Annotated in this window: 49 protein-coding genes, 3 tRNA genes and 1 other RNA gene (2 of these 53 only partly in view); 29 read left to right on the top strand and 24 right to left on the bottom strand. The window is 70.5% G+C overall.

Translation table 11 applies throughout. The annotated features are described in order from the left end of the window. Together ABZ477_RS02375 and ABZ477_RS02370 are read right to left on the bottom strand one after the other, a co-directional pair. Positions 1–94 carry the beginning of a CHAT domain-containing protein gene (locus ABZ477_RS02375; RefSeq protein WP_360127249.1) on the bottom strand. Its footprint begins 2177 nt before the window's first position, so the window shows 94 of its 2271 coding nt (coding positions 1–94); the start codon lies at positions 92–94; the stop codon falls past the left edge of the window. Positions 95–228: 134 nt separating this feature from the next. Then, positions 229–843, bottom strand: coding sequence for a hypothetical protein (locus ABZ477_RS02370; protein WP_360127246.1), 615 nt, complete (start codon positions 841–843; stop codon positions 229–231). Positions 844–1057: 214 nt separating this feature from the next. On the opposite strand from ABZ477_RS02370, the gene leuA reads away from it, so the two are divergent. Then, positions 1058–2818 carry a 2-isopropylmalate synthase gene (gene leuA, locus ABZ477_RS02365; RefSeq protein ID WP_360127243.1) on the top strand — a complete coding sequence of 587 codons (1761 nt, stop codon included), beginning with the start codon at positions 1058–1060 and terminating at the stop codon, positions 2816–2818. Positions 2819–2911: 93 nt separating this feature from the next. On the opposite strand, the gene ABZ477_RS02360 is transcribed toward leuA, so the two are convergent. Continuing rightward, positions 2912–3616, bottom strand: a complete 705-nt coding sequence (locus tag ABZ477_RS02360) for a TRIC cation channel family protein (protein WP_360127240.1) — start codon at positions 3614–3616, stop codon at positions 2912–2914. A 36-nt stretch (positions 3617–3652) separates the two neighbouring features. On the opposite strand from ABZ477_RS02360, the gene recO reads away from it, so the two are divergent. The 5 genes from recO to ABZ477_RS02335 all read left to right on the top strand — a co-directional run bounded on the left by recO (position 3653) and on the right by ABZ477_RS02335 (position 8080). Continuing rightward, complete coding sequence (gene recO, locus ABZ477_RS02355) at positions 3653–4396, top strand: DNA repair protein RecO (protein ID WP_360127237.1); 744 nt, start codon at positions 3653–3655, stop codon at positions 4394–4396. Beyond that, positions 4393–5205, top strand: coding sequence for an isoprenyl transferase (locus ABZ477_RS02350; protein ID WP_360127234.1), 813 nt, complete (start codon positions 4393–4395; stop codon positions 5203–5205). The genes recO and ABZ477_RS02350 overlap by 4 nt, the downstream gene beginning before the upstream one ends. 118 nt (positions 5206–5323) lie before the next feature. Continuing rightward, positions 5324–6718, top strand: a complete 1395-nt coding sequence (locus ABZ477_RS02345) for a glutamate decarboxylase (RefSeq protein WP_360127233.1) — start codon at positions 5324–5326, stop codon at positions 6716–6718. A gap of 1 nt (position 6719) precedes the next feature. Next, the gene (locus ABZ477_RS02340) at positions 6720–7349 is read left to right on the top strand and encodes a hypothetical protein (protein ID WP_360127231.1); all 630 of its coding nucleotides are present in this window, start codon (positions 6720–6722) and stop codon (positions 7347–7349) included. A gap of 26 nt (positions 7350–7375) precedes the next feature. Continuing rightward, positions 7376–8080: a DsbA family oxidoreductase gene (locus tag ABZ477_RS02335; protein ID WP_360127228.1), complete on the top strand. Its 705-nt coding sequence runs from the start codon at positions 7376–7378 to the stop codon at positions 8078–8080. A gap of 21 nt (positions 8081–8101) precedes the next feature. On the opposite strand, the gene ABZ477_RS02330 is transcribed toward ABZ477_RS02335, so the two are convergent. Continuing rightward, positions 8102–8605 carry a glutathione peroxidase gene (locus ABZ477_RS02330; protein WP_360127225.1) on the bottom strand — a complete coding sequence of 168 codons (504 nt, stop codon included), beginning with the start codon at positions 8603–8605 and terminating at the stop codon, positions 8102–8104. 62 nt (positions 8606–8667) lie between these two features. Between ABZ477_RS02330 and dusB the strand changes: the two genes are divergently transcribed. From dusB to ABZ477_RS02305, 5 genes are all read left to right on the top strand, one after another. Beyond that, positions 8668–9834, top strand: coding sequence for a tRNA dihydrouridine synthase DusB (gene dusB, locus ABZ477_RS02325; RefSeq protein WP_360127222.1), 1167 nt, complete (start codon positions 8668–8670; stop codon positions 9832–9834). Continuing rightward, positions 9824–11191 carry a deoxyguanosinetriphosphate triphosphohydrolase gene (locus ABZ477_RS02320; protein WP_360127219.1) on the top strand — a complete coding sequence of 456 codons (1368 nt, stop codon included), beginning with the start codon at positions 9824–9826 and terminating at the stop codon, positions 11189–11191. Before dusB ends, ABZ477_RS02320 begins: the two co-directional genes overlap by 11 nt. After that, positions 11191–13041, top strand: coding sequence for a DNA primase (dnaG, locus tag ABZ477_RS02315; protein WP_360127216.1), 1851 nt, complete (start codon positions 11191–11193; stop codon positions 13039–13041). The genes ABZ477_RS02320 and dnaG overlap by 1 nt, the downstream gene beginning before the upstream one ends. 51 nt (positions 13042–13092) lie before the next feature. Beyond that, positions 13093–13875, top strand: a complete 783-nt coding sequence (locus ABZ477_RS02310; protein ID WP_360127213.1) for an ATP-binding cassette domain-containing protein — start codon at positions 13093–13095, stop codon at positions 13873–13875. A gap of 56 nt (positions 13876–13931) precedes the next feature. After that, a tRNA-Asn gene (locus ABZ477_RS02305) sits at positions 13932–14004 on the top strand. Between the two features lie 253 nt (positions 14005–14257). On the opposite strand, the gene def is transcribed toward ABZ477_RS02305, so the two are convergent. After that, a complete protein-coding gene (def, locus tag ABZ477_RS02300; RefSeq protein WP_360127210.1) occupies positions 14258–14824 on the bottom strand; it encodes a peptide deformylase in 567 nt (188 codons plus the stop codon). A 63-nt stretch (positions 14825–14887) separates the two neighbouring features. On the opposite strand from def, the gene ABZ477_RS02295 reads away from it, so the two are divergent. Continuing rightward, positions 14888–15865 (top strand): DMT family transporter, encoded by a 978-nt coding sequence (locus tag ABZ477_RS02295; protein ID WP_360127898.1) that lies wholly within the window; start codon positions 14888–14890, stop codon positions 15863–15865. Between the two features lie 21 nt (positions 15866–15886). Here the strand turns inward: ABZ477_RS02295 and ABZ477_RS02290 are convergent, their stop codons facing one another. Then, positions 15887–16174, bottom strand: a complete 288-nt coding sequence (locus tag ABZ477_RS02290) for a hypothetical protein (protein WP_360127207.1) — start codon at positions 16172–16174, stop codon at positions 15887–15889. Positions 16175–16324: 150 nt separating this feature from the next. Continuing rightward, positions 16325–16398 (bottom strand) — tRNA-Ile (locus ABZ477_RS02285). A gap of 162 nt (positions 16399–16560) precedes the next feature. Here ABZ477_RS02285 and ABZ477_RS02280 point away from each other — a divergent pair. Beyond that, on the top strand, positions 16561–17064 hold the full coding sequence (locus tag ABZ477_RS02280; protein WP_360127204.1) for a DUF3145 domain-containing protein: 504 nt from the start codon (positions 16561–16563) through the stop codon (positions 17062–17064). A 163-nt stretch (positions 17065–17227) separates the two neighbouring features. Here the strand turns inward: ABZ477_RS02280 and ABZ477_RS02275 are convergent, their stop codons facing one another. The 6 genes from ABZ477_RS02275 to aceE all read right to left on the bottom strand — a co-directional run bounded on the left by ABZ477_RS02275 (position 17228) and on the right by aceE (position 24806). Then, complete coding sequence (locus ABZ477_RS02275; RefSeq protein WP_360127201.1) at positions 17228–18466, bottom strand: beta-ketoacyl-[acyl-carrier-protein] synthase family protein; 1239 nt, start codon at positions 18464–18466, stop codon at positions 17228–17230. A gap of 61 nt (positions 18467–18527) precedes the next feature. Further along, a complete protein-coding gene (locus ABZ477_RS02270; RefSeq protein WP_360127198.1) occupies positions 18528–18776 on the bottom strand; it encodes an acyl carrier protein in 249 nt (82 codons plus the stop codon). Between the two features lie 73 nt (positions 18777–18849). Next, the gene (locus tag ABZ477_RS02265; protein WP_360127195.1) at positions 18850–19851 is read right to left on the bottom strand and encodes a beta-ketoacyl-ACP synthase III; all 1002 of its coding nucleotides are present in this window, start codon (positions 19849–19851) and stop codon (positions 18850–18852) included. Beyond that, complete coding sequence (locus ABZ477_RS02260) at positions 19848–20762, bottom strand: ACP S-malonyltransferase (protein WP_360127192.1); 915 nt, start codon at positions 20760–20762, stop codon at positions 19848–19850. The genes ABZ477_RS02265 and ABZ477_RS02260 overlap by 4 nt, the downstream gene beginning before the upstream one ends. Before the next feature lie 85 nt (positions 20763–20847). Further along, positions 20848–22047 (bottom strand): helix-turn-helix domain-containing protein, encoded by a 1200-nt coding sequence (locus ABZ477_RS02255; protein ID WP_360127189.1) that lies wholly within the window; start codon positions 22045–22047, stop codon positions 20848–20850. 29 nt (positions 22048–22076) lie between these two features. Then, the gene (gene aceE / locus ABZ477_RS02250; RefSeq protein WP_360127186.1) at positions 22077–24806 is read right to left on the bottom strand and encodes a pyruvate dehydrogenase (acetyl-transferring), homodimeric type; all 2730 of its coding nucleotides are present in this window, start codon (positions 24804–24806) and stop codon (positions 22077–22079) included. Positions 24807–24964: 158 nt separating this feature from the next. Between aceE and ABZ477_RS02245 the strand changes: the two genes are divergently transcribed. Further along, positions 24965–25037, top strand: a tRNA-Val gene (locus ABZ477_RS02245). 6 nt (positions 25038–25043) lie between these two features. Here the strand turns inward: ABZ477_RS02245 and ABZ477_RS02240 are convergent. Continuing rightward, positions 25044–26588, bottom strand: a complete 1545-nt coding sequence (locus ABZ477_RS02240) for an amino acid permease (RefSeq protein WP_360127183.1) — start codon at positions 26586–26588, stop codon at positions 25044–25046. Between the two features lie 83 nt (positions 26589–26671). Here ABZ477_RS02240 and ABZ477_RS02235 point away from each other — a divergent pair, with 83 nt between their 5' ends. From ABZ477_RS02235 to rnpB, 3 genes are all read left to right on the top strand, one after another. Beyond that, positions 26672–27403 carry a C4-type zinc ribbon domain-containing protein gene (locus tag ABZ477_RS02235; protein WP_360127180.1) on the top strand — a complete coding sequence of 244 codons (732 nt, stop codon included), beginning with the start codon at positions 26672–26674 and terminating at the stop codon, positions 27401–27403. A 72-nt stretch (positions 27404–27475) separates the two neighbouring features. Further along, positions 27476–29215 (top strand): bifunctional 3'-5' exonuclease/DNA polymerase, encoded by a 1740-nt coding sequence (locus ABZ477_RS02230; RefSeq protein WP_360127177.1) that lies wholly within the window; start codon positions 27476–27478, stop codon positions 29213–29215. A 46-nt stretch (positions 29216–29261) separates the two neighbouring features. After that, positions 29262–29628: RNase P RNA component class A (rnpB, locus tag ABZ477_RS02225), an RNA gene on the top strand. A 123-nt stretch (positions 29629–29751) separates the two neighbouring features. Here the strand turns inward: rnpB and ppgK are convergent. After that, a complete protein-coding gene (ppgK, locus tag ABZ477_RS02220) occupies positions 29752–30516 on the bottom strand; it encodes a polyphosphate--glucose phosphotransferase (RefSeq protein WP_360127174.1) in 765 nt (254 codons plus the stop codon). Positions 30517–30583: 67 nt separating this feature from the next. Here ppgK and ABZ477_RS02215 point away from each other — a divergent pair, with 67 nt between their 5' ends. From ABZ477_RS02215 to ABZ477_RS02205, 3 genes are read left to right on the top strand one after another with little or no spacing between them, the layout of a single operon-like run. Then, complete coding sequence (locus ABZ477_RS02215; protein WP_360127171.1) at positions 30584–30805, top strand: SPOR domain-containing protein; 222 nt, start codon at positions 30584–30586, stop codon at positions 30803–30805. Between the two features lie 29 nt (positions 30806–30834). Beyond that, complete coding sequence (gene glnA / locus ABZ477_RS02210; RefSeq protein WP_360127168.1) at positions 30835–32172, top strand: type I glutamate--ammonia ligase; 1338 nt, start codon at positions 30835–30837, stop codon at positions 32170–32172. A gap of 12 nt (positions 32173–32184) precedes the next feature. After that, complete coding sequence (locus ABZ477_RS02205) at positions 32185–35178, top strand: bifunctional [glutamine synthetase] adenylyltransferase/[glutamine synthetase]-adenylyl-L-tyrosine phosphorylase (RefSeq protein WP_360127165.1); 2994 nt, start codon at positions 32185–32187, stop codon at positions 35176–35178. 103 nt (positions 35179–35281) lie between these two features. On the opposite strand, the gene glnA (ABZ477_RS02200) is transcribed toward ABZ477_RS02205, so the two are convergent. Continuing rightward, positions 35282–36706 carry a type I glutamate--ammonia ligase gene (gene glnA / locus ABZ477_RS02200; RefSeq protein WP_360127162.1) on the bottom strand — a complete coding sequence of 475 codons (1425 nt, stop codon included), beginning with the start codon at positions 36704–36706 and terminating at the stop codon, positions 35282–35284. A 133-nt stretch (positions 36707–36839) separates the two neighbouring features. On the opposite strand from glnA (ABZ477_RS02200), the gene ABZ477_RS02195 reads away from it, so the two are divergent. Next, positions 36840–37232, top strand: coding sequence for an RDD family protein (locus tag ABZ477_RS02195; RefSeq protein ID WP_360127159.1), 393 nt, complete (start codon positions 36840–36842; stop codon positions 37230–37232). A 48-nt stretch (positions 37233–37280) separates the two neighbouring features. On the opposite strand, the gene ABZ477_RS02190 is transcribed toward ABZ477_RS02195, so the two are convergent. Continuing rightward, positions 37281–37991 (bottom strand): DUF4191 family protein, encoded by a 711-nt coding sequence (locus ABZ477_RS02190; protein ID WP_360127156.1) that lies wholly within the window; start codon positions 37989–37991, stop codon positions 37281–37283. A 124-nt stretch (positions 37992–38115) separates the two neighbouring features. Between ABZ477_RS02190 and ABZ477_RS02185 the strand changes: the two genes are divergently transcribed. Then, on the top strand, positions 38116–39393 hold the full coding sequence (locus ABZ477_RS02185; RefSeq protein ID WP_360127153.1) for a hypothetical protein: 1278 nt from the start codon (positions 38116–38118) through the stop codon (positions 39391–39393). Between the two features lie 2 nt (positions 39394–39395). Here the strand turns inward: ABZ477_RS02185 and sucB are convergent, their stop codons facing one another. From sucB to ABZ477_RS02170, 3 genes are all read right to left on the bottom strand, one after another. Beyond that, entirely contained in the window at positions 39396–41195 is a 1800-nt protein-coding gene (gene sucB, locus ABZ477_RS02180) for a 2-oxoglutarate dehydrogenase, E2 component, dihydrolipoamide succinyltransferase (protein WP_360127150.1), read from the bottom strand. Positions 41196–41259: 64 nt separating this feature from the next. Beyond that, a complete protein-coding gene (gene lpdA, locus ABZ477_RS02175; RefSeq protein ID WP_360127147.1) occupies positions 41260–42633 on the bottom strand; it encodes a dihydrolipoyl dehydrogenase in 1374 nt (457 codons plus the stop codon). Then, the gene (locus ABZ477_RS02170) at positions 42630–44105 is read right to left on the bottom strand and encodes a leucyl aminopeptidase (RefSeq protein ID WP_360127145.1); all 1476 of its coding nucleotides are present in this window, start codon (positions 44103–44105) and stop codon (positions 42630–42632) included. Before ABZ477_RS02170 ends, lpdA begins: the two co-directional genes overlap by 4 nt. 119 nt (positions 44106–44224) lie before the next feature. On the opposite strand from ABZ477_RS02170, the gene ABZ477_RS02165 reads away from it, so the two are divergent. From ABZ477_RS02165 to ABZ477_RS02155, 3 genes are all read left to right on the top strand, one after another. Next, positions 44225–45145, top strand: a complete 921-nt coding sequence (locus ABZ477_RS02165) for a PAC2 family protein (protein WP_360127142.1) — start codon at positions 44225–44227, stop codon at positions 45143–45145. Positions 45146–45409: 264 nt separating this feature from the next. Continuing rightward, a complete protein-coding gene (locus ABZ477_RS02160; protein ID WP_360127139.1) occupies positions 45410–46693 on the top strand; it encodes an RNA polymerase sigma factor in 1284 nt (427 codons plus the stop codon). After that, positions 46690–47388: a coenzyme F420-0:L-glutamate ligase gene (locus ABZ477_RS02155; protein ID WP_360127136.1), complete on the top strand. Its 699-nt coding sequence runs from the start codon at positions 46690–46692 to the stop codon at positions 47386–47388. Before ABZ477_RS02160 ends, ABZ477_RS02155 begins: the two co-directional genes overlap by 4 nt. A gap of 199 nt (positions 47389–47587) precedes the next feature. Here ABZ477_RS02155 and ABZ477_RS02150 read toward each other — a convergent pair whose 3' ends face one another. Next, positions 47588–48610, bottom strand: coding sequence for a sugar-transfer associated ATP-grasp domain-containing protein (locus ABZ477_RS02150; RefSeq protein ID WP_360127134.1), 1023 nt, complete (start codon positions 48608–48610; stop codon positions 47588–47590). A gap of 46 nt (positions 48611–48656) precedes the next feature. Between ABZ477_RS02150 and ABZ477_RS02145 the strand changes: the two genes are divergently transcribed. Then, positions 48657–49379, top strand: coding sequence for an alanine racemase C-terminal domain-containing protein (locus ABZ477_RS02145; protein WP_360127131.1), 723 nt, complete (start codon positions 48657–48659; stop codon positions 49377–49379). Then, a complete protein-coding gene (locus ABZ477_RS02140) occupies positions 49376–50425 on the top strand; it encodes an alanine racemase (protein WP_360127128.1) in 1050 nt (349 codons plus the stop codon). The genes ABZ477_RS02145 and ABZ477_RS02140 overlap by 4 nt, the downstream gene beginning before the upstream one ends. Here the strand turns inward: ABZ477_RS02140 and ABZ477_RS02135 are convergent. Then, positions 50409–50633 (bottom strand): hypothetical protein, encoded by a 225-nt coding sequence (locus ABZ477_RS02135; protein WP_360127125.1) that lies wholly within the window; start codon positions 50631–50633, stop codon positions 50409–50411. The genes ABZ477_RS02140 and ABZ477_RS02135 overlap by 17 nt on opposite strands. 167 nt (positions 50634–50800) lie before the next feature. On the opposite strand from ABZ477_RS02135, the gene ABZ477_RS02130 reads away from it, so the two are divergent. Next, positions 50801–52876, top strand: coding sequence for a DNA topoisomerase IV subunit B (locus tag ABZ477_RS02130; RefSeq protein ID WP_360127122.1), 2076 nt, complete (start codon positions 50801–50803; stop codon positions 52874–52876). Between the two features lie 95 nt (positions 52877–52971). Here the strand turns inward: ABZ477_RS02130 and ABZ477_RS02125 are convergent, their stop codons facing one another. Further along, entirely contained in the window at positions 52972–55431 is a 2460-nt protein-coding gene (locus tag ABZ477_RS02125; RefSeq protein WP_360127119.1) for a DNA topoisomerase IV subunit A, read from the bottom strand. Between the two features lie 80 nt (positions 55432–55511). On the opposite strand from ABZ477_RS02125, the gene ABZ477_RS02120 reads away from it, so the two are divergent. Beyond that, positions 55512–56639, top strand: coding sequence for a nucleotide pyrophosphatase/phosphodiesterase family protein (locus ABZ477_RS02120; protein WP_360127116.1), 1128 nt, complete (start codon positions 55512–55514; stop codon positions 56637–56639). A gap of 46 nt (positions 56640–56685) precedes the next feature. On the opposite strand, the gene sepH is transcribed toward ABZ477_RS02120, so the two are convergent. After that, positions 56686–56817, bottom strand: the end of a protein-coding gene (gene sepH, locus ABZ477_RS02115; RefSeq protein WP_360127113.1) for a septation protein SepH. It continues 909 nt past the right edge of the window; the window shows 132 of its 1041 coding nt (coding positions 910–1041); its start codon lies beyond the right edge, outside the window; it ends in the stop codon at positions 56686–56688.

The following is a 56817-nucleotide window of genomic DNA, read 5'->3' as shown; positions in this document are numbered from 1 at the left end:
GGAAGAGCTCCACGACGTACTCGCGGCCGCGCGGCTGCGTGAAGCTGTTCGCGAGGATGACCGCCTCGATCGCGCGCTCTTCGCTGGAACCCATCGTCGCCCCGCACATGCGTCCCGGTCGGCGCCTCGGACCGGGCGCCCGGCGCTCACACTAGACCGCGCGCGGGTGGCGCGCCAGAGCCCGGCGCACCGGGACCGGTCCGCGCCCGCGCCAGGGGGCCGCCCCGGCTACTCGAGTTCGCGCATGGCCGAACGGACGACGACGATGTCCTCGCCGAACTCTGCGTCGGCAGCATCTTGGAGGGTCCCGTCGTCCCACACGACGTCGATCCACAGGTAGCCGTTCTCGATCGACGACGACAGGTACTGATCCCCGAGCCGGTCGGGCAGCTCCTCCTGGAGGGCGTTCAGCTCGGCCTCGTCGCCTGCGCCGGGCTCGCCGTTCGTCGGGTCGGGGAACGGCATGGGGTCGTACAGCGCGAGCATGATCGGGGGAGCCGTCACGGTGAATGCCTCGCCGTTGTACGTGCCCTGCACGGCATACGCGCCCCACGTCGTCTCTTCGGAGGTCTCGCTGCCCTCGACGCCGTCCCACGTCCAGTCCACGAGCGGGATGCCGGAGCACTGCGGCGGATACGACTCGGCCACCGGCCCGAGGCACAGCTCCGCCTCGCCTCCGATGTCCATCACGGTTCCCTGCGCGATGACCTCGCCCTCGGGCGGCTGGGGATACGCCGCGCCGAAGGCGGGCGCGCTGCCGCCCGAAGAGGTCGCGCAGCCGGCGAGAAGGATCAGGGATGCCGCGGCGGCGGTGGCCGCGACAGTGCGACGAAGAGGGTTCATACCTTCATCGTGTCCCGCGCGGCGCGATCGTCTCAGCATCCGGCGATCTCGCCCGTTTCGCCCCGCCGCCGCGCGGGGTGTACCCTGACTTCATGCGCTTCGGCCGGCTTCTCCTTCTTAGCCGCCGCGACGAGTCCTCGTTCTAGGGCCTTCCTCGTCGCGGAGCTTGTGGTTGGCCCGCATCACCTCAGACGAGAGAAGAAGCGACACCATCATGGAGAACACCCAGAAGACCTCCGGGATGCCGATCCACAAGTATCGGCCGTTCCACGAGCAGATCAGCGTAGACCTGCCTGACCGCACGTGGCCCAGCCGGCGGATCACCAAGGCGCCCCGCTGGTGCGCCGTCGACCTGCGCGACGGCAACCAGGCCCTCATCGACCCGATGAGCCCCGAGCGCAAGCGCATCATGTTCGACCTGCTCGTCGGCATGGGCTACAAGGAGATCGAGGTCGGGTTCCCGAGTGCGAGCCAGACCGACTTCGACTTCGTGCGCCAGCTCATCGAGGAAGACCTCATCCCCGAGGACGTCACGATCCAGGTGCTGACGCAGGCGCGCGAGCACCTCATCGAGCGCACGTACGAGTCGATCGCGGGCGCCAAGCAGGCCATCGTCCACCTGTACAACTCGACGAGCATCCTGCAGCGCGACGTCGTCTTCCGCACCGACAAGCAGGGCATCATCGACATCGCCCTCGAGGGTGCGCGCCTGTGCCGCGAGTTCGAGAAGCGGATCCCCGAGACGAAGGTCTTCTACGAGTACTCGCCCGAGAGCTACACGGGCACCGAGCTGGAGTTCGCGCTCGACGTATGCAACCAGGTGATCGAGATCTTCGAGCCGACGCCCGAGCGCAAGGTCATCATCAACCTGCCGGCGACGGTCGAGATGGCGACGCCCAATGTCTACGCCGACTCGATCGAGTGGATGAGCCGGCGACTCGCGCACCGCGAGAACGTCATCCTGTCGCTGCACCCGCACAACGACCGCGGCACGGCGATCGCTGCAGCCGAGCTCGGCTACATGGCCGGCGCGGACCGCATCGAGGGATGCCTGTTCGGCAACGGCGAGCGCACCGGAAACGTCGACCTCGTCGCGCTGGGCATCAACCTGCTGACGCAGGGCATCGACCCGCAGATCGACTTCAGCGACATCGACCAGGTCAAGCGCACGGCGGAGTACTGCAACCAGCTGCCCGTGCACGAGCGCAGCCCGTGGGCGGGCGACCTCGTCTTCACGGCGTTCAGCGGTTCGCACCAGGACGCCATCAAGAAGGGCTTCGAGGCGATGGAGGCCCGCGCCGCGGCGGAGGGCGTGTCGGTCGACGAGATCGAGTGGGCCGTCCCGTACCTGCCGATCGACCCGAAGGACCTGGGTCGCTCGTACGAGGCCGTCATCCGCGTCAACTCGCAGTCCGGCAAGGGCGGGGTCGCGTACCTGCTCAAGACCGACCACGCGCTGGATCTGCCGCGCAAGCTCCAGATCGAGTTCTCCGGCGTCGTGCAGGCCAAGACGGATGCCGAGGGCGGCGAGGTCACGAGCGAGCAGATCTGGGCGATCTTCCAGGACGAGTACCTGCCGACTGCCGTCGACGACGAGCGCTGGGGCCGCTTCGAGCTGCTCTCGACGCGCACGCAGAGCGACCTGTCCGGCGACGTGCTGCTGGAGGTCACGCTGCGCGACGGCGAGGACCGGGTCCAGGCATCCGGCCACGGCAACGGCCCCGTCGCGGCGTTCCTCGAAGTCGTCCGCGCGCACGGCTTCGACGTGACGCTCTACGACTACGTCGAGCACGCCCTGAGCGCCGGCGGCGACGCGCAGGCCGCGTCGTACGTCGAGCTGCAGGTCGACGGCGAGCGTCTGTGGGGCGTCGGCATCGACGGCGACATCTCGACGGCGAGCCTCAAGGCCATCGTGTCCGGGGTGAACCGCGCGATCCGCACGCGCCGGCGCACGGAGGCCCTCGCCGGGGTCTGACCCGTCTCCCGGTCCGCGAAACCACCCGTTCCGCGCGAAACCACCTGCACGAACGCATGGTTTCGGCGTGAAGGGGTGGTTTCGCAAGCCGACTCAGGACTCGCTGTCGCCGCCGCTGCGGACGATCGGCACCGCCGAGGTCTCCACCGCGACCTTCCGGCGGTACAGCATGCGCTGCTCGGGCAGAGACACGTCGAAGATCACGGCCAGAAGCCGGATCACGGCAGTCACGATGATCCCCGCGACAGCCGCCGCCACGAGCGGCGCCCCGAGCGCGTGCGCACCCGCCACCACGAGGCATCCCGCCGCGGCGGCGACAGCGTACAACGAGCCCACGTGCATGATCGCGACGGGCAGGCCCATGATCATGTCGCGGAGGATGCCGCCCCCCACGGCGGAGCACACTCCGATGAATGCCGCCGGCACGGGCGGCAGTCCCAGCGCGAGCGCCTTGCTCGTGCCGAACGCGCCGAACAGGCCGATCACGACGGCGTCGAGCCCGACGATGAGGCGGTTGAGCCGCTGGAAGAGGTTCGCCAGCAGCATCCCGATCAGAGCCGCGCCCGTCGCCGTGAGCAGGTACCAGTTGCTCTGCAGGGTCACGAGCGGGACGTCGAGCAGGAGGTCGCGGATGATGCCGCCGCCCATGCCCATGACGACGCCGATGATCGCGACGCCGAGCAGATCCAGTCGCCGCTGACCCTGGAAGCCGGACGCGAACAGCGCGCCCTGCACGCCGCCGAGCCCGACGGCGAGGAGGTCGGCCCAGAGCGGGATCACGAAGAGCGGCTCGTTCACACGTCCATTGTGGTGGCACGCCGGGATAATCGATGAGTGCCCACCTATCGCGACGAAGTCGTGATCCTGCGCACCCACAAGCTGGGTGAGGCCGACAGGATCGTGACGATGCTGAGCCGCCGTCACGGCAAGCTCCGCGCCGTCGCGAAGGGCGTGCGGCGCACGTCGTCGCGCTTCGGGTCGCGGCTCGAGCCGTTCATGGTGGCCGACGTCCAGCTCTATCAGGGCCGGTCGCTCGACATCGTTCAGCAGGCCGAGTCGCTCGGGTCCTACGGCGCCGACATCGCCGTCCACTACGACCGCTACACGTCCGCGAGCGCCATGGTCGAGGCCGCCGACCGGCTCAACGAGGCCGAGGCGACGCCGCAGCAGTATCTCCTGCTCGTCGGCGGGCTGCGCGCCCTCGCGCGCGGCGAGCACGCCGCGCGCAGCATCCTGGACTCCTACCTCCTGCGCGCGATGGCGCTGTCGGGCTGGGCGCCCGGCCTCGACGAGTGCGCCCGCTGCGGCAAGCCGGGGCCGCACGACACGTTCGTCGCGCAGCTGGGCGGCATCATCTGCCGCGACTGCGCGCCCGCGGGCTCTGCCCGCGTGTCGCCGGAGGCGGTCGCGCTGCTGCAGTGGCTCATGGCGGGGGAGTGGGATGCTGTGGACGCCGCGTCGCCGAGCGCCACGGCCGCCGCGTCGGGCCTCATCGCCGCGTACGCGCAGTGGCACCTCGAGCGCGGCATCCGCTCGCTCTCGCACGTCGAATCCTCGCCACGGGAGGCTGCTCGGTGACGCCGAAGCCCTACACGCACCGCGACGCGGTGCCGTACCGTCCCATCGACTGGACGGGCCTGTACCCGCCGGCGTTCCCGAAGGGGTCGGTGCCCGAGCACATCGCGATCGTCATGGACGGCAACGGGCGCTGGGCGAACCGGAAGGGCCTCACGCGGATCGAGGGTCACAAGGCGGGGGAGGCGGCGCTCCTCGACGTCGTCGCCGGCGCCATCCAGGCGGGCGTCAAGCACCTCTCGGTCTACGCCTTCTCGACCGAGAACTGGTCGCGATCGCCCGACGAGGTGCGCTTCCTCATGGGGTTCAACCGCGACGTCCTGCACCGGCGGCGGGACCAGCTCAACGAGTGGGGCGTGCGCGTGCGCTGGGCGGGGCGCAAGCCGCGCCTGTGGGGCTCGGTGATCAAGGAGCTGCAGTACGCCGAGCAGCTCACTGCCGGCAACGACGTCCTGACGCTCACGATGTGCGTCAATTACGGCGGCCGCGTCGAGCTCGTCGACGCCGTGCGGTCGATCGCCGACGACGTCGCGGCGGGGCGACTGCGGCCCAGCGCCGTGTCCGAGAAGCTCATCCAGCGGCGGCTGTACATCCCCGAGATGCCCGATGTCGACCTGTTCGTGCGGTCCAGCGGCGAGCAGCGGACCTCGAACTTCCTGCTGTGGGAGTCGGCGTACGCCGAGTTCGTCTTCCTCGACACGCTGTGGCCCGACTTCACGCGGGCCGACCTGTGGCGCGCGGTCGAGCTCTATCTGGATCGCGATCGGCGCTTCGGCGGCGCCGTCGACCAGCCCGACCCGCCTGCTCTCTAGCCCGACGTTCACCCCGCGGTCGTTGACAGTCCCGGAGGCCGACCGGTAGACCCATGGGAGTACCGTCGCCGAAACCCTCGCTGGGGCCCATCGGCGACCTCATGAGGGGGGCTCATCGATGCTGCATCACCGCGACAACATCCGGGACGAGATCCTCGACGAGGTCTTCTCGTCGACCGATCTGTCGATCTCCATGCCGAAGTACCGCATCCCGGAGAAGGAGCACCTCGCGCGGCACGCGTACCAGGTGGTCTCCGACGAGCTGCTGCTGGACGGCAACTCGCGGCAGAACCTCGCGACGTTCTGCCAGACGTGGCTCGAGCCCGAGGTCAAGGCGCTCATGGCCGAGACGCTCGACAAGAACATGGTCGACAAGGACGAGTACCCCCAGACGGCGGCGATCGAGGCGCGGTGCGTGCACATCCTCGCCGACCTGTGGAACTCGCCCGACGCCGAGAACACCCTCGGCACGTCCACGACGGGCTCGAGCGAGGCCGCGATGCTCGGCGGTATGGCGCTGCTGTGGAACTGGCGCGCGCGTCAGCGCACCGCCGGGAAGCCGACCGACAAGCCGAACCTCATCACGGGTCCCGTGCAGGTCTGCTGGCACAAGTTCGCGCGCTACTGGGATGTCGAGCTGCGAGAGATCCCCATGCAGGGCGACCGCTTCCTCATGACGCCCGAGGAGGTCATCGCGCGCGTCGACGAGAACACGATCGGCGTCGTGCCGACGCTCGGCGTCACCTTCACAGGCGGGTTCGAGCCCGTGCAGGCCGTGAGCGCCGCCCTCGACGCGCTGCAGGAGGAGAATGGGCTCGACATCCCGATCCATGTGGACGGCGCCAGCGGCGGCTTCCTCGCGCCGTTCACGGCGCCCCACATCACGTGGGACTTCCGCCTGCCTCGCGTCAAGTCCATCAACACGTCGGGGCACAAGTTCGGGCTGGCGCCCCTCGGTGTCGGCTGGATCGTGTGGCGGGATGCCGCGGACCTCCCCGAGGAGCTCATCTTCAACGTCAACTACCTCGGCGGCAACATGCCGACCTTCGCCCTCAACTTCTCACGCCCCGGCGGCCAGATCGTGGTCCAGTACTACAACTTCCTCCGGCTCGGGCGCGAGGGATACCGCAAGGTGCACCAGTCCTGCTACGACACCGCGATGTACCTCGCGGCCGAGATCGAGAAGCTCGGCCACTTCGACATCATCAACGCCGGCCGCCCCGACGAGGGCATCCCCGCCGTCTCGTGGAAGCTCAAGGACGGCGTGGACCATCCCTTCACGCTGTTCGACCTCGCCGACCGGCTGCGCACGAGAGGCTGGCAGGTGCCGGCGTACACGATGCCTCCCGAGCGCGAGGACCTGCCGATCCAGCGCATCCTCGTGCGCGCCGGATTCAGCCGCGACGAGGCCGCCCTTCTGATGGACGACTACCGCGACGCGATCGCGCACTTCGACAAGCACCCCATCACGGTGTCGATGACGGAGGAGGAGGCGGGGGCCTTCCATCACTGACATGGCGACGTCCCCTGCCTCCCGCACGCTGCGGCTCCGCCGCGAGGCGTGGGGCTTCATGGTGGGCTCCGCGTTCTTCGCGCTCGGGGCCGTCCCGTGGTACGCCTCCGCCGTCGGACCCGTGTGGGGGTCGCTGACGTTCTTCGTCGGCTCGATCTTCTTCACCTTCGCGGGGCTCATCCAGCTCTTGCTGAGCGGTCGCCGGCCGCCCCTGCGCGGAGCCTCGACCGCCGACGCGTTCGACTGGTGGGCCGCCGCGATCCAGTTCGTCGGGACGCTCCTGTTCAACGTGTCCACCTTCGCCGTGCTCCTTGCCGCCTATCGCGGCCTGGAGGATCCCGCGGCGGGGTGGACTCCGGATGCCTGGGGCTCGGCGGCCTTCCTCATCTCGAGCACGCTGGCCCTCTTCGCGGCGGGCCGGCGGCACGAGCTGTGGGATCCGGACGCCCGCACGTGGCGGGGAACCTGGCTCAACATGGCGGGATCGGTCGCCTTCGGCATCTCGGCGATCGGAGCCTACGTCGTACCCGCCACGGGCGATTTCGTCGACGTGAGGTGGATAAACCTCGGCACGTTCCTGGGCGCCGTCTGCTTCTTCGTCGCAGCGGCGCTCTCGCGCCGGGGAATATGACGCGGGGGGCATGGGTTTGCCTTGGTATGCCCGACACGACTTCTGCCGCGCCCGAGCCCATCCGCATCGACGTCTGGTCCGATATCGCCTGCCCGTGGTGCTACATCGGCAAGCGCAACCTCGAGAAGGGACTCGCCGACGCATCCGTCGATGACGACGCCCCTGTCGTCGAGGTGGTCTACCACTCGTTCGAGCTGTCGCCCGATACGCCGGTCGACTTCGAGGGCGGCGAGGCGGATTACCTCGCGCGGCACAAGGGCATCTCGTCGGCGCAGGCGCAGCAGATGCTCGACCGCGTGACGGGCGTCGCGGCCGAGGCCGGACTGGAGTACCGGTTCGACCTGCTCAAGCACACGAACACGGTGAAGGCCCACGAACTGCTGCACTTCGCGAAGGAGCAGGGCCTCCAGCTCGAGCTCGCCGAGCGCCTCATGTCGGCCTACTTCACCGAGGGCCGCCACCTCGGCCTCGAGGACGAGCTCGCGTCCCTCGCAGCCGATGCGGGATTGGATCGGGATGCTGCGCGCGAGGCGCTGCAGAGCGGCCGGTACCTCGCGGCCGTGCGCGCCGACCAGGCTCAGGCCTCCGCGTACGGGATCAACGGCGTGCCGTTCTTCGTCATCGACGGGAAGTACGGCGTCTCGGGCGCCCAGCCCGCCGAGGCGTTCGCGCAGATCGCCCGGCAGGTGTGGGCCGAGCACCGCGACGAGGACGAGGAAGCCGTCGCCTGAGCGACGGCTCCGCCGCCCGCCTCAGGCGGGCAGGTTCTCCTCGATGACCTCGATGATCGCGGGGTCGTCGGGCTTCACGTTCGGGCGGAAGCGGTGCAGGCCGCCCGCGGGCGTCAGCACGAACTTCTCGAAGTTCCAGATGATCGGGCCGCGCTTGCCCTCGGCATCCCGGGTCTTCTTCAGCGCCTTGTAGAGGGGCGCCGCCTTGCCGCCGTTGACCTTCACCTTGTCGACGATGGGGAACGTGACGCCCCACGTCATGACGCAGTAGTCGAGGATCTCGTCTATCGAGCCCGGCTCCTGGCCCGCGAACTGGTTGCACGGGAAGCCGACGACCGTGAAGCCGCGGTCGGCATAGGCCTTCTGCAGCTGCTCGAGCTGCTCGTACTGCGGCGTGAGCCCGCACCGCGATGCGACGTTGACGACGAGCAGGACCTTGTCGCCGAAGTCCGCGAGAGTCTGCGTGCCGCCGTCGGCGGTCTGGAACGGGATCTCACGGAGGGCGGTGTCGATGGCCTGTGTCATGCTTCCCAGGCTATGCCCCTCGCATCCGGGAGAGGCTCGGTTTCGTCTGGGAGAATGGACAGATGACGACCGCCCTGGCACCCGCGCGCGCACTGCGCATCGGGCCCATCGTGCTGGACGCACCCGTCGTGCTCGCGCCCATGGCCGGCATCACCAACACGGCGTTCCGGCGGCTGTGCCGCGAGTACGGCGCGGGCCTGTATGTGAGCGAGATGATCACGTCGCGCGCGCTCGTGGAGCGCAACGCCACGACGATGCGCCTCATCACGCACCACGAGTCCGAGACGCCGCGCTCCATCCAGCTGTACGGCGTCGATCCCAAGACAGTCGCCGAGGCCGTGCGGGTCCTCGTCGCCGAGGACCGCGCCGACCACATCGACCTGAACTTCGGATGCCCCGTCCCCAAGGTCACCCGCAAGGGCGGCGGCGCCGCGCTGCCGTGGAAGCGCGAGCTCTTCCGCGACATCGTCACCGGAGCCGTGAAGTCGGCGGGCGACGTCCCGCTGACGATCAAGATGCGCAAGGGCATCGACTCCGACCACCTCACGTACCTCGAGGCGGGCCGCATCGCGGAGGACGCGGGCGTCGCCGCCGTCGCGCTCCACGCGCGCACGGCGGCCGAGTTCTACTCCGGTCAGGCGGACTGGTCCGCGATCACGAAGCTCAAAGAGACCGTGACGAGCGTCCCCGTCCTCGGCAACGGCGACATCTGGTCGGCGGACGATGCTGTGCGCATGATGGCCGAGGCGGGCTGCGACGGCGTCGTCGTCGGGCGGGGATGCCTGGGCCGGCCGTGGCTCTTCGGCGACCTCGCCCGTGCACTCGGATCGCCCTCGGTCGCCGCCGCGCCCCCGGTCGACGCGACGCTCGGCTTCGTCGCACAGGCCTTCCGCCGTCACGCGGAGCTGCTCGTCGAGTTCTTCGACGACCAGGACCGCGGGTGCCGCGACATCCGCAAGCACGTCGCGTGGTACTTCAAGGGCTACCCCGTGGGCGGCGACACGCGGGCGCGCCTTGCAACCGCGTCGAGCCTCGCCGAGATCGACGAGCTCCTCGCGACGCTCGAGCTCGACGCGCCGTATCCAGGCGCCGCGGCCGAGGGCCAGCGCGGACGCGCGGGCACGCCCAAGCGCCCCGCGCTGCCGGACGGCTGGCTCGACTCCCGTGAGCTCGGTGCCGAGGCATCCTGCGCCCTGGCTGAAGCGGAACTCGACCACAGTGGCGGCTGAGGCCGCCGTCGGCGTCTCGCCCGGCCGCCCCACCGGCTACGTCGAGCACGACGCCGAGCGATTCCACAACGAGCAGCACCGCTCCCAGCGCGACGCCTTCGCGCGCGACCGCGCGCGTGTCCTGCACTCGGCCGCGCTGCGGCGCCTGGCCGCGAAGACGCAGGTGCTGAGCCCCGCGAGCCCCGCCGACTTCGCCCGCAACCGGCTCACGCACTCCCTCGAGGTCGCGCAGGTCGGCCGCGAGCTCGCGACCGAGCTGCGACTCTCGCCGGACGTCGTCGACACGGCGTGCCTCAGCCACGACCTCGGCCACCCGCCCTTCGGCCACAACGGCGAGCGGGCGATGAACGAGTGGGCGGCCGACATCGGCGGCTTCGAGGGGAACGCGCAGACCCTGCGGATCCTGTCCCGCCTCGAGCCGAAGGTCGTCGACGCGGACGGCTCGTCCTTCGGTCTCAACCTCACGCGCGCGAGCCTCGACGCCTCGTGCAAGTACCCGTGGACGGCCGCCCACCCCGTGCCCGACCCCGGCGGACGGCTCAAGTTCGGCGTGTACCCCGAGGACGAGGCCGTCTTCCGCTGGCTGCGCGAGGGCGCTCCGGGACGCGTCCGCTGCATCGAGGCCGAGGTCATGGACCTCTCCGACGACATCGCGTACTCCGTGCACGACTTCGAGGACGCCGTCGTCAACGGCTACATCGATCCGGCGCGCCTCGCAGACGTCCGCGAGCGCGAGGCCCTGCTCACCGCGATCCAGGCGTGGGTGGGCTACGACTTCCCGCGCGACGAGCTGGACGACGCCCTGTTCCGCCTCATGCGGATGCCGGAGTGGATCACGTCCTTCGACGGCACGCGGGCCGCGCACGCGCGCCTCAAGAACCTCACCTCCGACCTCATCGGGCGCTTCGCGCGCGCCGCGACGGCCGCGACCCGCGAGCACTACGACGCCCCGGCCCTGACCCGCTACCGTGGCCACGTGGTCGTGCCGCGCGTCATCGAAGCCGAGATGGCCGTGCTCAAGGGCACGATCGGCGCGTTCATCGTGTCGGTCGAGGGCCGCAAGGGCCTCTACAAGGAGCAGCGCCGCGTCCTCAAGCGACTCGCGACGGCGCTGTGGGAAGAGCCCCAGCACCTGGATCGCATCCACGCCGAGGACTTCGCGCGGGCCGAGACGGATGCCGCCCGCAAGCGCGTCGTCGTGGATCAGGTCGCGAGCCTGACCGACCGATTCGCGATCTCGTGGCACTCGCGCCTCGTGGGCACGGTCGACCTCCACGGCATCGGCATCTGGGTTCCCGGCAACCGGATCGTCGCCTCCGACGCCTACGCGCTGCCCGAGCCGCTCGAGGGACTCTGATGCCGGGGCGCATCCTCCAGGCCGACGTCGACGAGGTGAAGTCCCGCACCAACATCGCCGACATCATCGGCGAGCGGGTCGCGCTCAAGTCCGCCGGCGTCGGTGCGCTCAAGGGCCTGTGCCCCTTCCATGACGAGCGCAGCCCGAGCTTCAACGTGCGGCCGCAGGCGGGCTTCTACCACTGCTTCGGCTGCGGCGAGTCCGGCGACGTCTACTCGTTCCTGCGCAACCTCGACCACCTCTCGTTCACGGAGGCCGTCGAGCGCCTCGCGGCGCGCATCGGGTACACGCTGCACTATGAGGACGGCGCCGCCGCCCCCGAGACGTCCGGCCGGACGCGCCTGTATGCGGCCAATGCGGCGGCGGCCGAGTACTTCCGCGGCCAGCTGGCCTCGGGCGAGGCCGACATCGCCCGCCGCTTCCTCGGCGAGCGCGGGTTCGATGCGGGTGCCGCGGCCCACTTCGGCGTCGGCTACGCGCCCAAGGGGTGGTCGAACATGCTCGACGCCCTCACCAAGCAGGGGTTCTCCGCCGACGAGCTGACCTCGGCGGGACTCGTGTCGCAGGGCCAGCGGGGCGTGTACGACAGGTTCCGCGGACGAGTGGTGTGGCCGATCCGCGACGTCACGGGCCAGGTGCTCGGCTTCGGGGCGCGGCGCCTGTTCGAGGACGACAACGGCCCGAAGTACCTCAACACCCCCGAGACGACCCTCTACAAGAAGGCCCAAGTGCTCTACGGCCTGGACCTCGCCAAGCGCGAGATCGCGCGCGGCCACCGCGTCGTCGTCGTGGAGGGCTACACAGACGTCATGGCGTGCCATCTGGCCGGCGTGACGACGGCGATCGCGACGTGCGGCACCGCCTTCGGCGCCGACCACATCACCGTGCTGCGCCGTGTCATGGGCGACGACTCGGCCGGCGGCGAGGTCGTCTTCACGTTCGACCCGGATGCCGCCGGGCAGAAGGCGGCCCTCCGCGCCTTCGCGGACGCCAAGCGCTTCAACGCCCAGACCTACGTCGCTGTGGGGCCCGAGGGGCTCGATCCCTGCGACCTGCGCCTCGCCCGGGGTGACGGCGCCGTCCGCGCCCTCATCGACACGAAGGCGCCCATGGTCGAGTTCGTCCTCGACCAGCGCATCCAGGGCTTCGACCTCGCGACCGTCGAGGGACGCGTGGGGGCACTCCGCGCGGCCGCGCCCGTCGTCGCCGAGCTGCGCGACCCGCTGCTGCAGCCCGAGTACGTCCGCGTCCTCGCACGCCGCCTCGGCATGGACACCGAGGACGTGCGCCGCGAGGTCGAACGCGCCGCGCGCGGCGAGCGTCCCTCCGGCCGCACAGCCGACCCGGCTCCTCCGCAGGGGACGGATGCCGCTCCCGCCGTCCGCGTGACGCTCGCGTCGCTGCCGCGCACGGCCGATGTCGCGCTCGAGCGCGATTCACTGATGGGGGTGCTGCAGTTCGGCCACCGCATCGAGCCCGGCCTGCGCGCGCGGGCGATGAGCCTTCCGTTCGTCCACCCCGCGCTCGAGGCCGTGCGCGTCAGCGTCGCGGCCGCCCCCGACTTCGACCGCCTCGGGTGGGCGGCGGAGGCCGTGGGAACCGTCCGCGAGCCGTTCCGGTCGCTCGCGGCGGAGCTCCTCACGTCGGACTTCCCGGCGCAGACCGACGATGTCGCGGTGGCCTCGGCATCCGCGCTCTGCCGTCGCCTCATCCTCCGCACGCTCGACCGCGACAAGGCCGAACTCCTCGGTGCGATCCAGCGCGTGCCGGCCGATTCGGAGGAGGGGCGCGGCATCCGCCTGCGTCTGCGCGAGCTCGACCTGCAGCGGCAGACGATCGCCGACGCCTGACACGGGGCCGCGGTGCTGGCGGCGGGCCGCGTCACGCGGCAGGATGTGGTCATGCCCCGACGCCGACCCGCCGACGTCGCCATCCGCGCGACCGACCTGTCGATCCTTCGTGCGTCGCGCGGCGGTGACGTGCGGGTCGTCGACGGCGTCTCGTTCACACTCCCGCACGGCGCGGTCCTCGCCGTCATGGGTCCGACCGGCGCCGGTAAGTCGAGCCTCGCGACCGTGCTCGCGGGATCGGAGGAGACGGGCCTGGCCGTCGTGGGCGGCGAGGCCTGGGTCGAGGGCATCTCCGTCCGCCATCCGGGTCGGGCGCGCCGCGAGCTGACGTACTTCACCGGCTTCCTCGCGCAGCGCGCCGGCGCCGACCTGCCCGCGCGCATGACGGTGGGCGAGGTGATCGGCGCGCCCATCACGAGCCGCGATCGCCGCGTCAACCAGCGCGCCCTCGCCGTGCGGATCGCGGCGCTCCTGGACGAGCTCATGCTGCCGCTCGGGGCGGCGCCGAAGTACCCGTACGAGCTGAGCGCCGGCATGCGCCAGCGCGTCGCGCTGGCCCGCGCCCTCGTCCTCGAGCCCCGCGTGCTCGTGGCGGACGACCCGTTCGCGAATCTCGACGTCGAGGTGCGCCGCGCCGCGCGCGATGCGATCCTCCGTCGCCGAGCCCGCGGGATGTCGACGCTCATCGTGACCAACGAGGCGGAGGTCGCGCGTGAGCTCGACGCGGACGTGCTGATCCTGCGGGCCGGTCACACCGTCGCGTACGGGCGGGGGACCGACCATCTGCTCTGGACGCCGAGCGCACAGGCCGATCCGCGGCTCATCGCGTCATGAGCACCCCTTGAGCTTTGCTAAGATGGTCTAGTTGCCCACGCGCAGGCGCAGGGTGATCCTCCATAGCTCAATTGGCAGAGCAATCGGCTGTTAACCGATAGGTTCTTGGTTCGAGTCCAAGTGGGGGAGCGAAGGCCTCGAGGCTCCACCCTCGGGGCTTTCTTCATTTCCGGGCGGACCCTCAACCGCTTGCTGGTGCGATCCCGCCGATCCCGCCGATCCCGCCCCTTCGCGCCGACTCCACCCTTCGCGCCGAACCCACCTCTTCGCGCCGAACCCACCCGCTGTCGCGCACCGGATCTGGTGGGTTCGCGAAGAAACGGTGGGTTCGCGAAGAAGGGGTGGGTTCGCCGACGGGGGTCGGGTGCGACGAAATCCGGGCTCAGGCGTCGATGTCGTCGACGCCGGGCATCCAGGAGGTGCCGGGGCGACCCCAGCCGCGCTTGCGCGCGATCTTCTGCGTCGTCTTCCAGTCGCTGTCGCTCAGCCGGTCGATGTAGAGGATGCCGTCCAGGTGGTCGAATTCGTGCTGCATGATGCGCGCGCGCCATCCATCGACCTGGATGCGCACGGGCTCGCCCTCGAGGTCGATGCCCGTCACGAGGACCTCCTCGGACCTCCGGAGCGGGAACCGCTCGCCGGGGAAGGACAGGCACCCCTCCGACTCGTCGTCCGGATCGGGATCGCCGGGCTCGAGCGGGCGCATCCAGAGCTCGGGATTGAGGATGACGCCGCGCCACGGCTCACCGTCGTCGTCCTGATACGCGTAGGTGTAGATCCGCAGCGGGACGCCGACCTGCGGCGCCGCGAGACCCACGCCGGGAGCGGTGTCCATCGTCTCGAACATGTCCGCCACGAGCGTGCGGACCTCGTCGGTGATCTCGTCGACGCGCCCCGCAGGGGCATGCAGAACCGGGTCACCCATGATGCGAATCGGCAGAACGGCCACGCCTTGAGCCTATCGAGGCATCCATGCAGTTAGTGTCGGAGGGTGGTCTGGCCGCTGGTGTCGATGGATGAGGTGACCGACGAGCTCATCGGCTTCTTCCGCGACCCCGCGATCCTCATCGGCATCCCGCTCGCACTCCTGGGCGCCGTGTTCATGTCCTTCGGCGCGCAGTACCAGCACCGCGGTGTGACCAAGGTCGAGCGGCTGAGCGGCTCCTCCGGCAAGGCGGGGCTCAACGGCCGCCAGCTCGTGAGTCTCCTCAAGCGCCCGTCGTGGGTCGCCGGCACCGTCATGCTGGGCCTCGCGATCGTCTGCCAGCTGACGGCGCTCGCGTTCGCGCCGCTCATCATCGTGCAGCCGATCGGAGCGATCTCGCTCGTGTTCACGACGCTGCTCAATGCGCGCGTGTCGGGGCACAAGCCGACCCGGCAGTCGATCATGGCGATCATCGCGTGCGTCGGCGGCATCTTCCTCTTCGTGACGATCGCCGCCTTCTACGCGACCGAGAATCCCATCACGGAGCGCGAGACGATCGTGATCCTCGCGCTCCTCGGCGTCGTCCTCCTGGCCCTCGCGGGACTCTGGCTCTGGCTGCGCCAGCGCGGCCAGGCGCTCTTCTACATCGTCGCCTCCGGCATGATCTACGGCTTCGTCGCGACCCTCGCGAAGGTCGTGATCGAGCGCATCAAGGCAAACGACTTCGACTGGCTCACGATCCTGACCCTCGTCGCGCTGCTTGCCGCCGTCATCATCGGCGCGTACTTCGTGCAGACGGCCTACGCCGTGGGTCCGCCCGACCTCGTGATCGCCGGGCTCACGGTCATCGACCCGATCGTCGCGGTGCTCATCGGTCTCACGATCCTGCAGGAGGCCGCCAACGCGCCGCCGTGGGCGTTCGTCGGCTTCGCCGTCGCAGGGGCGATCGCCGTCACGGGCGTCATCACGCTCGCCCGGTACCACCCGCAGATCGTCTCGGACAGCCAGGAGCTGCCGATCCAGCGGGGGAGCACTCCTCCCGCCGAGCCCGACGAGACCGCCTGAGCCTCGGGCTCGCCCGGCCGCTCAGGACTCGCGCGGCACCTCGATGACGAGGCGGCCTTCCTCGATCCTGCCGCCGTCTCCGGGTGAGGGCGCGGGCGCGGGGAGCTCGACTTGAGCCTCCCAGTCCTTGTGCGCATCCTCCGCCGAGGGGCGCCACACGGCGTCCATGCCCGAGCCGAGTCCCCCCGACGGCGCGCGTCCCTCCTCCTGGCGTCGCCGCTGGTCGCGCTTGAGGACCGGCGCGAGCGCGACGAGGATCGCCGTCGCTGCGAGAGCGGCGGCGAGCAGCATCCAGGCCAGTGGGTCCATGTAGGGCGGGTGGGACTTGGCCCTACCGCCCCTCCACGCACCGCTTCGCGGCGCGTGGAGCCTCTGCGGCAGGGGCCCGCCCACGGGTGCGCTCACGCGACACCCGCCCCCATGGATGGAAGAGCCGGCAAGCCGGCTCGTCCATCCATGTAGGGCGGGTGGGACTTGAACCCACGATCGTCGGGTTATGAGCCCGCTGCCTTGACCAGCTTGGCCACCGCCCCGTGCGCCCCGCAGGGCGCTTATCGAGGATACAGCCCACGCGAATGACATCCTTGTGATTAGCTCGGCCCCTGGGCGATAATGGGGCCCAGCACAACACAGACGCCGCGGCATCCGCGTTCAGGTTCGTTGGGGAAGACGCACCTGAAGGAAACGGAGAGACCATGGCGGCATCACAGGCGCGCGGAGTGATCTTCATCCACTCCGCGCCACGGGCGTTGTGCCCCCACCTCGAGTGGGCGGTCGGGCGTGCCCTCGGGCGCGCGGTCAGCTTCGACTGGGCCGAGCAGCCCATTCTCGCCGGCAGTCGCCGCGCCGAGTTCTACTGGGAGGGACCCACCGGGACCGGTGCGGCCCTCGCGACGGCGATGCGCGGGTGGGAGCACCTGCGCTTCGAGGTGAGCGAGGATCCGACGCCGCGCAGCGACGGCGGGCGCTGGATGCACACGCCGGGTCTCGGCATCCACTACGCGCAGACCGATACGGCCGGCAACGTCGTCATCGGCGAGGACCGGGTGCGCTACGCCCTCGAGGTCTCGGCAGGAGACCTCGCCGAGCTGCAGCGCGAGCTCGAGGTCGCGCTCGGCGCGGCGTGGGACGAGGAGCTCGAGCCGTTCCGGCACGCGAGCGACGACGCGCCCGTCGTGTGGCTGCACAAGGTCGGATAGGTCAGGACTCCGCACCCGCACGAACGGGACGGACAGGCGGCGCAGGCGCGACTAACGGCGGTCGGAGGCCGAGAATCCCGGAAGCCGAGAAAGCGAATCGCCGCCTGACACGGAAGATGCCCCCGCGGCCCTCGGAAGAGGGCTCGGGGGCATCTCGCGTGTCTCAGACGGAGCGGAACGCGACGACCGCGTTGTGGCCGCCGAACCCGAACGAGTTGCTGATGGCCAGCTGCGGGCCGGAGCTCAGCGGGAGGGCCGAGCCCGAGATGCTCAGCGGGATCTCGGGGTCCTGCGTCGTCAGGTTGATCGTAGGCGGCGCCTGACGCTCCTGGATCGCGAGGATCGTGAAGATCGCCTCGAGCGCTCCCGTGCCGCCGAGGAGGTGGCCCGTCGAAGCCTTCGTCGCGGAGACGGGTATCTCGTGCAGGCGGTCGCCGAAGACGCTGAGGAGCGCCTTGTACTCGGCGATGTCGCCCGTGGGGGTCGACGTGGCGTGCGCGTTGATGTGCGTCACCTCGTCCGGCGTCGCACCGGCCTCCTTGAGCGCGAGGCGCACGGCGCGGGATGCGCCGAGGCCCTCGGGCTCGGGAGCGGTGATGTGGTACGAGTCGGCCGTCACGCCACCGCCGACGACCTCGGCGTAGATCTTGGCGCCGCGGGCGCGCGCGTGTTCCTCGGTCTCGAGGACGAGCGCGGCCCCGCCTTCGCCCATGACGAAGCCGTCGCGGTCGATGCTGTACGGGCGCGACGCGGTCTCGGGGGAGTCGTTGCGCTTCGAGAGCGCCTGCATCGCGGCGAAGGCCGCGATCGTGAGGCCGTGGATGACGGCCTCGGAGCCGCCCGCGATCACGACGTCGGCGCGGCCGAGGCGGAGCGAGTCGAAGGCGTTGATGAGGGATTCTGTGCTCGAGGCGCAGGCCGACGCGACGGTGCGCGCGTAGGCGCGGCCGTTGAGGTGCATCGAGACGGCGGCCGCGGGAGCGTTGGGCATGAGCATGGGCACGCTCATCGGCATGACGCGACGAGGGCCCTTCTCCTTGAGGGTGTCCCACCCGGAGAGGGTCGTCTGGAGACCGCCGATGCCCGTCGCGAAGTCGACGCCGAGGCGCTCGGGGTCGACATCCGGGGCGCCGGCATCCGCCCACGCCTCCTTGGCGGCCACGAGCGCGAACTGCGCCGACGGGTCGAGGCGGTTGGCGACGGGGCGCTCCAGGACGGTGTCCGGGCGCACGGCCGCCTCGGCGGCGAACGTGACCGGCAGGCCGTACTGCTCGACCCACTCGTGCTCGAGAGTGCGGGCGCCGGAGGCACCGTTCAGCAGGGCCGACCAGGTCTCCGGCGCCGTGCCGCCGATGGGCGTGGAGGCTCCGATGCCTGTGACGACGATGCGGGGTGTGCTCATGTTGGGTCCTCGTGCTCAAGAGCCGGTGGGGGCGCGGGGCGCCCCCACCGGAAGGGCTGGCTCAGGCCTGGTTCGACGTGATGTACGTGACGGCGTCGCCGACCGTCTTGAGGTTCTTCACCTCGTCGTCGGGGATCGTGACCCCGAACTTCTCCTCGGCGTTGACGACGATCGTCATCATCGAGATGGAGTCGATGTCGAGGTCGTCCGTGAACGACTTCTCGAGCGCGACCTCGTCGGCCGAGATGCCGGTCTCGTCGGTGATGAGCTCGGCGAGCCCTGCGAGGACCTCGTCGGTGCTGAATGCCATGGTTTCTCCTGTTTCTTCGGGGATCGCGGGCCGGATCGGACCGCTGTTCAGTTTAGGGTCGGGTGCGAACGGCCTACGGGAGCACGACGACCTGCGCCGCGAACACGAGGCCCGCGCCGAAGCCGATCTGCAGGGCGAGACCGCCGCTGAGCTCGGGGTGCTCCTCGAGCAGGCGGTGCGTCGCGAGCGGGATCGAGGCCGCCGACGTGTTGCCGGTCGTCTCGATGTCGCGGCCGATGAGCACCGTCTCGGGGAGACCGAGCTGCTTGGCGAACTCGTCGATGATGCGCATATTCGCCTGGTGCGGCACGAAGGCGGCCAGATCGGATGCCTCGACCCCGGCGGCCTCGAGCGCCTGGCGGGCGACCTTGACCATCTCCCACACGGCCCAGCGGAAGACCGTGGGGCCTTCCTGACGGAGCGTCGGCCACGGCGCCGTGCCGTCGCGGAACTCGGTGAGCGTGGCGCTCATGCCGACGGCCTCGGCCTTCGATCCGTCCGAGCCCCACACGGTCGGGCCGATGCCCACCGTCTCGCTCGGGCCGACCACGACCGCGCCCGCTCCGTCGCCGAGGAGGAACGAGATGCTCCGGTCGGTAGGGTCGACGATGTCGCTGAGCTTCTCGGCGCCGACGACGACGACGTGCTTGGCGATGCCGCCACGGATGAGGGCATCCGCCTGAGCGACGCCGTAGGCGAAGCCCGCGCATGCGGCGTTGAGGTCGTAGGCGGCAGCCGGGTTGGCGCCGACGCGGTCGGCGACGATGGCCGACACCGACGGCGACTGCTTGGGGTTGCTGATCGTCGCGACGATGACCGCGTCGATGTCGCTCGGCGCGACCCCGGAGCGCTCGATCGCCTCGCGCGCAGCATCCGTCGCGAGATCGATCGCGTCGGTCTCGGGAACAGCGCGGGCGCGCGTCACGATGCCCGTGCGCTGGCGGATCCACTCGTCGCTCGAGTCGATCGGGCCGATGAGGTCCTCGTTGGGGACCGCGACCTCGCCGCGCGCGGCGCCGTACGAGTAGATGCGGGTGTGCGCGACGCCCGAGGGCTGTGCGAGCTGACGGCTCATGCGGACGCTCCGTTCAGAAGCCCCGCAGCGGCTTCGAGGTCATCGGGGGTCTTGACGGCGACGGCGGGGACGCCGCGCAGGGCGCGCTTGGCGAGCCCGACAAGCGTGCCCGCAGGGCTCAGCTCGACGATGCCCGAGACGCCGCCTTCGGCGAACGACGCCATGCAGAGGTCCCAGCGCACGGGGGAGGCGACCTGGTTCACGAGGAGGTCGCGGAAGGCCGCTCCCAAGGCCGTCTCGGACCCGTCCCGGTTGGTCCAGACGCGCACTGTCGGGTCGCTCGCCTCGACGTCCGCGGCGGCTGCGCGCAGCGCCTCGACGGCGGGTGCCATGTAGCGGGTGTGGAAGGCGCCGGCGACCTGGAGCGGGATGACGCGCGTGCCCGCAGGGGGCTCGGCGGCCAGCGCCTTCAGGGCGTCGATCGCGCCGGCGGCGACGAGCTGCCCGCCGCCGTTGTAGTTGGCGGGTGTGAGGTCGAGCTCCTCGAGCCGCGAGACGACGGATGCCTCGTCCCCGCCGATGACGGCGCTCATGCCGGTCTCTGCCGCTGCCGCGGCATCCGCCATGGCACGGCCTCGCAGGCCCACGAGGCGCAGAGCGTCCTCTTCGGTCAGGATGCCGGCTGCCGCTGCGGCGGCGAACTCGCCGACGGAGTGACCTGCGACGCCGTCGACGGACTCACGGCCGTCCAGGGCGTTCCAGGACAGCAGGCTCGCCGCGACGATGAGCGGCTGCGCGACCTTCGTGTCGCGGATGCGATCGGCATCCCATTCGGTGCCGGCCGCGACGAGGTCCACGCCCGCCCATTCCGAGTACGCCGCGAGTCGGTCGGCGGCGCCGTCCCGCTCGAGCCAGGGTGTGAGGAACCCGGGGGACTGAGAGCCCTGCCCGGGGAAGACCGCGATGATCACCTATCCATCCTTCCAAGGATCGAATCGAGCCCTCTGGCGGTTGGCGCACAGAAATCCTCGAAACGTTTGTCGTAGCCGTACAGCGTCATCCGTGCGCGCGGCGCGACGAGGGCGGCCGCCGGCGTGTGGTGTCCGTCCCGATGGAGCCCAGGATGAGCGCCGTCTGGAGGATGAGCGCCTCACGGGGGCCGGTCGCATCCCACCCGATGACCTCGGAGACGCGCTTGAGGCGGTAGCGCACCGTGTTGGGATGGACGAAGAGCTCGCGGGCGGTCGCCTCCAGGGAGCGCCCGTTGTCGAGGTAGCTCCACAGCGTCGCGACGAGATCCGTGCTGTGCGTCTGGAGCGGGCGGTAGATGCGCTCGACGAGCGTGTGCTTGGCCAAGGGGTCGCCGGCCAGGGCGCGCTCGGGCAGCAGGTCGTCCGCCTCGACGGGACGCGGAGCGTGGCGCCAGGCCCGTGCGACGGCGAAGCCCGCGAGCGCGGCGCGCGCGCTCTGGCTCGCGTCGACGAGAGCGGGGACGGGAGGGCCGAGCACGAGGTGCCCGTTGCCGAAGCCCGGCTCGAGACGTCGTGCGATCTCGGGGAAGGGGAGCTCCGCGAACAGCTCCTCGCTGCGCGACGGGAGCTCGGCGCGGCCGATCACGAGGACGAGGCGCGATCCCTGCACCCCGATCAGCACGTCGACACCGAGCTTGCGCGCCGTCCGGCGGAGCTGGTCGACGTCCAGGAGCGGGGGAGTCGTGCCCACGAGCACAGCGACCTCGCCGTGGCCGTGCCAGCCGAGCGCCGCGATGCGGCTGGGCAGCTCTTCGTCTGCCTCGCCGGTCAGGATCGAGTCGACGACGAGCGCCTCCAGCCGGGCGTCCCACAGGCCGCGCGTCTCCGCGGCCCGCGCGTAGACGTCCGCCGCGGCGAAGGCGACCTCGCGCGAGTACAGGAGGATCGCGTCGCGCAGGTGGTCGCCCTTCGCGGCGACGCGCTCCTCCGTGACCTCGACCGTGACGCGGACGAGCTGCAGCGTCTGCTGCAGGCTCACGCTGCGCAGCAGCTCACGCGGAGCCGCCGCGAAGATGTCCGCCGCGATGGCGGGCATCGACTTGGGGTCGTCGTACCACTGGATGAAGGACGAGATGCCCGCCTGGGCGACGAGCCCGACGGCCGACCGGCGCGCCGGCGGCATGTCGGCGTACCACGGCAGCGACTCCTCGAGCCGCTTGATGGTCGCCGAGGCGAGGTCGCCCGAGATGCGCCGCAGCCACGCGAGCGTCTCGGTCTTGTCCATCGGGGTGCGACCCTCCGGCTTCGCCTCGGTCAGCTCTCACCGCCCGCGTTGCCGCTCGTGCCGGCCGTGACGTCGTGGAGGCGGTACTTCGCGATCGCCTGGGCCGAGAGGCCGCGGTCCACGACGCCCTCGTCGGCGAGCGCCTGGAGGGTGCGGACCACGACCGACGGGCCGTCGATCTTGAAGAACCGGCGAGCCGCGGCGCGGGTGTCCGAGAAGCCGAAGCCGTCGGCCCCGAGCGTCGCGAAGCGGTGCTGGACCCACGGACGGATCTGGTCCTGGACGGCGTGCATGAAATCGCTGACCGCGATCACGGGGCCGGGGGTGTCGCGCAGCTTCTCGGTGATGTAGGCGGTGCGCGGCTCGGCCTCGGGGTGCAGGAAGTTGTGCTCGTCGGCGGCGAGACCGTCGCGGCGAAGCTCCGACCACGATGTGACCGACCACACGTCCGCCTGCACGCCCCAGTCGTCGCGGAGCAGCTGCTGCGCCTCGAGCGCCCACGGGACGCCGACGCCGGACGCGAGGATCTGGGCGCGCGGGCCCTCGCCCTCCGGGTTGGAGATGCGGTGGATGCCGCGCACGATGCCCTCGACGTCGACGCGCTCCGGCTCGGCCGGCTGGACGAGCGGCTCGTTGTACACCGTGAGGTAGTACATGACGTTCGGGTCGGGGTGGTTGCCGCCGTACATGCGATCCAGGCCCGAACGGACGATGTGGGCGATCTCGTAGCCGTACGCGGGGTCGTACGAGATCGTCGCGGGGTTCGTCGAGGCCAGCAGCTGCGAGTGGCCGTCGGCGTGCTGCAGACCCTCGCCCGTCAGGGTCGTGCGACCCGCGGTCGCACCGATGATGAAGCCGCGCGCCATCTGGTCGCCCGCCGCCCACTGGGCGTCGCCCGTGCGCTGGAACCCGAACATCGAGTAGAAGACGTAGACCGGGATGAGCGGCTCGCCGTGCGTCGAGTACGACGTGCCGGTCGCGGTGAACGCCGCGACGGCGCCTGCCTCGTTGATGCCGACGTGGACGATCTGGCCCTGCGGGCTCTCCTTGTACGCCAGGAGGAGCTCGCGGTCGACCGACGTGTAGTTCTGGCCGTTCGGGTTGTAGATCTTCGCCGTCGGGAAGTACGCGTCCATGCCGAACGTGCGGGCCTCGTCGGGGATGATCGGGACGATCCGGTGGCCGAAGTCCTTCGCCCTGAGGAGGTCCTTGAGCAGGCGGACGAACGCCATGGTCGTGGCGATCTCCTGCGTGCCCGAGCCCTTCTTCGGCAGCGCGTAGGACTCGTCGCCCGGGAGCGTGATCGGCACGTGGTGCGTGCGGCGCTCCGGCAGGAAGCCGCCGAGCGAGCGGCGACGCTCGACCATGTACTGGATCGTCTCGTCCTCCATGCCGGGGTGGAAGTACGGCGGCTGGTAGGGGTTCTCCTCGAGCTGGGCGTCCGTGATCGGGATGCGCATCGAGTCGCGGAAATGCTTGAGGTCCTCGAGCGTCATCTTCTTCATCTGGTGGGTCGCGTTGCGGCCCTCGAAGTGGTGACCCAGGCCGTAGCCCTTGATCGTCTTCGCGAGGATGACGGTCGGCTGGCCCTTGTGCTCCGTCGCGGCCTTGTACGCGGCGTAGACCTTCGTGTAGTCGAGGCCGCCACGTCGGAGCTTGCCCCAGATGTCGTCATCCGACCAGTCCTTGACCATGTCGGCGGTGCGCTCGTCGCGGCCGAAGAAGTGGTCGCGGATGAACTTGCCGTCCTCGGCGCGGTACGTCTGGAAGTCGCCGTCGGGCGTCGTGTTCATGAGATGCACGAGGGCGTCGGCGTTCGGCTTGTCGAGGAGCTCGTCCCAGCCGCGGCCCCAGACGACCTTGATGACGTTCCAGCCGGCGCCGCGGAAGAAGCTCTCCAGCTCCTGGATGATCTTGCCGTTGCCGCGGACAGGACCGTCGAGGCGCTGCAGGTTGCAGTTGACGACGAAGACGAGGTTGTCCAGGCCCTCGTTGGCGGCGACCTGGAGCTGGCCGCGGCTCTCGACCTCGTCCATCTCGCCATCGCCCAGGAACGCCCAGACCTTCGAGTTCGAGAGGTCCTTGATGCCGCGGTTGGTGAGGTACTTGTTGGTCATCGCCTGGTAGATGGCGTTGATGGGGCCGATGCCCATCGAGACCGTCGGGAACTGCCAGTAGTCCGGCATCAGGCGCGGGTGCGGGTACGACGGGATGCCGTTGGGCGCCTTGGACTTCTCCTGGCGGAAGCCGTCGAGCTGGTCGGAGGTGAGGCGGCCCTCGAGGAACGAGCGCGCGTAGATGCCGGGGGAGGCGTGGCCCTGGATGAAGATCTGGTCGCCGCCGGACGGGTCGTCCAGGCCTCGGAAGAAGTGGTTGAAGCCGACCTCGTACAGCGAGGCGGAGGACGCGTAGGTCGAGATGTGGCCGCCGACGCCGATGCCGGGGCGCTGCGCGCGGTGGACCGTGAGGGCCGCATTCCAGCGGATCCAGCGACGGTAGCGGCGCTCGAGCTCCTCGTCGCCGGGGAATTCGGGCTCGTTCTCGGGCGCGATCGTGTTGATGTAGTCCGTCGTCGGGACCTGCGGCACGTTGAGCTGCAGCTCGTGGGACTTCTGCAAGAGGCTCAGCATGATCTCGCGGCCTCGCCCGGATCCCTTCGCCTGAACGAGCTGCTGCAGGGATTCCTGCCACTCGGAGGTCTCCTCCGGGTCGCTGTCGAGCGGTCCCTGCGAGTACGGATCCTGATCGTTGACAGTCACAAGCGACCTTTCGTCGTCTGGCAGGTCATGCCAGGAATTCGGCAGAAGGATGCTGTCGGCTTTGTTCGCCATGGACAACACACCGAGGATCAGCCTACCGATTCGCCGGACCGGCGATCGTCGATTACGGGGATGCGCTGTCCCTAGACTGAAGGGGAGGGCCTTTAGCTCAGCTGGTAGAGCGCCACGCTTACACCGTGGATGTCGTCGGTTCGATCCCGGCAGGGCCCACTGCACTCACTCCGCCGGCTCGACGCCTCCGCGACGCGGATCGTCGTCGCTGTCGTCCCGGGTGTGCGAGACGACGTGCGGGAGGGCGAAGTCCTCGTATCCGGGCTGGCCGAGTCGGGAATGGCGTCGCGAGTAGGCGAAGTAGATCACGAAGCCGATCGCGAGCCAGATGACGAACCGCAGCCAGGTCTCGACCGTCAGGTTCAGCATGAGGTAGAGGCAGATGAGCGCTGAGAGGCCCGGCACCCACGGACTGAAAGGCACGCGGAACGAGCGCTTGAGGTCCGGGCGCTTCCTGCGCAGCACGATGACCCCGACGGAGACGAGCACGAACGCCGAGAGGGTGCCGATGTTGACCATCTCCTCGAGCACGCCGACTCGTGTCAGCCCTGCCACGAGAGCCACGATGACCGTCACGATGAGGGAGATCAGCCATGGTGTGCGGAACCTCGGGTGGACCTTCGCGAGCCCCGGGGGAAGCAGGGCGTCGCGCGACATCGCGAAGATGATGCGGGTCGCGCCGATGAGCAGTGTGAGCACGACCGTCGTGAGACCCGCCACCGCTCCCGCCGAGATGAGGATCGCCATCCAGTCCGCACCGTGGAAGACGAAGGCGTTCGCGAGCGCCGCCGCGGGATCGAGCTCCTGGTACGGCACCATGCCCGTCACGACGAGGGCGACGGCGCAGTACAGGACGGTGCAGATCGCGAGCGATCCCAGGATTCCGATCGGCATGTCGCGCTGCGGGTTCTTCGTCTCCTCGGCCGTGGTGGCCACGACGTCGAAGCCGATGTAGGCGAAGAACACCAGTGCTGCGCCGGCGAAGATGCCGCCCACGCCGAACGCGGTGGGCTCGATGCCGGAGAGGAACTGAAGAAGCGGCTGGGTGAGACCGGATGCCGCTTCCCGCGGCTCCGCGGGCGGGATGAAGGGCGACCAATTGGCCGGGTTCACGAAGAGCAGCCCTGCGATGATGACGAACAGGACGATGAAGATCTTGATCGCGACGAGCACGAGATTGACCCGGAGCGACTCCTTGATGCCGAAGGTCATGAGCACGCCGAGCACGAGGACGAGAAGGATCGCCATGACATCGACGACCCCGCCGTAGCCGATCACGGCAGGGATCGGGAACCCGAGCTGCGCCATGAGCGTGCCGAGGTACGCGCTCCATCCCTGCGCGACGACGCTCGCGCCCAGGAACATCTCGAGGATCAGGTCCCATCCGATGATCCACGCGAAGAGTTCGCCGAGTGAGGAGTACGAGAAGGTGTACGCGGAGCCCGCCACGGGAACCGTCGAGGCGAACTCGGCGTAGCAGAGCGCTGCGAGCGCGCACGCGATGGCGGCGACCACGAAGCTGATGACGATCGCGGGTCCGGCGACATCGTGCGCCGCGCGACCAGTCAGCGTGAAGATCCCCGCGCCGATCACGACCCCCACGCCGAAGACGATGAGGTCGAGAGCGCTGAGGGATTTCTTGAGGCGGAACTCCGGTTCGTCCGTGTCGGCGATCGCCTGCTCGACGGACTTCGTGCGCAGAACGGACATCTTCACGCCCTTCGTGAGAGGTCAGATCGTTGCATGCTAGTCCTCGCCCGTCCCCGCGTCGATGCCCGGGGTAGGTTGGGAGCGTGAACGCCAGCCCCGCAGACCAGACCCGCCTCGTCGAGGTCGCCCAGCTCGACGAGCGCATCCGTCAGGCCGACAAGGCGCGGCAGAACCCGCCGCAGGCGGCGCGGGTGCAGGAGCTGCTGGCACGGCGTCAGGAGCTCTCGCGCGAGCTCGCGGAGCGCCTCGGCGCGCGTGACGATCTGCGCACGGAGCTCGCTCGCATCGAGTCCGACGTCGCGGTCGTCGACGCCCGTGCGAAGCGCGATTCGGACCGCCTCGCCGCCTCGACGAACTCGAAGGAGGCGCAGGGCCTGGAGAGCGAGATGGCGGCGCTGGCACGGCGCAAGAGCGACCTCGAGGATGCCGAGCTCGATGTCATGGACAGGCTCGAGCAGGCCGATGCCGCCGTCGCCGAGCAGGAGGCCCTCGTGGCCGAGACGAACGCGGAGGGCGGGCGCCTGAGCGCCGAGGGCAAGCAGGCCGTCGCGGACGCGACCGCCTCGTTCGAGCAGGCGAGCCGCGACCGCGCCGCGATCGCGGGATCCGTGCCGGGCGATCTGCTGGCGATGTACGAGCGCATCGCGCAGCGCACGACCGGCGCCGCCCTGCTGCGTGCGCGCACGTGCGAGGCGTGCCACATGGTGCTCTCGGGGACCGACCTCCACGTGCTCCGCCAGGCCGCCGAGGACGCTGTCGTCACGTGCCCCGAGTGCGGTGCGATCCTCGTGCGCAACGGCGAATCCGGTCTCTGACCATGGCCGAGGCATCCCGAGTGTCTGCCCGGGCTGCGGCACAGAGCGTCGCGGCGCCAGGCCTCGAGAGCCGTGACCGAACCGCCGCAGCCTGACGGCGTCGGCTGGGTCGTCCTCGCCCGATCACGTGCGGGCGTCTCCGCCGTCGTGCTCGATCGCGCGGGCGTCGAGCGGGAACGCGTCGAGGTGCGGCCGGCGGAGCTCGCGATCTGGGTAGGGGAGCGCGAGACGCGCGACGCGCCGCGCTGGGTGTGGAACGACGCGACCGCGTGGTATCCGGACCTGCTCGCGGCGGGTGTCCGCGTCGCGCGCTGCCACGACCTCCGGCTGTGCCACGCGATCCTGCGCGACTCGACGCTCGCGACGGATGCCGAGGCCCTCCGTGCGGCGACGGAGTGGGATGCCGCGGCCATCGCGGGCGTCGAAGAGGTCCAGGGGCTGTTCGACCTCGACGAGCTCGACGCGGGACCGTCCGGGCCGCCCGACGATCTCGATGAGGTCCTCGCGGAGTTCGCGCGTCAGCGCCAGGCCGTCGAGCACGCCTCAGACCCGGGCCGGCTGCGCCTGCTCGTCGCGGCGGAGTCCGCGGGTGCGCTCGTCGCCGCCGAGCTGCGTGCGGTGGGTCTCCCGTGGGATGCCGCGGCTCACGATGCCCTCCTGACCGAGATCCTCGGCGCCCGGCCGCCAGGCGGCGGGACACCCGAGCGGATGCGGGACCTCGCGGCGCGCGTCCGCTCCGAGCTCGGCGACCCGGCGGCGAGCCTGGACTCCCAGCCGAAGCTCCTGCGCGCGCTGCACCGCGTCGGCGTGCTCGTGGAGTCGACCAGCCGGTGGGAGCTCGCCGAGCACCAGCATCCCGTCATCCGTCCCCTCATCGAGTACAAGAAGCTCTCACGACTGCTCAGCGCGAACGGGTGGATGTGGCTCGACGAGTGGGTGAGCAACGGCCGGTTCCGCCCCGTCTACGTGCCCGGCGGCGTCGTGACGGGCCGGTGGGCGTCGTCAGGCGGCGGCGCGCTGCAGCTGCCGCGCCAGCTGCGGGCGGCCGTCCGCGCGGACCCCGGCTGGGCGCTCGTCGTGGCCGACGTCGCGCAGCTCGAGCCGCGCGTGCTCGCGGCGATGTCGCGCGACGAGAGGCTCGCGGCCGCCGCGCGCGGGAAGGACCTCTACTCGGGCATCGTCGACGGCGGGGCCGTCGCGACGCGATCGGAGGCGAAGATCGCGCTCCTCGGCGCGATGTACGGCGCGACGACGGGGGAGAGCGGGCGCCTCGTACCACGCCTGCGACGCGCGTACCCGCGCGCGATGGCGCTCGTGGACGACGCCGCCCGCATCGGCGAGGAGGGCGGGGTCGTCACGACGTGGCTCGGACGCAGCTCGCCCGCGCCGTCGTCGGACTGGCGCGACACACAGCTGCGCGCGAGCGAGGCCGAGGCATCCGGAGCCGACGAGACCCGCGCGCGACGCTGGTCGCGCGACCGCGGCCGGTTCACGCGCAACTTCGTCGTGCAGGGGACGGCCGCCGAGTGGGCGCTCGCGTGGCTCGCGGATCTGCGCGGACGCCTCGCGGCGCTTCCCGCCGTCCCGGAGCGGGATGCCGCGCCCCGCTCCGGCCCGGTCTTCGAGCGGTCGCCGCACCTGGCCTTCTTCCTGCACGACGAGATCATCGTCCACACCCCGCTGGCCTTGGTGGACGACGTCGTGGCTGCGGTCCAAGGCGCGGCGGCGGCCGCGGGGACCCTCCTGTTCGGCGGGTTCCCGATCGACTTCCCGCTCGATCTCAAGGTCGCGCAGACCGCGGAGAAGGAGTGAGCACCCAGGCGAGCCCCGGGCGCGCCGGTAGAATCGGACGTGCGAATGGGTCGGCCGGACGGTCGCGTCGCGGGGCGTCAGCCGCCGCGCCGAGGAACGTCCGGGCTCCACAGGGCAGGGCGGTGGGTAACACCCACCCGGAGCGATCCGCGAGACAGTGCCACAGAGAGCAGACCGCCTCGGCCTCGGCCGGGGTAAGGGTGAAAGGGCGGTGTAAGAGACCACCGGGGTCGTGGTGACACGACCCGCAAGGTAAACCTCGCCCGGAGCAAGGCCAGACAGGGGATGATGACGCGGCCCGCCGAGTCCCCGGGTAGGCCGCTGGAGCGGCACGGCAACGTGTCGCCGAGAGAGATGACCGTCGAAGGGGCTTCGCCCCGGAACAGAACCCGGCGTACAGGCCGGCCCATTCGCCCTCTCAACCGAGCTCGCGGCGTCGAGACGCCAGAAGTTCTGGCATCCCGGCGTCGAGACGCCAGAAGTTCTGGCATCCCGGCGTCGAGAGGCCAGAACTTGTGGCAGTCGGCGGCGCGGCGTCAGCCCAGCGCCAGAGCCGCCGCCCCGATGATCCCCGCGTTGTTGCGATGCACGGCGGCGACGATCGGCGTCTGCAGGTCCAGCATCGGCAGGAACTTGTCGGCGTGCTTCGAGACGCCTCCGCCGACGATGAACAGGTCGGGGCTGAAGAGGAACTCGACGTGGCTGTAGTACCACTGGAGCCTCTCGGCCCACGCTTCCCACGACAGCTCTTCCCGCTCCATCGCGGAGTAGGCCGCGTAGGACTCGGCATCCCCCTTGTGCTTCGCGCGCTGGAGGTGCCCGAGCTCGCTGTTGGGGACGAGCGTGCCGTTGTTGATGAGCGCCGACCCGATGCCGGTTCCGAGGGTCGTGAGGATCACGAGCCCGCTGCGGCCCTTCGCCGCGCCGTAGCGGACCTCTGCGACGCCCGCGACATCCGCATCGTTGGCGAAGTGGATGCTGCGACCCAGCCCGTGCTCGAAGAACTTCTCCGCCTCGAAGCCGATCCACGCCTTCGAGACGTTCGCCGCGGACATCGTGCGCCCGCCCTTCACGATGGCCGGGAACGCGACGCCGAGCGGCACCTCGTGATCGACGGCGACGCCGAGCGTGTCCAGGACGGTCCGCACGGCCTGCAGGACGTCGTCCGGCTCGGCACCGGGCGGGGTGGCGACCTTGACGCGGTCGCTCGAGAGGATCCCCTTGTCGAGGTCGACGATGCCCGCCTTGATGCCTGTTCCGCCGATGTCGACGCCTACCGCGCGCCTCGCCTGGACTGCCATGGGCTCAGCCTATCCAGCCGTCCCTGGGCGATCAGTAGGATCGAGGCAGATCGACGAGGAGGACCCCGTGACGGACGGCGACGAGAAGTGGTGGTACAACCTCAAGACCGGACAGGTCGAGAAGGGCTTCCTATCCCCCTCAATCGATCGGGCCGGGCCTTTCGACACGCCTGAGGAGGCCGCGAAGGCCCCCGAGGTGATCCGCGAGCGCTCGCGGGCGTGGGCCGAGGACGACGCGCGCGAAGACGACTGGTCGTCCTCCGCCGAGACCGACGAGAACGCCGGATAGTCTGGCCGTCACGGCCGGGAGAGGATCTGATGGACAAGCAGCGTGACTTCGTTCTGCGCACGATCGAGGAGCGGGGCGTCAAGTTCGTCCGGCTCTGGTTCACCGACGTCATCGGCACACTCAAGTCGGTCGCGATCGCGCCCGCCGAGGTGGAGGGTGCTTTCAGCGAGGGCCTCGGGTTCGACGGATCGGCGATCGAAGGCCTGACGCGCTCGTACGAGTCGGATCTGCTGGCCCACCCCGACCCGACGACCTTCCAGATCCTGCCGTGGCGCGGTGAGATCGACCCGACGGCGCGCATGTTCTGCGACATCACGACGCCCGACGGACAGCCCGCCGTCGCCGACCCGCGGCACGTCCTCAAGCGAGCCCTCGCCAAGGCTGCCGACGCGGGCTTCACGTTCTACACGCACCCGGAGATCGAGTTCTACCTCCTGAAGTCCTCGTCGTTCGGCACGGAGGGGCCCGAGCCCGTCGACTCCGCCGGCTACTTCGACAACGTCCCGGGGGGCACCGCGCACGATTTCCGCCGCCGCTCCGTCCGCATGCTCGAGGACCTCGGCATCTCGGTCGAGTTCAGCCACCACGAGGGCGGGCCCGGCCAGAACGAGATCGACCTGCGGTACGCCGACGCCCTCGCGACGGCGGACAACATCATGACGTTCCGCACCGTCATCAAAGAGGTCGCGATCGAGCAGGGCGTGTACGCGACCTTCATGCCGAAGCCGCTCAGCGGCAAGCCCGGCAGCGGCATGCACACGCACATGTCGCTCTTCGAAGGCGACGTCAACGCCTTCTACGAAGAGGGCGCCCAGTACCAGCTCTCGAAGGTCGGCCGTCAGTTCATCGCGGGGCTCCTGCGCCACGCGAACGAGATCTCCGCGGTCACGAACCAGTTCGTCAACTCCTACAAGCGCCTGTGGGGCGGCGACGAGGCGCCCAGCTTCATCTGCTGGGGCCACAACAACCGCTCGGCGCTCGTGCGCGTGCCGCTCTACAAGCCCAGCAAGGGCCAGTCGTCGCGCGTCGAGTACCGCGCCCTGGACTCGGCGGCCAACCCGTACCTCGCGTACGCGCTCATGCTCGCCGCCGGGCTCAAGGGCATCGAGGAGGAGTACGAGCTCCCGCCCGAGGCGGAGGACAACGTGTGGTCGCTGACGGACGCCGAGCGGCGCGCCCTCGGCTACGCGCCGCTGCCGGCGAGCCTCGACCACGCGCTGGAGTACATGGAGGAGTCCGAGCTCGTCGCCGAGACGCTCGGCGAGCAGGTCTTCAACTACGTCCTGCTCAACAAGCGCACGGAGTGGCAGAACTACCGCACGCAGGTCACGCCGTTCGAGCTGAAGAGCAACCTCGAGATGCTCTGATCCCGGCAGACGATGTCGGCGACGGAACGATCCTCGGCCCTCACGGGTCTCGCGAAGCTCGGCTTCGGCGAGCTCGGGGCGGCTGAAGCGCTGTTGCTCGAGCTCGAGGAGGCCCTCGGCCTCGACCGCGACGAACTGACCGACGTCATCGCCGTCGCGGCGGATCCGGATGCCGCGCTCGGCGCCCTCGCGCGGATCGCGCGCCGCGACCCTGCGCCGGTCCGCGCACTGCAGCGCGACGCGGCGGGCTGGCGGTCCCTGTGGGCGCTCCTGGGCGCCTCCACGGGCTTCGGGGACTTCTATCTGCGTCACCCCGAGGAGCTGCCCGCCCTCGTGGGCGCGGGAGCGGCGCTTCCCGACTCCCACGGGCTGCGCGCGGCGCTCCTCGATGCAGTCGGTGCCCGCGGCGGCTTCGCAGAGCGCGGAGACGAGCAGGCGTGGATCGCGCTGCGCGTCCGCTACCGCACGCTGCTCGCGCGCATCGCGGCCTTCGACCTGCTCGCACCGAGCGCCGTCGACGTGCTCGCCTCGGTGGCCGGCATCCTCGCGGATGCTGCCGGCGCGGCGCTCGAGGCATCCCTCTGCGTCGCCCGGACGAAGATCTCGGGCGGCGCGGGACTCTTCCCGCGCGAGCACGTCGCGCGGACGCGACTGTCGGTCATCGGAATGGGCAAGACCGGCGCGCGCGAGCTGAACTACGTCAGCGACGTCGACGTCATCTTCGTCGCGGGCGCGGACGACGAGCTGCTCGAGGAGGTCGGCGAGAGCCGCGTCGTTGACATCGCCACTCGCCTGGCGGTCCAGCTCATGCGCGGAGTCTCGGGCGTCGAGATCGAGCCTCCGCTCTGGGAGGTCGACGCCAACCTCCGTCCCGAGGGCAAGCAGGGCGCGCTCGTGCGGACGCTGGACTCGCACCTGTCCTACTACGACCGGTGGGCCAAGAGCTGGGAGTTCCAGGCGCTGCTGAAGGCCCGCCCGATCGCAGGGGATGCCGAGCTCGGCGCCGCGTACGTCGCGGCCGTCCAGCCCAAGGTGTGGACGAGCGCCGCCCGCGAGAACTTCGTGGACAGCGTGCAGCGCATGCGCGAGCGCGTGACCGAGCACATCCCCGCCGCGGAGCTCGCGCAGCAGATCAAGCTGGGACCCGGCGGCATCCGCGACATCGAGTTCACGGTGCAGCTGCTTCAGCTCGTGCACGGGCTGAGCGACGACCGCATCCGCCAGCGCGGAACGCTCGAGGCGCTCGACGCCCTCGTGGCGGAGGGCTACATCGGCCGGTCCGAGGCCGCGACGTTCTCGCACGACTACCGCGTCCTCCGGGTGCTCGAGCACCGCATGCAGCTCAGCCGTCTCCGTCGCACGCACCTCATGCCGTCCAAGCCCGAGGAGCTGCGTGTCCTGGCCCGCGCGTCCCGGCTCGCCGAGACGGGTCCAGGCGTTTCGGAGCTTTGGGAGTCGGTCAAGCGCGAAGTCCGCGACATCCACGTCCGCCTCTTCTATCGACCGCTGCTGTCGGCCGTGGCGGCGCTGCCGGCCGAGGAGCGCACGCTGTCGACGGAGCAGGCCCACGATCGCCTCGCGGCGATCGGGTTCACCGATCCCGCAGGCGCCCTGCGGCACATCGCGGCTCTCACGAGCGGGCTGAGCCGCAAGGCCACGATCCAGCGGCACCTCATGCCCGTCATGATCCGCTGGTTCGCCGACGGCGCCGACCCCGACTACGGCCTTCTCGCGTTCCGCCGCATCAGCGAGCGGCTCGGCGACAGCCCGTGGTTCCTCCGCATGCTCCGCGACTCGTCCGCCGCGGCCGAGAGCCTCACGCGAGTGCTGTCGGGCTCGCGGTTCATCGGGGAGCTCATGGAGTGGACCCCCGAGTCGGCGGCGTGGCTCGACGACTCCGAGCTGCTCCTGCCGCGCAAGGGCGTCGCGCTGCAGGCCGAGGTGCGCGCCATCCAGACGCGCCACGAGACGATCGACGACGCCATGCGCTCGATCCGGGCGCTCCGCCGCCGCGAGCTCCTGCGCACTGCGATGGCGGCGATCCTCGGCGCGATCACGGTAGAGGAGCTCGCCGAGTCGCTCACGACGATCACCGAGGTCACGATCCAGGCGACCCTGCGCGCCGTGCGCCGCGAGATCGTCCCGCCCGAGGACTCGGCCCTCGACTTCAGCGTCATCGCGATGGGACGCTTCGGCGGCCGCGAGCTCGGTTTCGGCTCCGACGCGGACGTCATGTACGTGTACCGCGCGAACGGCGTCGAGCCGCAGAGGGCGAATCAGCTGGCCCTCCAGCTCGTCGCCGCGCTGCGCAAGCACTCGGAGGATCACCGCGTGCCGCTCGACCTCGACGCGGACCTCCGCCCCGAGGGGCGCAATGGGCCGCTCGCGCGGTCGCTCGACGCGTACGTCGAGTACTACCGGCGCTGGTCGCTGTCCTGGGAGGCCCAGGCGCTGCTGCGCGCCCGCGGCGTCGCGGGCAGCGTCAAGCTCATCGGCGACTTCATGGCCCTTGCGAACGAGGTCCGGTATCCCGAGGCCGTCGACCTCCAGGCCGTCCGCGAGATCAAGCGGATCAAGGCGCGCGTCGAGAGCGAGCGGCTTCCGCAGGGCGTCGACCCCGCGCGCCATCTCAAGCTGGGCCCGGGCTCGCTGAGCGACGTCGAGTGGCTCGTGCAGCTCCTGCAGCTGCAGCATTCGCACCGCGTGCCCGAGCTGCGGACGACGTCGACGATGAAGGCGCTCCGCGCTGCGGCCGCCGCCGGGCTCATCCCGGAATCGGCGGCGGACCGCCTCGCGGCCGCGTGGCGTCTGGCGAGTCGACTGCGCTCGGCCAACACGCTCCTGTCCGGTCAGACGAGCGACGTCCTGCCCGTCGACCGCAAGCGTCTCGACGGGATCGGGCGGCTCCTGGAGTATCCGCCGCGATCCGCCTCGCAGGTCGAGGAGGACTACCTCGGCGCGACGCGACGGGCGCGCCGCGTCTTCGAGAAGCTCTTCTACGGCTGATCAGGCCCTGATCGCCGGGATGCCTCAGGTTGCAGCATCCCGACCCCTTCGACGACGAAAAGGCCCCGGGTGAACCCGAGGCCCTTTCGTGCTGGAGCAGAACTCAGACGCCGAAGTACAGCTCGTATTCGAACGGGTGCGGACGCTGCGCGAGCGGCTTGATCTCGTTCTCGATCTTGTAGTCGATCCAGGTCTCGATGAGCTCCGGCGTGAAGACGCCGCCCTCGAGGAGGAACTGGTGGTCGGCTGCGAGCGCGTCGAGCGAGTCCTGCAGCGAGTTCGGCACCTGCGGGATGCCCTTGGCCTCCTCGGGCGGGAGCTCGTAGAGGTCCTTGTCGACGGGCTCGTGCGGCTCGATGCGGTTCTTGATGCCGTCCAGGCCCGCCATCAGCTGCGCCGCGAAGGCGAGGTACGGGTTGCCCGAGGCGTCCGGCGCGCGGAACTCGATGCGCTTGGCCTTGGGGTTGGTGCCCGTGATCGGGATGCGGATGGCCGCCGAGCGGTTGCCGGCCGAGTACACGAGGTTGACGGGAGCCTCGAAGCCCTTCACCAGGCGGTGGTAGCTGTTGAGCGTCGGGTTCGTGAAGGCGAGCACGGCGGGAGCGTGGGCCAGGATGCCGCCGATGTACCAGCGGGCGATGTCGGACAGGCCGCCGTAGCCCTTCTCGTCGTAGAAGAGCGGCTGGCCGTTGTTCCACAGCGACTGGTGCGTGTGCATGCCCGAGCCGTTGTCGCCGAAGAGGGGCTTCGGCATGAACGTGGCGGTCTTGCCCCACTGCTCGGCCGTGTTCTTGACGATGTACTTGAACTTCAGGATGTCGTCCGCCGCGTGGACCATCGTGTCGAAGCGGTAGTTGATCTCGGCCTGGCCGCCCGTGCCCACCTCGTGGTGCGCGCGCTCGAGGATGAGGCCCGCCTCGATGAGCTTGAGGCTGATGTCGTCGCGCAGGTCGGCCTGCTTGTCGACGGGGGAGACGGGGAAGTAGCCGCCCTTGTACGGGGTCTTGTTGGCGAGGTTGCCGCCCTCTTCGATGCGGCCCGTGTTCCACGCGCCCTCTTCGGAGTCCACCGAGTAGAAGCTCGAGTTCTGCTTCACCTCGTAGCGGACGTCGTCGAAGATGTAGAACTCGGCCTCGGGGGCGAAGAACGCGGTGTCGGCGATGCCCGTCGAGGCGAGGTACTTCTCGGCCTTCTTGGCGACCTGGCGCGGGTCCTTCGAGTAGATCTCGCCGTTGCGGGGGTTGTAGATGTCGAAGACCATGATGAGCGTCTTCGCCTCGCGGAACGGGTCGAGGTACGCGGTCGACACGTCAGGGATGAGCTGCATGTCGGACTCGTGGATGTTCGCGAAGCCCCGGATGGAGGAGCCGTCGAAGAGCTGGCCGACGGTGAAGAACTCCTCGTCGACCGTCGAGGCCGGAATGTTGAAGTGCTGCTGCACACCAGGAAGGTCCGTGAAGCGGATATCGAGGAACTTGACGTCCTCGTCCTTGATGTACTTCAGCACCTCGGATGAATCTTTGAACATTAAGGCTCCAGAGGTAGGGCATCGGGATGCGCCGCCCGTTCCCGGCGGCTCCCACGACCGTATCGGGAGGGGATTGCCCGGCAGTGACACCAATGTTTCCGGCATGTTACGCGAGCCTGGGTACGCTTGTCCGGTGACGCAGACTGGCGAGAGGTACCCCGGAGAGCGACTGGGTCTGCCCAGGGAAGGGGCCGGCTCGATCGCGCGACTGGGGCGCCGCGTCGGGGCCCTCTTCATCGATTACGGTGCCGCCTACCTCATCTCGGGCTTCTGGGGATGGGATCCGCTCGCGATCCTGGCGATCTTCGCGATCATCCAGATCGCGTTCCTCCCGACGCTGCAGGGGAGCCCTGGTCACCGCCTCTTCGGACTGCGCCTCGTGAGGGCGGACGGCGCGTGGGCCGGCTTGTGGCGCCCCATCGTGCGCACGCTCCTGCTCGTCCTCGTGATCCCTGCGGTCATCTGGGACGCCGACCAGCGCGGTCTCCACGACAAGGCAGCCGGCACGGTCCTGCTCCGCACCTAGGCCACGAGGAGCGGGATGCCGGCATCCGGCGGGTCCGGCGGTGGAAGGTCAGCGCGGGCGCGGAGCCCGGACCTTCGTGGGGTCGATGCCCTTCGGGATCGGCAGCGACGCGAGCGACTGCGAGACGGAGTCGACGCGCTTGATGACCGCCGACTGCGTCGCGCGGTCGATCTTCTTCGGGAGCGCCTTGATCGTGGAGGCCAGCTTGTCGATCGACACGTCGCCCTCGCCGTGGCCGATGTAGATGACGGTCACGGGGACACCCGAGGCGACGCGCTGCACCTTGGAGCGCTCGTCGTTGACCAGGCGCGTCAGACGGCCGCGCGCGCCCTCCGCGACGATGACGACGCCGCCGCGCCCGACGACGCGGTAGACGGCGTCCTGCGTCTTGGGGTTGATGCCCACGGGCGTGTCGTTGGCGGTCCAGTTGCGGCCGAGCGACGTCGAGAGGACGTGACCGGCGGCGCCGGGCATCCCGTCGATCTGCTTGTACATGGCGCTCGTGGACAGGCGCGTCATCGTCATGAGCGAGATCAGGATGCCGAGCATGAGCCCCGTGACGGCCCAGAGCAGAATGCTCCACCAGGCGACCGGCGGGATGAGGAAGCCGACGGCGACACCCGCGCCGATGGAGAGGATGAAGATTCCCGCGAGCAGCCAGGGAAGCCAGCGGAAGGCCTTCTGGGTGAACGTGTAGAGGGTGCGCAGCTGCCGGAAGAAGTTGGGACGCTTCTCGGGCGCGGTCGTACGGCCGGACATGCATCCAGCCTACCTTCCGGCGGCTGAGCCGACCGCTCCTGCACAGGCGGGGACCACGCCTGCTCCGTCCCCATCGCGTCCATGGTCCGCTCGGCCGGCCCGCGGGCGATCGCAGACTGGCGCCGTGCCTGCCCCAGACTGCCTGCTCGACGCGTATCGGATCATCCGGAGGGTCGACTCTCCCGGTGAGACCCCGTGGCCCGGACTGCTCGCGCACAGCGAGACGACCGGCACGGTTCTGCTCGTCGAGGCCGAGTCGCTCGGCGAGGACTGGCCGGGGTGGGAGGCGGATGCCGAGAGCCATCTGCTCGGCCCGCTCGACGTCGTGCGCCGCCCTGCCGGTCACCTCGTCGCGCTTCCGCCCTTCGCCGAGCCGCTCGAGGACTTCCTGCGCCGGCGCGAAGATGCCCCTCTGACAGACGGCGAAAGGCTCACGATCATCGTGAGCCTCCTGCGCGGCCTCGTCGCGGCGGCCGAGGCGTCGTCGCCCGACCCCTGTGGCCGGTGGTGGCTCACCGACGGCGGCAAGCCCGTGTTCGCCATGCATGGGGCCGGTCCTCGGCTCGCGGAGGCGACCGAGGGCCTCCTGCAGGCTGTCGTCGATGCAGCGGGCCGTTCGCTCCGGACGGTTCTCGAGGAGGCGCTCGAGGTCAGTCGCGACGGTGCGCGGCTGTCGCGCAATCTCCCACGCCTCGAGGAGGCGCTCTTCGCCGTCACGACGCCCGAGGCGCTCGCGACCACGGTCTTCCCGCCTCGCCGGGCGCGCGCCGCGATCACCGCGGACCCGACGGCAGATGTCGTCCCGGAGGCTCGTGAGTCGCTCGCAGGCCGAGTCGTGCGGCACGTGGATGCGGATCTCGCAGACACCGTCTCGCAGATCACGACGGCGGTCTGGCGTCGCTTCAGATCGGACCGTCCGGCAGCGCGCAAGCGTCCGCTGCTCTTCGCCGGCGCCGCGGCTGCGGCCGTGCTCGCGGCGGGCCTGCTGTGGCCTGCAGGCGGACCCGCGACTGCTCAGCCCGAGCAGGCCGGCGCCCCGTCTCCTGCGGCGGAGAGTCCCGCTGCTCCCACGGCGAGACCGTCCGCGGACGTTCCCGAGACCGAAGTCGAAGGACTCGCGGGGATGCTGAACGCGCTGCTGGCGGCCCGCTCGGCGTGTGCGGGCGATGAGTCGTGCCTCGCCGCTGTCGTCGAGGCGCCGAAGAAGTCCGCGCCCGCGGGGGCGATCGATCTCGCGCCGGACCAGCGCACGATCACGCTGCTGGACGACTTCGGCGGTGCCGCCGTACTGCGGGTCGACGCCCTCGACGAGTCAACGGGCGCCCAGCTGATCGTGATCGTCCGCCGGGACGAGAAATGGCTGATCCGCGACGTGCACGACGTCGCGGATCAGCCACTGTGAATTCAGATTCCGAGCTGCGCCTCGAACTGAGCGGCCTCCAGGCGCGCCTTGACGGCGCCCAGGAATCGTGCCGCGTCGGCGCCGTCGATGATGCGGTGGTCGTACGAGAGCGCGAGGTACACGTACGAGCGCACCGAGATCGCGTCCTTGCCGTCGACCGAGACGACGCCCGGCTTCTTCACCACGGCACCGAGACCGAGGATCGCCGACTGGGGCAGGAACACGATCGGGGTGTCGAACAGCGCGCCGCGCGAGCCGGTGTTCGTGAGAGTGAACGTGCCGCCCGCGAGCTCGTCGGGCTTGAGCTTGTTGTCGCGCGTGCGCGCGGCGAGGTCGGCGATCTCGCGCGCGAACTGCGCGAGGCTCTTGCCGGCGGCATCCTTCACGACGGGCGTAAGGAGGCCCCGCTCCGTGTCGACGGCGATCGAGATGTTCTCGGCGGCGGGGTAGACGATGTCGCTTCCGTCGACCGTCGCGTTGATGATCGGGAACGCCTGGAGCGCCTCGACCGCCGCGACGGCGAAGAACGGCAGGAACGACAGCTTGTCGCCCGTCTTGGCCTGGAAGTCCGCCTTGACCTTGTCGCGGTAGGCCGAGAGCTTCGTCACGTCGACCTCGACGACCGTCGTCAGCTGGGCCGTGGCCTGCATCGAGGCGACGGCGCGCTCGGCGATGACCTTGCGCAGGCGCGACATCGGCTGGGTCGTGCCGCGCAGCGGCGAGACCTCGAGGGCCGGAGCCGCTGCCGGAGCCGCGGCGGGTGCAGCAGGTGCCGCAGCGGGAGCGGCGGCGGCCTCGGCCGCCTTGAGGACGTCTTCCTTGCGGATGCGACCACCCACACCCGTGCCGGACACGGTCGAGAGGTCGACCCCCTGCTGCTGCGCAAGACGGCGCACGAGCGGCGTCACATACGTGGGGCCGTCCGCCTCCTCTGCCGCAGCGGCCGGGGCCGCGGGAGCCGGAGCGGCTGCCGGAGCAGCCGGCGCGGGGGTGGCTGCCGGAGCCGGAGCTGCTGCCGGAGCAGCCGGAGCCGGGGCAGCGGCGGGCACGGGAGCAGGCCCAGCGGCGGGTGCCGGGGCGGCTTCCGCCGCAGGCGCAGGCGCGGGTGCTGCCTCGGGCGCGGGGGCCTCGGCGGCCGGAGCGGCGGCGGCGTCGCCGATGCGGGCGAGCGCGGAGCCGACGGCGACCGTCTCGTCCTCCTTGACCAGGATCTCCTGGAGCACGCCGCCGAACGGCGACGGGATCTCGGTGTCGACCTTGTCGGTCGAGATCTCGAGCAGGGGCTCGTCCGTCTCGACCTGGTCGCCGACCTGCTTGAGCCAGCGGGTCACGGTGCCCTCGGTGACGCTCTCGCCGAGCTCGGGGAGGACGACCTCCTTGCCGCCCGACGCAGCCGCCGGGGCGGCCTCGGCGGGAGCCTCAGCGGCCGGAGCCTCAGCGGCGGGCGCCTCTGCGGCGGGCGCCTCTGCGGCGGGCGCCTCTGCGGCGGGCGCCTCTGCCGCGGGTGCGGGGGCGGCCTCTGCGGCAGCGGCCTCCGGAGCGGGCTCGGCGGCCGGCGCGGCCGAGCCGTCGCCGATCTTCGCGAGCACGGCGCCGACCTCGACGGTCTCGTCCTCCTGCACCAGGATCTCTTCGATGACGCCCGCGACGGGCGAGGGGATCTCGGTGTCGACCTTGTCCGTCGAGATCTCGAGGAGACCCTCATCGGCCTGGACGGTGTCTCCGACCTTCTTGAGCCAGCGGGTGACCGTTCCCTCAGTGACGCTCTCGCCGAGCGCGGGGAGGACCACGGAAGTGCTCATGTGACTGTCTCCTTCAGATGCCGATGTCGTGTCTAGCTTAGTGATGCGGTGTGCGGGTCGGAGTTCACAGGGCGTGCAGCGGCTTGCCCGCGAGCGCCAGGAAGGCCTCGCCGAGAGCCTCGCTCTGCGTCGGGTGCGCGTGGATGAACGGCGCGATGTCCTCGGGGTGGGCCTCCCACCCGACGGCGAGCTGGCCCTCCGTGATGAGCTCGCCCACCCGGTCGCCCACGAGATGCACGCCCAGGACGGGGCCGTCCTTGAGTCGGACGACCTTCACGATCCCCGAGGTGCCGAGGATCTCGCTCTTGCCGTTGCCGGCGAGGTTGTACTCGTACGCGACGATGGCGTCGGCGCCGTGCTCCGCCGCGGCCTGGGGCTCCGAGAGCCCGACGGACGCCACTTCCGGCTTGCAGTAGGTGACCTTCGGGATGTGGGCGTCGGGCACGGCGACGGGCGACAGCCCCGCGATGAGCTCCGCCACGAAGATGCCCTGCGCGAATCCGCGATGCGCGAGCTGGGGACCCGGCACGATGTCGCCGACGGCCCATACGTGCTCGAGGGAGGTCCGCAGGTGCCCGTCAGTGACGACGAAGCCGCGGTCGAGGGCGATGCCGGCCTCTTCGTAGCCGAGGCCGGCGGTCGCGGGTCCACGGCCCACCGCGACGAGGAGGTAGTCGGCCTCGAGGGCCGTCCCGTCCTCCAGCGTCACGGTGACAGCATCCGGGGTCTGCGTCGCACTCGCGAACCGGACGCCGAGCGAATACGCGATGCCCCGACGGCGGAACGCCCGCTCGAGCGCCTTGCTGATGGACGGGTCCTCGACCGGCACGAGGTGGTCGAGGGCTTCCACGATCGTGACCTCTGCGCCGAACGAGCGCCACACGCTCGCGAACTCGACGCCGATGACGCCGCCGCCCAGCACGATGACCCGGCCCGGCACCTCGGCGAGCTCGAGAGCGCCCTCGCTGGTGAGGATGCGTCCGCCGACCTCGAGGCCGGGAAGGCTCCGGCTGTACGAGCCGGTCGCAAGGACGACATCCGCTCCCACGTAGCGGTCGTCGCCGACGCGCACGGCGCGGTCCGGCTCGAGCCGGCCTTCCCCCTGGACGACGGTGATGCCGCGCGCCTTGACGAGGCCTTCCAGCCCCTTGAACTTCTTCGCCACGATGCCTTCGCGATACGCGCGCACGCCGGCGGGGTCGATCGACTCGAACGTGGCGCGCACTCCGAAGGAGCTCGACTCACGCGCATTGTCGGCGATCTCGGCGGCGTGCAGCAGAGCCTTCGTCGGGATGCAGCCGCGGTGCAGGCAGGTGCCGCCGACCTTCTCCTTCTCGATGAGTGCGACGGTCTTGCCGAGCTCCGCGGCGCGCAGCGCCGCCGCGTAGCCGCCGCTGCCGCCGCCGAGGACGACGAGGTCGAAGGTGTGATCGGTCATCGTCCGGCCTCCTGCTCGATGAAGCGGATGAGCGACCGCACCGTGGCGGCCGTCGGTCCCTTGTCGGTGAATCCGTAGCCGCCCGCCTTGTTCATGCCGACCCCGGCGATGTCCAGGTGCACCCAGGGGATGCGCGGGGCGTCGTCCGCTTCCGACGTCCGGCCGACGAAGCGCTGGAGGAAGAGCCCTGCGAAGAGCGAACCGCCCGCGGGATCCCCGATCTTGGCGTTGACGAGATCGGCGATGGGGGAGTCGAGCTCCTCGTTCATGTGCGCCGGAAGGGGGAGGCGCCACGCGAGCTCGTCGACCTCGTCCGCCGCGGAGAGGTACCTGGCGACGGCGTCGTCCTCGCCCATGACCCCCGCGTGCCGGCTGCCGAGGGCGACGGTGATGGCGCCGGTGAGCGTCGCGACGTCGACGAGGACATCGGGATGCTCGCGGCTGGCCGCGACGAGTCCATCGGCGAGGACGAGCCGGCCTTCGGCATCCGTGTTGAGGACCTCGACGGTCGACCCGTCGAGCAGGCGCAGGACGTCACCCGGGCGCGTCGCGCGCCCGGAGGGCATGTTGTCGGCGACGCACAGCCACGCCGACACCCGTACCGGCAGGCCGAGCGTTGCGACGGCCCGCAGGACCGCGAGGGCCGTCGCCGCGCCGCACATGTCGTACTTCATGCCGACCATGGCGGCGGCGGGCTTGAGCGAGAGACCGCCGGTGTCGAACGTGATGCCCTTGCCGACGATCGCGACGTGCCGCGTCGCATCGTCGGGGGAGTAGTCCAGCCGCACGAGGCGCGGCGGGCGGTCCGAACCCTGGCCGACGCCGAGGATGCCGCCGTAGCCGCCGTCACGCAGTGCCGCCTCGTCGAGCACCTCGACGGTCACGGGGAGCTCCGCGACGCTCGTCGTCGCCCGCTCCGCGAAGTCGGCGGGTCCGAGCCACTCCGCGGGGATCGATACGAGGTCCTTGACGAGCGCGACGGCGGCGGCGGTCGCTCTCACCGCGGCGACAGCATCCGGATCCTCCTCATCGGCGCCGTGCACGCGCACCGTCGAGGCGCGCGGCTTGGGCGGATCCGACTTGTAGCCGTCGAAGCGATAGCCGCCCAGCGTCGCGCCCTCCGCAGCCGCGCGCCAGAGGCCGGGCGAGGCGGGCAGGCCGACGGCGACCGTCGCGAATCCCGTGAGGGTGCGGATGGCGGCGCCCACGGCGTCACGGACGGCCGCCGCATCCGGATTCGAGCCGGTACCGACGACGGCGAGGGGGAGTGCCGTGCTGTCAGGCGCATAGACGCGCTGGAAGGAGGAGGGCGACCCCGTGAACCCGGTCGCCAGCAGGGCGTCGCGCAGACCGGGCCAGTCCTCCAGCGAGGGTGAATCGTCCTTGTCGAGCGGCGGCAGGGCGAGGAGCACGACGTCGGCGTCTGCTTCTCGGATCGGATCGGTGCGGTACTCCAGGTCGGGAAACGACATGGGGTCCATCCTAGGAGCGCGGCTCCGAGCCGCCGCGTGGAGCGGCGCCGAAGACCTGCGTTCGCTGAAAGCGCGACCGCGGCGACCCGGCCGTCCGATGCGCCTCGTAGCATGGGAGCATGCCCCTCTCCGCACCCCTGTTCGAGCGTGCCGCGTCGGCCCCGCCGGTGCCGTCGGGGCTCCCGCTCGTCATCGCGCTGACGGGGTTCACAGACGCGGGGTCGGCCGTGAGCGGGCTCGTGGACTACGTCCGGGACGAGCTCGATCCCACTCCTCTCGCGGTCTTCTCGAACGACGTGCTGCTGGACTACCGCGCGCGCCGCCCCGTCATCTCGTTCGATCAGGACCACCTCACCGACTACCGCCCGCCGCGCCTCGAGCTGTCCCTCGCGCACGACGCGGACGGACGGCCCTTCCTCGTGCTCGCCGGGTACGAGCCCGACTTCGCGTGGGACGCGTTCGCGGCCGCCGTCGTCGACTTCGCGGAGTCGCTCGCCGTGTCGACGATCACGTGGGTCCACTCGATCCCGATGCCCGTCCCACACACCCGCCCCATCGGGACGACGGTGAGCGGCACGCGCACGGATCTCACCGAGGCGCACTCGGTGTGGCAGCCGCACACGCAGGTGCCCGCGACGGCCGGTCACCTCCTGGAGTATCGCCTCGCGCAGGAGGGCATCCCCATCGCGGGCTTCGTGCTGCTCGTGCCGCACTATCTGGGCGACACCGAGTACCCCGCATCGACCCTCGCGGCGCTGGACAGCATCACCGTCGCGACGGGGCTCACCTTCGACGGGGACGATCTGCGCGAGCAGAACCGCGAGTACCTGACGAAGGTCGACGAGCAGGTCGGCGGCAGCGAGGAGCTCTCGCGCATGCTCCAGGGACTCGAGGAGCGCTATGACGCCTACATGGCGGGCTCCACCCTCGCGACGCCCATCATCCACGCGGGCGATCTGCCCAGCGCCGACGAGCTCGCCGCCGAGCTCGAGAGGTTCCTCGCGTCGCGGCCCTCGGGCGACGAGGACAAGCGTCCGTGAAGGAATGCCGGACAGCATCCGCGCGTTCGTACTGACGTGTCCCCTGCCGCTTGCAGCGCGGCGAGTGTGAGACAATAGATGATCTGACCCGTTGTCATCGCAGTCCCCGAGGATTCCTCGGCGGGCTGGGGACTTGACAAGGGTCTTACTAGTGTCCGAAATCGATCGGGGGGCGTGGGATGGACACGCCCCACCGGTGAAAGGCGAAACGTGACCGCTAGCGCGAACACCAAACCTCGAGCCCGAGCAGCGAAGGACACCGAGGTGGAGACTCCCGTCGAGGCGGCGGAGAAGAAGACCGCGCCCAAGCGCGCGGCGGCCAAGGCCTCGCCCGCCAAGGCATCCAAGGCCAAGGCGAGCAAGGGCGACGAGCCGGACGACTCGGAGGAGCTGGACGACGAGGTCGAACTCGACGAGGAAGGTCTCGACGAGGACGAGTCCGGCGACGACGAGGCGGCGGCGACCGCGAGCGCGAAGCCTGCCGGAGACGCCGAGTCCTCGGACGACGACGAGGACGAAGACGGCGAGGAGACCACCAAGCCGGCCTTCAGCGAGCCGCTGCCCACCGGCGCCATCGTCATCTCGTCGACCGACGAGGACGACATCCCGGTCTACTCGACCCAGATCACCGGCGCCACGGCCGACCCGGTCAAGGACTACCTGAAGCAGATCGGCAAGGTGCCGCTCCTCAACGCGGCCGAAGAGGTCGAGCTCGCGATGCGCATCGAGGCGGGCCTGTTCGCCGAAGAGAAGCTGTCGCACATGACCGCGCCGGAGAAGTCGTCACAGCTGGGCTTGGACCTGCAGTGGGTCGCCCGCGACGGCCAGCGCGCCAAGTCGCACCTGCTCGGCGCCAACCTGCGCCTGGTCGTCTCGCTCGCCAAGCGCTACACGGGCCGCGGCATGCAGTTCCTGGACCTGATCCAGGAGGGCAACCTCGGTCTCATCCGCGCCGTGGAGAAGTTCGACTACACCAAGGGCTTCAAGTTCTCGACGTACGCGACGTGGTGGATCCGCCAGGCCATCACGCGCGCGATGGCCGACCAGGCCCGCACGATCCGCATCCCGGTCCACATGGTGGAGGTCATCAACAAGCTCGCGCGAGTCCAGCGCCAGATGCTGCAGGACCTCGGCCGCGAGCCCACGCCCGAGGAGCTCAGCCGCGAGCTCGACATGACCCCTGAGAAGGTCATCGAGGTGCAGAAGTACGGCCGTGAGCCGATCTCGCTGCACACTCCGCTCGGCGAGGACGGCGACAGCGAGTTCGGCGACCTCATCGAGGACACCGAGGCTGTCGTTCCGGCGGATGCTGTCGGCTTCACGATGCTGCAGCGCCAGCTCGAGTCGCTCCTGGACTCGCTCTCGGAGCGCGAGGCGGGCGTCATCCGCATGCGCTTCGGCCTCGGCGACGGCCAGCCCAAGACGCTCGACCAGATCGGCGACACGTTCGGCGTCACGCGTGAGCGCATCCGCCAGATCGAGTCGAAGACGATGGCCAAGCTCCGTCACCCCTCGCGTTCGCAGTCGCTCCGGGACTACCTCGAATGAGCGGCGAGGCCAACGCCGGCAAGGCGCTGACCGTCGACCTCGAAGGCGCCACCTTCGCCCGCATCCCGATCAAGACGCGCGTCGTCATGCCCGGGGACGACCTCGACGCCTTCGTGCGCGAGTACGCGGCCGACGTCGTTCAGCCGGGTGACACGCTCTTCGTGACCGAGAAGATCGTCGCGATCACGCAGGGCCGCTCCTTCCCGGTCGACTCGATCAAGCCCCGCCGGCTCGCGCACTTCCTGTCGCGGTTCGTCGTCAAGACGCCCTACGGCATCGGCCTGGGCATGCCCGAGACGATGGAGATGGCGCTGCGCGAGTGCGGCACGATCCGCATCCTCTTCGCGGCGGCCGTCTCAGCCGTGACGAAGCTCTTCGGCCGCAAGGGCGACTTCTACCGGATCGCGGGCGACAAGGCCCGTGCGATCGACGGCCCGACGAGCGGCACGATCCCGCCGTACAACAAGGCGGTCGTGCTCGGCCCGGAGCGTCCTCGAGAGGTGGCGGCGCACCTCAAGGGCATGCTCGGGCATGGTGTCGAGGTCGCCGTCGTCGACATCAACGACATCGGCGGCAACATCCTCGGCTCGACGCTCCTGAAGGAGCGCGAGAAGCAGCTCGTCGCGATCCTCCGCGACAACCCGCTCGGCCAGGGCCACCAGTCGACGCCGCTCGGCATCGTCCGCAGGTCCTGAGCCCGACAGCGCAAAGGCCCGGCCTCCCGCGAGGGAGCCGGGCCTTTCGCATAGACCCCGCGCGACGTCACGGATCGAATTCAGGAGACATCGGCGTGGTCAGGTGGATCCATCGAGAACGGTCCTGATCACGACCGATTCGCCTGATCTGGTGCGCGCCTGCGGTGGGCTCCCCCGGATCGGGCGGACGACCGAGGCCTCAGAACCCGATGGCCTCGCGGTAGCGCGGCTTGTGGCCGGTCCGGATGCCGGTCGCCGTCGGCTTGTTCTCGTACACGCCGGCGGCCCAGTTGCCCTCGACGAGCACGGGTCCCGTCGGCGTCACGACGATGTCCCAGCCCACGTACTGCACCTGGGGGACGACGCGCGCGACGCGGTCGACGAACGCCCTGACCTCGTCCATCATCGGCAGCTGGAAGTCGGCGATGCGCACGCCCGACTCCGGGTGGAACTCGTGGACGTTGGCGTGGGAGTCGTACCCCTTGCCGACCGCGTGACCGGCGTCGTCGAGCATCGTGTAGAAACCGCCGTACGTCATCTGGTCGCTCACCGCACCGCGGCCGAACTTCTGCGCCACCGCGAGGATGTGGGTCTTCTCGCCGTCGAAGAACGCCGTCACGCGGGTCGTGTTGACCGTCCCAGGGCACACGGCAGCGAGGTCGGCGTGCTGCACGATGACCTCCTCGATGAGGAGCTCGCCGCGCTCGAGCAGACCGCGGTGGAAGGCATCCCAGTCCTCGACGTCGGCCGCGTGATAGCGGTGGACGCCCGTGCCGGCCTGACCGACGGGCTCCTTCGTCACGATGGTGCCGAGCCGCCGGGCGAACGCCTCGACCTCGGCGGCGTTGCCCTCCTCGACGACCATCCAGTCGCGGTGGAGGTGCTCGCTGAAGACGCGGTCGAACTCGACCTTGTCCTGGAAGAGGCCGCGGAAGTCGGGGTGGTCGTACTTCTGCGAGAGCTGGTTCGAGACGGGATGGGTCATGTAGGTCGCCCGCTCCGCCTTGTTCAGGATCGCGAAGTCGTAGTCGATGTAGTCCTGGAAGCCCACGTTGCGCAGGCCGGCCTGCCAGAGCATGTCGACGACGACGGCCGGTCGCCACTTGCCGTGCTCCTCCGAGGCCTCCTTGGCCCGTTCGAGCACCGATCCGACGTCGATGCGGCGGGCGCGTCCGGCGAGGTAGCGAAGGCGCGGCGCGAGGCCGAGACCCTTGCGAGGCATGAGTGCTCCAAGGTCGGGTGAGGGGGACCCCGATAGTCTAGACGGCGTGACTTCGGGCGATCGGATGGGGGATGCCGCGCCCCGGCGCAGTGCTCCACTCGCCCGCATCGACCATCGTGCGCTCCGCGCCAACGTCGAGTCCCTTCTGCTGCGCTCGGAGGGGGATTGGTCGGTCGCCGACCTCCGTCACGACGCTCTGGGGCACGGCGTCGGCCCCGTCGCCCGGACGCTGCTGGAGCTCGGCGTGGACGGCCTGCTCGTGGACGAGGACCGACTGCCCGGCCTGGCGGAGGAGCTCCCCGGCGCGGCACTCCGCAGCGGCGGCGAGCCCACGCTGGACGTCGACGAGGTCTTCGGGCTGCCTGGTTCCGCGGGGATCGGCGTCATGCGGCTCGCGGGCTTCGTGCTCGTCGTCAAAGACCTGCGCGCGGGGGAGGGCGTCTCCTACGGCTTCACGCACCGCGCGTCCGCGGACACGCGCGTCGCGCTCGTGGCCGGCGGCTACGCCCAGGGCATCGTGCGGGGACTCGGCGACCGCGTCTCGGTGCGCCTCGGCGAGGAGCAGCATCCCGTCATCGGCCGCGTCGCGATGGACGTGTGCGTCGTCGACATCGGGGAGGCGGATGCCGCGCGCGGCGACGAAGCCGTGTTCTTCGGCCCCGACGACGGCGACCCGCCGCTTGCCGAGTGGGTCGTGAGCACCGGCATGACGGCGCAGGAGCTCGTGGCGGGCGTGGGGCAGCGGGCTCAGCGGGAGCACATTGGATGACGGCTGAGCTTCGCGTCGATCTCGACGCCTTCGCTGCGAACCTCGGGGCGATCCGTGCTCGGGTCGCCCCGGCCCAGCACATGCTCGTCGTGAAGGACGACGCCTACGGCCACGGCCTCGAGGAGGTCGTGGCCCGAGCGTGGGCCGAAGGTGTCCGCTGGTTCGGGGCGTTCGACGTGCGGACGGGCCGCGTCGTGCGCGCCGAGCTCGGTCCCGACCCGCGCGTGTTCGTGTGGATCGTCGCGACGGCCGGCGAGGCGCAGCAGGCCGTCGACGCGGATCTGGACGTCGGGGTGGGCGACGCCGCCCTGCTCGAGGATCTCGGAGCGGCTGGCGGCCGCGCCCGCGTGCATCTCAAGATCGACACGGGCCTGCACCGCAACGGGGTCCGGCCGGAGGAGTGGCCGGCATTCGTCGCGCGCGCGACCGAACTCGAGCAGACGGGCGCGATCGAGGTCGTCGGAATCTGGAGCCACATCGCCGAGGCCTCCGATGCAGAGGACGACGCGGCGCGCGCCGCGTTCGAGACGGCGTGCAACCAGGCCCGGTCCGCCGGGCTGCGCCCGAGTCTGCGGCATCTCGCTGCGTCGGCGGCGGGGTTCGCTCGCGCCGAGTTCCGCTACGACCTCGTGCGGGTCGGGGCGTTCGCCTACGGCATCCGTCCCGCAGGAGGTCCCGGGGAGGCCGAGCTCGGCATCCGTCGCATCTCGACGCTCGCGGCTCGAGTGACGCGCGTCGCGGACGGCACGGCGACCATGGACCTCGGGAGCCTGGACGGGCTGCCCTCGACGCTCGCGGGGCGCCTCCAGGTGGAGACGCCGGCGGGGCCGCGCCTGCTGACCGCGATCCGCGGGGGTGAGAGCGACGTGGATGCCTGGCCCGGTGCAGGAGTCGGCGACGAGGTGCTGATCTTCGGTGCGAGGGCGCCGTTCAGCGCGACCGATGCGGCCGAGTCGATCGGGACGATCGGGGAGGAGATCGCGGTGCGCGTCGCTCCGACGGTGCCGCGGGTGCTCGGCGGAGGGCCCGCTACACGGATTCGCTGAGGCGAGCCGTCTCGTCGTGCCACGACGTGGCGACGGAACGGAGCTTCTCTTCGTACTTGCGGCCGTGGTGGGCGCAGAACAGCAGCTCGCTGCCGTTGACCTCGGCGGCGATGTAGGCCTGGGCGCCGCACGAGTCGCAGCGGTCCATAGCGGTCAGGCGGTATTCGAGGACGGCGGCGGGCTGGGTCGGGGTCGAAAGCGTGTTCATCTCGGTGCCTCCTCGTATCGTCACTCGTCCTGCTTCGCTGGTCATGACATACAACCACGCGATTGTTTCGAGAATGCCGCGAAGCCATGACATTTCGCTGAGCGCGTACGCCGGTGCCACCGGCTCGTGTCTGTGCTCCGGCCCGTCGGTGCACGCGGATACGCTTGATGATTGTGACCGCCGAGTACTCCGCCCATCATCTCCAGGTGCTCGAGGGTCTCGAGGCGGTCCGCAAGCGTCCCGGCATGTACATCGGCTCGACCGATTCGCGCGGCCTCATGCACTGCCTGTGGGAGATCATCGACAACTCCGTCGACGAGGCGCTCGCGGGCCACGGCACGCGGATCGACATCGTGCTGCACGCCGACGGCAGCGTCGAGGTGCGGGACCGCGCCCGAGGCATCCCCGTCGACATCGAGCCGCGCACGGGACTGTCGGGCGTCGAGGTCGTCTTCACGAAGCTCCACGCGGGCGGCAAGTTCGGTGGTGGCTCGTACGCGGCCTCGGGCGGCCTGCACGGCGTCGGCGCATCGGTCGTCAACGCACTGTCCGAGCGCCTCGACGTCGAGGTCGACCGCGGCGGCAAGACGTGGGCGATGTCGTTCCACCGGGGCGAGCCCGGCGTGTTCGCAGGCGGCTCGCCCGATGCGGGATTCACGCCCTTCGAGGAGCGCTCCGAGCTGCGCGTCGCGGGCCGCGCCGCGAAAGGCGTGACGGGCACGCGCATCCGCTACTGGGCTGACCGGCAGATATTCACGAAGGATGCCGCCTTCAATCTCGAAGAGCTCGAGCAGCGCGCACGGCAGACGGCCTTCCTCGTGCCGGGGCTCGAGATCGTCATCAGCGACGAGCGCGAGGGCGGGGTCAACGCGACGAGCTTCCGGTTCGACGGCGGCATCTCCGAGTTCGCGGACTTCCTTGCGCCCGACGCGCCCGTGACCGACACGTGGCGGCTGTCCGGCTCGGGCACCTTCACCGAGACCGTCCCCGTCCTGCAGGCGAACGGGCACATGGTGCCCACCGAGGTCGAGCGCGAGTGCCACGTCGACGTCGCGGTGCGCTGGGGGACCGGCTACGAGACAGTCGGCCGCTCGTTCGTCAACATCATCTCGACGCCCAAGGGCGGCACGCATCAGCAGGGCTTCGAGCTCGGGCTGATGAAGGTGATCCGCACGCAGGTCGAGCAGAACGCACGCCGCCTCAAGGTCGGCAACGACAAGCTCGAGAAGGACGACATCCTCGCGGGCCTCACGACCGTCCTCACCGTGCGTCTTCCCGAGCCGCAGTTCGAAGGCCAGACGAAGGAGGTGCTCGGAACCCCCGCCGTGCGCCAGATCGTCGCCAACGTCGTCAGCCGCGAGCTCGCGGCGCGCTTCGCGTCGCCGAAGCGCGACGACAAGAACCAGACGTCGATGCTGCTGGACAAGATCGTCTCGGAGATGAAGGCGCGCATCTCGGCGCGCACGCACAAGGAGACGCAGCGCCGCAAGAACGCCCTCGAGTCATCCTCGCTGCCGGCCAAGCTCGCGGATTGCCGGACCAACGACGTCGCCGAGTCCGAGCTGTTCATCGTCGAGGGCGACTCGGCCCTCGGCACCGCGAAGCACGCGCGCAACAGCGAGTACCAGGCGCTGCTTCCCATCCGCGGCAAGATCCTCAACGTGCAGAAGGCGTCGATCAGCGACATGCTCGGCAACGCCGAGTGCGCCTCGATCATCCAGGTCATCGGCGCGGGGTCCGGCCGCTCCTTCGACATCGAGCAGGCGCGCTACGGCAAGGTCATCCTGATGAGCGACGCCGACGTCGACGGCGCGCACATCCGGACGCTCCTGCTGACGCTCTTCTTCCGGTATATGCGCCCGCTCATCGAGGAGGGCCGCGTCTTCGCCGCCGTCCCGCCGCTGCACCGCGTCGTCGTCATCAACCCCGGCTCCAAGCCAAATGAGACGATCTACACCTACAGCGAGCAGGAGCTCCACGGACTGCTCGCGAAACTCGGCAAGGCGGGCAAACGCTGGCAGGAGCCCGTGCAGCGCTACAAGGGCCTGGGCGAGATGGATGCCGAGCAGCTCGCCACGACGACGATGGACCGCGTCGGCCGCACGCTGCGCCGCGTGCGCCTCGAGGATGCCGAGTCCGCGGCATCCGTCTTCGAGCTGCTGATGGGCAACGACGTCGCCCCGCGCCGCGAGTTCATCGTGAGCTCGAGCGACCGGCTGTCGCGCGAGAGCATCGACGCGTAGACCGATCCCAGCCGGATGCGGCGGCGTGCCGGGCAGCCGGCCGCGGCTCGTGCCCGCAGACCCACGCAGCCGGTGCCGGCAGGCCCACGCAGGCGCTAGCTGATGGCGGTGCCGATCGCGCCGACGACGCCGTCGAGCGGCGTGCCCGAGGCATCCCGCTTCGCACCGGAGGCCGGCAGCGCGCGCGTGGCGCCGTCGGCGGCGACGGCGCGCGGCTCTGCGCCCACCCACGCGAGCGTGATGGTGTCCTCGCCGCGGAGGAAGCGCTGGGCACGGACGCCGCCGGTCGCGCGTCCCTTGGCCGGGAACTCCGTGAACTGCGACACCTTCGCCGTGCCGGACTCGGCGCCGGCGAGAGCCTGGCTGCTGCCGGCGATCGTGACCACGACCGCGTCGAAGGCGGTCGCGCCCACGACGCCGAAGAACACGACCCGCTCGCCGGAAGCGACGCGGACGCCGGCCATGCCGCCCGCCGAGCGTCCCTGCGGCCGCACGGAGTCGGCGTCGAAGCGCAGGAGCTGCGCATCCGACACGACGAAGACGAGCTCCGCGCCGTCCGGCGCGGGCGCGGCGCCGACGACCCGGTCGCCGTCCTTGAGCGCGATGATCTCGATGTCGTGCTTGTTGCCGAGCTCGGCCGCCGAGACGCGCTTGACGACGCCCTGAGCGGTCCCCAAGGCGATGGGCGGGGCGTCCGCGAGCGGGACGAGGCCCACGACGTGCTCGCCCGAGGACAGACCGAGGTACTGGTCGACGCGCGTGCCCGCCGCGAGCTGGACCGAGTTGCCCGGCACGGACGGAAGGTCGACGGGGGAGAAGCGGACGAGCCGCCCGGCCGACGTGACGGCGCCGAGGTCGCCGCGCGTCGTCGCGTCCACGGACGACAGGATGGCGTCGTGCTTCGCGCGGCGCGAGGGCGGGACGATGCCGCCGTTCGGCGCATCGGGCGAGACCTCCGCGCGGACCATGCGACCCGTCGCCGACAGGTACACGCGGCACGGGGCGTCGGCGATCTGGAGCTGAGGCGCGGTCGCGGCGGCCCGCGATCGCGGTGCGACCGGTCCGCCGTTCAGGAGCAGCGTGCGCCGGGGCGTGCCGTAGATCTCGGCCGCGGCGTCGAGCTCGCGGGCGACCTGTGCGCGCAGGAGCACCTCGCTCCCGAGGAGCTCCTCGAGCTCAGCGATCTCGGCCTTCAGCTTGTCGCGCTCGGCCTCGAGCTCGATGCGCGAGAACTTCGTGAGGCGACGCAGGCGCAGCTCGAGGATGTACTCGGCCTGCGCCTCGGAGAGGTCGAAGACGTCCATGAGGCGCGCCCGCGCCTGTTCGCCGTCGTCGGAGGTGCGGATGACCTGGATGACCTCGTCGATATCGAGGATCGCGACGAGGAGGCCCTCGACGAGGTGCAGGCGCTCCTTGCGCCGCGCGAGGCGGAATCGGCTGCGCCGCGTCACGACCTCGATGCGGTGGTCGAGGTACACCTGCAGGAGCTCGCGCAGTCCGAGCGTCTGCGGCTGACCCGCGACCAGTGCGACGTTGTTGATGCCGAAGGAGTCCTCGAGCGGCGTGAGGCGGTAGAGGTGCTCGAGCACGGCCTGCGGGTCGAAGCCCGTCTTGATGCCGATGACGAGTCGCAGGCCGTTGTGCCGGTCGGTCAGGTCCGTGACGTCCGCGATGCCCTGCAGCTTCTTGGCCTGGACCGCATCCTTGATCTTCTCGATGATGCGCTCGGGGCCGACGAGGTACGGGAGCTCAGTGACGACGAGACCCGTGCGGCGTGGGCCGAGCGGCTCGATCGAGACCTTGGCGCGCGTGCGGAAGGTGCCCCGACCGGTCCGGTAGGCGTCCTTGATGCCGTCGAGACCCACGATGACGCCGCCCGAGGGCAGATCCGGGCCCGGGACGAACTCCATGAGGTCCTCGAGCGTCGCGTCGGGGTTCTCGAGCAGGTGCGTCGCGGCGGCGACGACCTCGATGAGGTTGTGCGGTGCCATGTTGGTCGCCATGCCGACCGCGATGCCGGTCGTGCCGTTGACCAGGAGGTTGGGGAAGGCGGCCGGCAGCACGGCGGGCTGCTGGAACTGGCCGTCGTAGTTGGGGATGAAGTCGACGACGTCCTCGTCGAGGTTCTCGGTGAGCGCGAGCGCCGACGGCGCCAGGCGCGCCTCGGTGTATCGAGGGGCGGCGGGGCCGTCGTCGAGGGAGCCGAAGTTGCCGTGCCCGTCGACGAGCGGCACGCGCAGCGAGAACGGCTGGGCGAGGCGGACGAGCGCGTCGTAGATGGGGGCGTCACCGTGCGGGTGCAGCTTTCCCATGACCTCGCCCACGACGCGGGCGCTCTTGACGTGTCCGCGATCGGGGCGGAGTCCCATGTCGGCCATCTGGAAGAGGATGCGCCGCTGGACGGGCTTGAGGCCGTCGCGCGCGTCGGGCAGAGCGCGCGAATAGATGACGGAGTACGCGTACTCGAGGAACGACCCCTGCATCTCGGCGGCGACATCGATGTCTTCGATGCGGCCGTGCTCGGCGGGGGAGGAATCGGTGCGTGATGCGGGCATGACGATCTGGCCTCGGGTGACGACGGGCCGGCGTGGAGTGTCCGGCGAGGGCGGTCCGCGGGTGTGCGAGACTGGCCCGGATGTCCCTCAGCCTACCGGCCGACCCGCCACGCGCCCGGAGCCTCACCCGTGTCGTCCCCGAGATGCTGGCGGCTCTCGAGGGCGGCGGCGAGTGGCTGCGACCCGCCGAGAGCGCGGTCCTGTTCGTCATCGACGGCCTCGGTGCGCGCAATCTGTCGGCTCGCGCGGGCCACGCGAGGTTCCTCGCGTCCGCGGGTGGGAAGAAGGATGTCGCGCGCTCCGTCTTCCCCTCGACGACGGCCGCCGCCCTGACGTCGCTGCTCACAGGCGTCGAGCCGGGGGAGCACGGCCTGGTGGGCTACCGCATCCGGATCCCGGGGACGGATCTCGCCCCGAACCAGCTCAAGGGCTGGGAGACCGACGGGCTCGATCCGCATTCCTGGCAGCGCGCCCAGCCGATCTTCGAGCGCGAGGCGGCGGCCGGCCGGCCGTGCTTCGTCGTGTCGCGCGGGAAGTTCGCCGGCTCCGGGTTCTCCACCGCGACGGTCCGCGGCGCGACCTTCGTGCCGTCGTCGTCGGCCGCGGAGGGCGCCGAGCTCGCGGCGGGCCTCGTGGCACAGCATCCGGGTGCGCTCGTGTACCTGTACGCGCCGGAGCTGGACGGCATCGCGCATCAGAAGGGCTGGGAGTCCGACGACTGGGCGCGCGCCCTGGAGACGGTGGATGCCGCGGCCCGCGCTCTCTCGGATTCGCTGCCGGACCGCGCCGGGGCGGTGGTGACAGCCGACCACGGCATCGTGGACGTCCCGCGCCACCGCCAGCTGCTGCTCACGGAGGGGGACGCCCTCGTGACGGGCGTGAGCGTCATCGGCGGTGAGCCGCGGATGCTGCACCTCTACGCCGAGCCAGGGCGAGCGGATGCCGTCCTCGACGCGTGGCGGGCGTCGGAGGGCGGGCGCTCCTGGGTGCTGTCACGGGACGAGGCCGTCGAGGGGGGGCTGTTCGGACCCGTCGCGTCGGAAGTGCGCGAACGGATCGGGGACGTCGTCGTCGCGGCCCGCGCGGGTGTGGCGTACTACGACGATCGCCTGGCCGACAAGGCGCCGCAGAAGATGATCGGGCAGCACGGCTCATTGACGGACGAGGAGCGCACGGTGCCGCTCATCCGGCTCGGCGCGTTCGCCTGAGGGAACCTGCGAGCCCCTCAGAGCCTCAGCGGCGCTCCGGCGCCGATCACTCCTCGCCGCGGGCCCCGAAGACGATCTCGTCCCAGGAGGGCATCGACGTGCGGCCCTTGCGGCGCCCGGACGCCTCAGCGGCGACGGGGCGGTCGGGTTCGAAGGCGGGCTCGGGATCGGGAGCCGG

The organism is Microbacterium sp. NPDC019599 (genome assembly GCF_040632175.1).
In the GTDB taxonomy this organism is placed as follows: Bacteria; Actinomycetota; Actinomycetes; order Actinomycetales; family Microbacteriaceae; genus Microbacterium.
The sequence above is the reverse complement of the archived record's forward strand: the minus strand, read 5'-3'. Positions and strand labels throughout refer to the sequence as shown.

Bases quoted from the DNA above. Each gene is read 5' to 3' on its own strand.
- ABZ477_RS02370 (WP_360127246.1), bottom strand. From the start codon at position 843: ATGAACCCTCTTCGTCGCACTGTCGCGGCCACCGCCGCCGCGGCATCC.
- leuA (WP_360127243.1), top strand. From the start codon at position 1,058: ATGGAGAACACCCAGAAGACCTCCGGGATGCCGATCCACAAGTATCGG.
- ABZ477_RS02345 (WP_360127233.1), top strand. From the start codon at position 5,324: ATGCTGCATCACCGCGACAACATCCGGGACGAGATCCTCGACGAGGTC.
- ABZ477_RS02340 (WP_360127231.1), top strand. From the start codon at position 6,720: ATGGCGACGTCCCCTGCCTCCCGCACGCTGCGGCTCCGCCGCGAGGCG.
- ABZ477_RS02335 (WP_360127228.1), top strand. From the start codon at position 7,376: ATGCCCGACACGACTTCTGCCGCGCCCGAGCCCATCCGCATCGACGTC.
- ABZ477_RS02330 (WP_360127225.1), bottom strand. From the start codon at position 8,605: ATGACACAGGCCATCGACACCGCCCTCCGTGAGATCCCGTTCCAGACC.
- dusB (WP_360127222.1), top strand. From the start codon at position 8,668: ATGACGACCGCCCTGGCACCCGCGCGCGCACTGCGCATCGGGCCCATC.
- dnaG (WP_360127216.1), top strand. From the start codon at position 11,191: ATGCCGGGGCGCATCCTCCAGGCCGACGTCGACGAGGTGAAGTCCCGC.
- ABZ477_RS02310 (WP_360127213.1), top strand. From the start codon at position 13,093: ATGCCCCGACGCCGACCCGCCGACGTCGCCATCCGCGCGACCGACCTG.
- ABZ477_RS02295 (WP_360127898.1), top strand. From the start codon at position 14,888: ATGGATGAGGTGACCGACGAGCTCATCGGCTTCTTCCGCGACCCCGCG.
- ABZ477_RS02290 (WP_360127207.1), bottom strand. From the start codon at position 16,174: ATGGACCCACTGGCCTGGATGCTGCTCGCCGCCGCTCTCGCAGCGACG.
- ABZ477_RS02280 (WP_360127204.1), top strand. From the start codon at position 16,561: ATGGCGGCATCACAGGCGCGCGGAGTGATCTTCATCCACTCCGCGCCA.
- ABZ477_RS02275 (WP_360127201.1), bottom strand. From the start codon at position 18,466: ATGAGCACACCCCGCATCGTCGTCACAGGCATCGGAGCCTCCACGCCC.
- ABZ477_RS02270 (WP_360127198.1), bottom strand. From the start codon at position 18,776: ATGGCATTCAGCACCGACGAGGTCCTCGCAGGGCTCGCCGAGCTCATC.
- ABZ477_RS02265 (WP_360127195.1), bottom strand. From the start codon at position 19,851: ATGAGCCGTCAGCTCGCACAGCCCTCGGGCGTCGCGCACACCCGCATC.
- ABZ477_RS02255 (WP_360127189.1), bottom strand. From the start codon at position 22,047: ATGGACAAGACCGAGACGCTCGCGTGGCTGCGGCGCATCTCGGGCGAC.
- ABZ477_RS02240 (WP_360127183.1), bottom strand. From the start codon at position 26,588: ATGTCCGTTCTGCGCACGAAGTCCGTCGAGCAGGCGATCGCCGACACG.
- ppgK (WP_360127174.1), bottom strand. From the start codon at position 30,516: ATGGCAGTCCAGGCGAGGCGCGCGGTAGGCGTCGACATCGGCGGAACA.
- glnA (WP_360127168.1), top strand. From the start codon at position 30,835: ATGGACAAGCAGCGTGACTTCGTTCTGCGCACGATCGAGGAGCGGGGC.
- ABZ477_RS02205 (WP_360127165.1), top strand. From the start codon at position 32,185: ATGTCGGCGACGGAACGATCCTCGGCCCTCACGGGTCTCGCGAAGCTC.
- glnA (WP_360127162.1), bottom strand. From the start codon at position 36,706: ATGTTCAAAGATTCATCCGAGGTGCTGAAGTACATCAAGGACGAGGAC.
- ABZ477_RS02190 (WP_360127156.1), bottom strand. From the start codon at position 37,991: ATGTCCGGCCGTACGACCGCGCCCGAGAAGCGTCCCAACTTCTTCCGG.
- sucB (WP_360127150.1), bottom strand. From the start codon at position 41,195: ATGAGCACTTCCGTGGTCCTCCCCGCGCTCGGCGAGAGCGTCACTGAG.
- lpdA (WP_360127147.1), bottom strand. From the start codon at position 42,633: ATGACCGATCACACCTTCGACCTCGTCGTCCTCGGCGGCGGCAGCGGC.
- ABZ477_RS02170 (WP_360127145.1), bottom strand. From the start codon at position 44,105: ATGTCGTTTCCCGACCTGGAGTACCGCACCGATCCGATCCGAGAAGCA.
- ABZ477_RS02165 (WP_360127142.1), top strand. From the start codon at position 44,225: ATGCCCCTCTCCGCACCCCTGTTCGAGCGTGCCGCGTCGGCCCCGCCG.
- ABZ477_RS02155 (WP_360127136.1), top strand. From the start codon at position 46,690: ATGAGCGGCGAGGCCAACGCCGGCAAGGCGCTGACCGTCGACCTCGAA.
- ABZ477_RS02150 (WP_360127134.1), bottom strand. From the start codon at position 48,610: ATGCCTCGCAAGGGTCTCGGCCTCGCGCCGCGCCTTCGCTACCTCGCC.
- ABZ477_RS02140 (WP_360127128.1), top strand. From the start codon at position 49,376: ATGACGGCTGAGCTTCGCGTCGATCTCGACGCCTTCGCTGCGAACCTC.
- ABZ477_RS02135 (WP_360127125.1), bottom strand. From the start codon at position 50,633: ATGAACACGCTTTCGACCCCGACCCAGCCCGCCGCCGTCCTCGAATAC.
- ABZ477_RS02130 (WP_360127122.1), top strand. From the start codon at position 50,801: ATGATTGTGACCGCCGAGTACTCCGCCCATCATCTCCAGGTGCTCGAG.
- ABZ477_RS02125 (WP_360127119.1), bottom strand. From the start codon at position 55,431: ATGCCCGCATCACGCACCGATTCCTCCCCCGCCGAGCACGGCCGCATC.
- ABZ477_RS02120 (WP_360127116.1), top strand. From the start codon at position 55,512: ATGTCCCTCAGCCTACCGGCCGACCCGCCACGCGCCCGGAGCCTCACC.